The organism is Microbulbifer sp. CAU 1566 (assembly GCF_023156515.1).
GTDB lineage: Bacteria > Pseudomonadota > Gammaproteobacteria > Pseudomonadales > Cellvibrionaceae > Microbulbifer.
Map to the genome: position 1 here is coordinate 57672 of NZ_JALNMG010000005.1, position 57671 is coordinate 115342.

A 57671-nucleotide genomic window follows, 5' to 3' on the forward strand; every position below is an offset into this window, starting at 1 on the left:
TGGTGTGGACTGCTGCTCTGGCCAGTGACTGCGAAGCAGGAAGAGAACGCGAAGCAGGAAGAGAAAAAGCAGCAAGAGGCAAGCGCCGAGCCAATCGTGTGGTTTTTACGCCTGCCACTGGACGAGCAGGGCAAGCTGCTACTTCCGATCCGCGACCGGTTTCTCAAGCAGCTACAGCAAGCACTGCAGCCAGCGGCCGCAGCGCAACCGGATAAAGACCAGAGCCGGGACCCGGGCAAGCAATTGCAGCGGGCACTGGACGATAGTGGCCTGATGTTCGCCCCGCCCCCCGAAAGGCGCGCGGTGTTCCACGCAAAATCCGCCCGCTTCCTGAAGCGACCAGCCAGCGATCACTACCCGGCCGCCAAAGCCTACGCCAAGGATCCCGCAGCCTTCCCCTGGGAACAGCTGGCAGTCCAGGGTATTGCGGATCTGGCGATGCGCTGGAAGGACGAGCAGGCAAACCTGGCAAACACCCTGCCGCGGTTTGCCACACCGGTATTGATTCCCCTCTGCCAGTGCCTGGAGAGTGAAGCCATTGATCACCCCCTGGCCGAGCCGCTGATCCGCCGCGCGGAACAGTCGCTGGCCAGCGACCAGCCCGATATCAACCTGATAACGGCGGTCGTGCGCGGCCTATCACACAGCCCCGCCAAGGGCATGCGCCAGCAATTTCTCCTTCGGTTACTGCAGTCAGAAGCCGCTACTGAGGGGGAAATACTCGCCGCCATCGGCAGCCGGTGCTGTGACGACCTTCTGGTACCGGAGATCGCCCAGCTGTGGCTGGAGCGGCTCAGCAGCAGCCAGCCTCAGGAAACCTTCAACCTGCTACTCACCGACCTGCTGTTTTTACCGCAGCTGCGCAATGTCCTGCTTGGGGTATTACGCAACCCGGAAAGGCCGGAACCCGTCGCCAAAGCCTTCGGTAATTTCCTGCACCCGGGTGGCAGCTCCTAAGCCTTGCGCGGTTAGCCATTGCCTTCGCCTCACCAACAGGAGAGATCTGGCGCCACCGTACCCGCACGGCTACGCCCGCTGATCTACCCTGATTCCACAGCCAACAAAAAATATGCGCGTAATTCATTCACTTGTTTTGCGCGCAACGGAAATAAATTTTCGCTTTTCTGGCGCCGATCCATTCAAAAAACCAATTCACCAGAAGAAAATAAAATTTATTTCACCCGGCTGAAAAAAATTATTCTCCGCTCCGCAACACATCAGACCGCAATTTGGCGGAAAACCCTTTAAATAAGGGCCGATGAGCGTGACAAACTGGCGGCGGTTTTATCCTGAATTCACCTGTGGCGGCTATTTTAACCGCGTGCCTATTACACTCCATTGGGCGGTATGTTTGTAGAAAATATTTTTACAAAGCACACCAAACAGGTGACGTTTTATTGTCTATGCTATTGACTAACATCAACGGAAAGGAGTTAGGGGATGAATTTCACTCCAGCCAAGTACTTAACCGGAATTATATGTGCACTGGTCCTCGCAGGTTGTTGTGCACCGGCTCCGATGCCGGCCGCCTGCCCTCCGGGGTCAGAACAAATTCCGACTTCCATGGCCTGTCCTGCGGACGCGGATTGCTGGATGGCATCCGATAATGTTCGCTGTATGAAAGTGGTTAAATAATCACGTTCATAGCAGGTTCATGCAAATGCCGCTTCTAGGAGCGGCATTTTGCATTTCTGCCACATCCATTTGTGATGCTGGCGACAACTCCCGCTCAACGCCTTGAAGGGCGTGCCGTCCGACTTACCCACCAATTTTCCCACCGATTTATCGACCCCAAAACTGCCTGAAAACACCCGTTTCTCCGGCTGTTTTTCCATCCACACTTACCAGTAACCGCGCCATTCGGGTGCAACCACAGTATTCCCTTGCTGTTTTATTGTGCTTCGTTTACGCGACACATCCACCCAGGCCACACGCTGGCCGCAGTGCGGATTTGTCGCTAATATTTGCGTCTTTCCGTTACCACTCTTTTCCCCAGACAGTGAAGAATAATTAACCATGGATGCTCTGCCTCTTTCCGCCGCCATCGCCAGCCTGCAACAGCACAAAGATCAGCAGCGCTGGTCGCTCCGAGAGCTGTTCTCTGCCAACCCGAAACGCGCCCAGGAGTTCAGCGCGGCCGCTGCGGGCATCTACCTGGACTACAGCAAAAACCTGCTCAGCGCAGACACCCTGCAACAGCTGCTGGCGTACACCGACACGGCGCAATTAAGGCAGCGTATCGATGCGCTACTGTCCGGAACCAATATCAACAATACCGAGCACCGCCCTGCGCTACACACCGCACTGCGCTTTCAGGGAGAACCCCGGAGCGAGCACGAGCAGGCCGTAGCCGATTGCCGTGCGCAAATGGAACAGTTTGTTAAGCGCGTACACAGCGGTGCCTGGACCGGTTTCTCCGGCAGGGGTATCCGCCATGTAGTGAACATTGGTATCGGCGGCTCTGACCTGGGCCCGCGCATGGTCTGCGAAGCACTGCGCCCCTGGCACACCCAGACCCTCACGGTGCATTTTGTCGCGAACATCGACGGCGCGGACCTGAGCGACACCCTGGCTGGCCTGCCCGCTGACGAAACGTTGTTCATTGTCGCATCCAAGTCCTTCTCCACCCTGGAAACCCGCCAGAACGCACTTTCCGCGCGCCAATGGGTACTCGACGCGGGCTGTGCAGAATCCGACCTGGAAAAGCATTTCGTTGCCGTGAGCAGCAACATTGTCGCTGCCCAGGATTTCGGCATTGCTGCACAGAACATTTTCCCCATGTGGGACTGGGTGGGCGGCCGCTACTCCCTCTGGTCAGCCATCGGCCTGCCGATTGCACTGGCCTGCGGCTTGGAGGCTTACAGCGACTTGCTGAAAGGCGCCAACGCCATGGACACCCACTTTGCCGAAGCGGAGTTTGCGGAAAACCTGCCGGTACTGATGGCACTGATCCATTTCTGGTACCGCCAGTGCTGGGGCGCCGGCAGCCTCGCCGTACTGCCCTACGCCCAGCGCCTGGCCAAGTTCCCGGCATGGCTACAACAGCTGGACATGGAGAGCCTGGGCAAGAGCGTAACCCGCGGTGGCGAACACCTGCCCTACCCCAGCGGCTCGGTCATCTGGGGGGCTGAAGGCAGCAATGGCCAGCACTCCTTCCACCAGCTGCTACACCAGGGCACGGATATGATTCCGGCGGACTTCGTTGCTATCAAGGAACCGACCTCTGGGCTGAAAGAACAGCACCAGTGGCTGCTGTCCTGCTGTCTCAGCCAGAGTCAGGCGCTGCTCAAGGGTAAGTCCCTGACGGAAGCACGCAAAGAGCTAGAGGCTTCCGGCCATACCCACAAAGAGGTTCATCAACTGGCGCCCCATAAAGTGGTACCCGGCAACCGGCCGAGCAACACCCTGGTTGTGGAAAAGCTGGACCCCTTCCACCTGGGTAGCCTGCTCGCGCTCTATGAGCACAAGGTATTTACCTTCGGTTGCCTGCTGGATATCAATCCGTTTGATCAGTGGGGTGTGGAGTTAGGCAAGGTACTTGGTAATGGCGTGCATGCGGCCATTGAGGGGGAGATTCCGGAGGATTGGGATAGTTCTACGGCCCATCTTCTGAAGCTACTTCTCAAGTAACTTCAGATTTATTGGCATTAAGTTAGGCAGTCCAGTGGCGGTGCTCCGCCGCCACTCAATTAGCTAACGGAACCACTGCGCTTTGCCCCCTGATCAAGAAGCGGCTTAATCAAATCCATCGGCAGCGGGAATACAATGGTTGAGTTTTTCTCGCCGGCAATATCAATCAACGTCTGCATATAGCGCAACGTCATCGCATTCTGGTTTTTGGATAGCTGATCAGCAGCCTCCGTCAACTTAAGCGCCGCTTGCGCCTCACCTTCGGCGTGAATCACCTTGGCCCGCCGCGACCGCTCTGCCTCCGCCTGCTGGGCGATTGCCCGGATCATGCTCTCGTCCAGATCGATGTGCTTGATCTCCACATTGGTGACCTTCACGCCCCAGGCATCCGTCTGCTCGTCGAGTATTTTCTGGATATCCACGTTGAGCTTGTCACGCTCCGAGAGCATTTCATCCAGCTCGTGCTTGCCCAGTACAGAGCGCAGCGTGGTCTGTGACAGCTGGCTCACCGCCTCGTGATAGTTCTCCACATTGATGATCGCCGACTCGGGATCGATCACGCGGTAATACACCACCGCATTGACCTTCACCGACACATTGTCGCGGCTGATCACATCCTGGGTCGGCACATCCATTACCACCACCCGCAGATCCACCCGCTCCATGGTCTGGATAATGGGAATGATGATAATCAGGCCAGGCCCCTTCACCGACTGAAAACGCCCGAGGAAAAACACCACTGCGCGCTCGTACTCTCGCAAGATACGAATCGCATACATCACCAACAATACAACCGCTAGCGCCAATAACGTTCCGAAGTAGCTAATCATCCCTAGCCTCCCATCTATTCCCTATTCGGGTGCAACCTGCAACAGCAACCCGTGCTCCGCCACCACCGTCGTCAACTGCCCTTCGACCAACAAGTTGTCGCAGCGAGCACGCCATATTTCACCACCAATTTTCACCAACAACTCCGGCTCTACTTCGGTGACTACCGCGGTGCGCCCCACCATCGCCTGGTTGGCTGCAATTTTAGGCTTGCGCAAACTGCGCCCTACTGCGTACAGCACACCGAGTAACGCAAGTGCGCTGATACCGCCGATAGCACCTATCAAACCCCTGGAGACCTGCATGCCTGGCACATCACTGTCGATCAGCATTACCGAGCCAATGATCAGCGCAATGACCCCACCAATACCCAGGGCGCCAAAACTGGGCACAAAGAGTTCCGCCGCAATCAGCAGCGCCCCCACGATAATCAGAGCCAAACCTGCATAGTTAATTGGCAATACCTGCAGCGCATAGAAAGCCAGCAACAGACAAATGACCCCGACTACACCCGGCACTATGGCACCCGGGCTGTAGCCTTCAAAAATCAGTCCGTAAATCCCGATCAACAGCAGTATGTAGGCCACCTGAGGGTTGGTAATCAGAGACAGTATTTCGTTGCGCCAGTCCGGCGCGTAAGTCACTACCGGAAGCGTCGTCGTTTCTGCGGCGATGCGCTGCTTGCCAGAGCTCATGACCACTTCTCGGCCGGCAAGCTGTGCCAGCAGTTGTTGCTGGTTGTCTGCAACCACATCCACGACATTTTCCGCCAGCGCCTCTTTCGCCGTCAGAGTGGCCGCGTCACGCACCGCTTTTTCTGCCCAGTCCGCATTGCGCTTGTGGCGATTGGCCAACCCCCGGATATAGGCAACCGAATCGTTGATGACCTTGCGCTCCATGGCGGTACCGCCCTGACCTTCTGACTCCGGCGCGCTCGCTTTTTCCGCGGAGCCCGTCTGACCGGTGTCTTCCGGCGCTTTGTCCGACTTCGTCTCCGGTTGTTTTTCCGGTGAGTTGTCAGCTGTCCTGTCAGGCTCTTTCTGCGGTTCCTGCTGCCCCGGCACTCCGCCGATCTGTACTGGTGTCGCTGCGCCCAGGGTGGTGGACGTTGTCATCGCGGCCACATGACTGGCGTAAAGAATATAGGTACCGGCACTGGCCGCGCGGGCACCTGCGGGGGTGACATAGGTAACGTAGGGAACATCGGAAGCGAGAATGTGCTGAATGATGTCCCGAGTGGCCGCATCGAGGCCGCCCGGCGTATCCATATTGATGATAATGAGTTGTGCGCCCAGCTCCCGCGCCTTGTCACTGGTACGGGTCAGGTAATCCGTTGTTGCAGGTCCTATTGGCCCATTGATAGAAAGCTGCGCAATATGCGGCTTCCGCTCTGCGGATTCGCTTTCCTGGGCAGAGATACTAATAGAGATGAGCTGCGCCACTACAGCAAGCAGACAGGCAATTAATTCTTTCGACCACCACTTGAGCATGATGTTTATTCCGGGTGCGAAAGCCTGAACGGAAACTACAAGCGTAACAGAACCATCTGGGCGCATAAGGAAAGCGATGCCCAATCCACTCACCGGCCGACACTTCCTGCGCCGGCATAAACCATGAGGCGCCACCGGGAACTCACCAGATAACGCATGCATGAGCGTGCAAGAGTACGGAAATTTGAACCTCCCGATATGGAGGTCACCACCGATAGCAGGATGTTTTTTTCAGAAAGGAAATCATTGCTAGAAAGAAAAGAAATTGCTGCCAGGAGATATCGACAGCAATGACACTCAGCGCTTCAACATCAAGTGCACCAAAACCCGGCGATCACAGGAAGACATCGATCGCCTGGCAAAAAAGTATGGAATACCTTAACGCGCATGAAGTCGGGAATGTCGGCCTTATGGTGAGCTGGCGCTCTATCCAATTGCACTAACCACGTGCCAGGTAGCGCCTGGCAAACTTCGGATCCATCTTTTCCAGGTCAACCACCACCAGCCCATCCACCGAATCACAGAAGTCCGGATCGATGTTAAAGGCGTGGAAGCTGGTGCCGCCGGGGACGGTTACCGAGGTGTATTTTTTGAAAAGTGGCGGCAGCACTACCCCGTCTTCTTTCAAAATCTGTTTCAGTTGCAGCATGTCCTGGTGAGCATCGCCAGTCAGTTCGGGCAGGTCATCCCTCGCCTCCACAAATGGCAAGCGGGCATTGCCCATGGATTTTTCTGCCGCGAAGTGATGCAGGAAATAGCGCACTATGGCGGATTTGGCACGGCGGGAGAAATTGCCCGGCATGGATACGGGGCCAAACAGGTAACGGCGATTATTGCGCTGAATCCACTGCCCGATACCACACCAGAGCAAATCCAGCCCGCGGCTGCGCCAGTATTCCGGCAACAGGAAACTGCGGCCCAGCTCCGCAGAGCCCGGCAGACATTGTTCCGGAGAGCCCGAGTAGTTGAATAGCGTGGTGCTGTATATCTTGTCCGCACTCAGGCCATCGGTATTAACCAGTCGGTAGGCGCCCGCCAGTTGCTGGCGGTCCTTGTCCCACAGCAGCAGGTGGTCGTAGTAGGCATCAAAGGCATCCCAGTCGCGACTGTTGCCGGTACCTTCACCCACAGCGCGAAAGGCAATTTCCCGAAGGCGTGACAGCTCGCGCATTACCGGGCAGTCGGCCTGCTGGTGATACAGCTTGACGGCGAACTCGCCCTGCTCCACCAACGTCTCGCAGTGGCTCAACACTGCCGCCACTTCTGTAGCAACCTCAGCACAGGCGATGGGCTCGGGCGCGAGGCTTTGCGGATTCTTGTGCAGGCGGTACACCTGCTTTTTCCACAGTTTGGCCTGGGCACGCGGCGCCATCGGCCAGTTGCGGTAGTGTTCCGGCGTTACCGGTGTGCCGATGCGAATATCGATGCCGCGGCGCACCTGCTTGAACATTTCCCTGACCAACCACAGGGTCGACAGTGGCTTATTCACCATCGAGAGGCCATACCACCAGAGGGAATTCCGCCCGCGCACCTGCACCGGCAGAATCGGCGCCCCGGTCTTTTCCGCGAAGCGGATAAAACCCGGGTTCCAGCGACCATCGCGCACCCCTTGTGGCGTAAGACGCGAAACCTCGCCAGCAGGAAAAACAATGATGGCACCGCCACAATGCAAGTGCTGGTAAATTCCCTCCACATCGCTGCGACGCGTGCGGCCGTTAAAGTTGTCCACCGGCAACAGGTAACTGCGCAGAGGCTCGATATTCCACAGCAGCTGGCTGGCAACCGCTTTCACATCCTTGCGCACCCGCGCCACCATATCGATCAGGGCCAGACCGTCCAGGCTGCCCAACGGGTGGTTGGAAATGATCACCAGCGGGCCCTGGGCCGGGATGCGCTCCAGTTCCGCGGGGTTGATGTCATAGTGAAAATCGAAGGATCGGAAGACCTGGCGGATAAAGTCCAGCCCACCGAGATGGGGGTAGTCGCGACCAAACTGCTGTAACTGCTGTTCACAGCAGATTTTCTTTACCGTGGCAGACACCAGGCGTCGTGTCGGGCTCGACGGTGCGGCACTGTACCAGGGGTTTTTCTGTAACAGGTTTTCAAGCTGAATCATGCGGCGACCGCCTCTGTCATGATACGGGCAATTTTGGGTGTGCGGTGCCAGTGCAAAATATCCAGGGCACCATTTTTGTCTTCCACCACCGCGGTCATGGAGTCGACCCAGTCACCGCAGTTGGCGTAGGTCACTGCCTGCTGCTGTGTGGCGCTGTGGCGAATCCCAGCGCGATGGATATGGCCGCAAATCACGCCATCGAATCCGCGGCGACCGGTTTCGCGGATGGCCACGTCCTCGAACTTGTTCATCATGCGGCGCGCGGCATTGACGCGATTCTTGACGTGATTGGCCAGCGACCACCAGGGCAGGTCAAAGCGGCTGCGCCAGTAATTGATCCAGCGATTAAAGCGCAGCATCAGGTAATAGCTCTGATCACCGATGTGATAACTGACAGGGTTGATCTGGATGTGATGCTCGAACTGATCGCCGTGGGTAACCCAGTAGCGCTTGCCGTCTGCGGTAGTGTGGGTCCATTCCCGCTCGACACGGATATTACCAAGGCGCTTGCCGGCCCAGCTGCGCATGGGCGCGTCGTGATTGCCGGGCACATAGATGACTTCCGGCGTGTGACTACTGATTTCCGACAGCATACCGAGTAGCAGTGTCGACGCCTGGCACCAGCTGCCCTTGCCCTGGGACAGGGCTTTCATATCGAAGATGTCGCCCACCAGGTACACCGTATCTGCCGAGTTCTGGGCCAGGAAGTCCGCCAGCCGCTGCGGTTCACTGTCCCGGCTGCCCAGGTGCACATCGGAGATCCACAGGGCGCGATATCGATTACTCATTGGCAAGTCCCATGTCTGGTTTAGACAACTCTGTTACCGGAAACTTTGCTTGAGTTTTCTTACAAATCGGCGGCCGTTTCTTGAAGCTTCTATTGCAAGTTGGCCATAAAAGGGAAAGGAGCGACGCAAGTCGCCATTTCGGGGAATCAGATTCTAATCCGGCCGCTAGTTACGGACTCGTTGTATTTGTTCCAACCGGGAAACGCTGCCGAGGTAGTCCTGCCAGCTCGCCTGGAGTTCCGCCGTCTGGTAGCGCTGGTACTTCTCCCGGTCCAGCCAGTAGACGCGGGTAGTGGCCCGCCGCAGGTCAATCAACGGCAACTGATCGATGGCTGCCGAGCCGCGCTTGAACACAGAGCCGGCTCGGGAGTTCTGGATCATGTCGCTGACAATGGTGAGGTGGACGTTTTCCGCCGAGGGGTCAAAGTGGTTCAGCGCCGCCACATCCGAAAGGGCTTCATAGATCGGGGAAACCGGCTGCTCGCCGGCAGACACGGCCTGGGCGATGGCGCTATCCAGGGGCCTCTCGAAACGTTCCCGGTACAACGCCTGCACAAACTGCTGGTTGGCCGTCAGCGCACTGACATCCTTGCCCGAGTGCGGCTTACATAAATCCACTACCGGTTCCGAGAGGCCATTGTAGTGGTCGTCCAGAACAAAGATCGAAAAGCGATCATTAACCGCGGCGGCGTCCAATAAGTCGGCAAGATAGGTTTTGAGAAAGTGCGCCTGGTGCACGGACAGAGTGTCTGATGCATCGATCACGACCAGGTGCTGGGCAAACCTTGGCAGGCTCGGGTTACACAGGGTCACTTTGTCGTAATCCCGCTCCGGCGAGCGAATGACCTGCAAGGCAAATGCGCCCAACGCCAGCAAGATCAGGCATCCGCAGGCAAAGAGCACAACGCCCTTTTTATCTTCCGCGGACAGCGCGAGGCCGCCTCGTCGGGATTGCCTGGTCCCTCTCACTGCACGCTTCGCCATCAGGCCCTCCGCAGCCCGTGTTCCAGTTCCAGGCGGTCAACCAGTGCCGCAAAGGAGGCCTGTACCTTTTCACAGCGCTCATTCACGGTGGTGATTGCCGCGCTGTATTCCTCGTCCAGCTCCTCGACCAACAGCTCAAAAGCCACCAGGTCGCGCTTGTGCTGCTCCAGCCCTGTGGTGTTCAACTGCGGGATCTTGTCCAACTCAAAGCGCAACAGTTCACCGAAGTAGGCAGCGCGACGATTCATCATCCGCGCGGAATAAGACTGGTAGTAGCGGATCAATTCATCCAGTAACCCCTGAGCCTTAATGATGTCTTCCTGGTAATTGCGGTGAATCTCCTCACTGCGCTCGATACTGGCCTTAAACTGGATGAACTGTGCACGAATCGTCCTCTCTCGCTCGGCCAGTTCATCCTGCACTTCTTCCGCCAACTCATTGACGTTGTCGATCGCATCTTCGTAGGCCGCGGCCCAGGCGTCCTGCATACCCCGCACCCGGCGAGTGATTGCGGTATACCCGGGGTAGCGATCCTCCACCACAAAAAATTTGGTGGTCAGCAATATCAGGGCGATTCCACTCACCACCACCATGATCCACGAATTGAAATCCTGAATCCCGAGGGGCTTCTCCCACAGACTGGCCATAGCCAGTTGCGAAGCGGTAAAAGCATCCAGTTCCAGGGCCTCGCGGTAGTGGCCAACCCCCAGTACAAAGGTAACGCCTGTGGTCAGCAGGGTGAGGAACAGGGCCAAGGCACCGACTTTCCTGATGTAGTTCGAATGAAAGCAGTTGCGCAGTGCGAAGGCCATAAAAGCGGCAATCCCCAGATTGACCAGCGTGATGATAAATGCCTGGAAAAAGCCACCGACCAACCCGAGGTCGCTGCCTTTGGACAGGAAAAAAGCATTCAGAAACGTTTCCAGAATGACGATAAAGAAGATTACTGAATAGTGGAGGATTTTCGATTCCCGGTAGATCGCCTCCCGGGTAAGTCCGTTGCGGTGTTTGAAAATTTCCAGATCCATCCGCAGGGCTGACAGTTCCTGTGCGCGGCGCTTGAGCCCACTGACCAGGTTCGCTACCCGGCTGCCGATTTTTTTCTCGACGAAGGCGTCGGTGTTTTTGAGCTCCTGGCACAGCTGCCGGATCTCTACTTCGCTGCGCGCCTCCACCTGCGCATCCAGCTCGGCCTGCCGGTTTTCATGTACCCGGCCAATGATTTCCCGCACCACGTAGGAACGCAGGCTCTCTTCACTTTCCGTATGACTGCGGCGATCGATTTCCGGGATGCCCGCTTTCACATCACGCTCAACGCGCTGCTCAACTTTCAGGGCGGAAATGGCGGCCTTGGTTGCCGGTATTGAGGTCATGAGGTCACCTAAAAACTTCCACTACATTTTAGGTTTTTCGTGTATTCCACTTTCTAGCGCGGCTAGCGCGGCCAGCGCGACCGGCTACAGGCGCGAATTTTGGTGAACGCTCCTGTTCACGTCTGTTAATCGCGCCTGGGCCAGCATTAGACGGCCAAGTTAAGCAAGGCGCCAAAGCGGAAAAACCCTTACTTTCAGAATAGCCCTCAGCGCGCCCCTGTGTCGCCAATGCGACAAAGCGTTACCAATCAGTAAGTTTTCACGCCAACTTTACAGACATTTCCTGTCATAACTCCGCGTCCAGACATCCCGGAAAAATCAGGCGCTGAATAACGCGCCAAACAAGAAAATAGATATTGAACCCAAAGTCAAATTGAGCATAAGCTCTAAATTGCTTTCGCACCCAATAACAAATAAATCTATCGCCGGTATTTCGCGGAAGCATCCATTGGGATCAAAAGAATCCATAACGAATGCACGCTAGAAGTGAACAATAACAACAGGAACCTTCCATGACGCTTACTCAAGACATCACGTCCCAAACCCGACCGAGCAATTTCACCCGGTCATTTGCATGGATAGCCGCCGCTACCCTGGCCGCGATTTCAGCGACAACAACCGCCGCAGATATTGATCAGGTTCTCCCCATCCAGCACAGCTGCAGTAGTACGTTAAAAATCCGCGCGCAGGACATGAGCGCAAGCCAGCTAAATGCAACCTGCGCAGACCTTTCCGCTGGAGAAGCGCTCTTCCACCAGCGCCTGCAGACCAATCTGGTCCCGGTGCCAGACGACTACAACACCGATCTGCGTGTCGTTGTGTTTGATGATTACAGTCAGTACGACAGCTACGGGTATGCGCTATTTGGCATCAACACCAATAACGGTGGTATCTATATTGAGGGCACCCCATCCACCCCGGGTAACCAGGCCAGTTTTTATGCCCACGAGGCCTCCTGGCTGAGGCCTGAATTTGCAATCTGGAACCTGGAGCACGAATACGTGCACTACCTGGATGGCCGATTTATCGCGTACGGCGGTTTCAATCACTACCCGGGTAATATGGTGTGGTGGTCCGAAGGGCTCGCAGAATATCTGTCCCTCGGCAATAGCAACCCAGAGGCCATCGAAGTCGCACGTAATCACAAACCGCGCCACCGCAAACCCAGCCTTGCGTCCGTATTCGATACCACCTACCGCGACAAAACAGACCAGGTGTACCGCTGGAGTTACCTCGCTATTCGCTTCCTGTTCGAGCATCACTACGATGAAGTCATTGCGATGACGAACGCGCTCAAGAACAACGATTACACCAGCTATACCGCCTATCTCAACAGCTGGGAAAGCAATTATGAGGCCGAGTACCAGAACTGGCTTAACGGCCTGGTGGACAGCGGTGCCCGCGGTGCTCCGCGGGACAGTAAACGGGATGACCTGCTGAAAAAGCACTCCGCAGCAGAGGAAAAACGCCGCGGCCATTCACACAGTCAGTGAGCGGAATTTCCGGGCCTACAACGAAAGCGCCCGGTGATATCCGTTTCGCTAGCGCGATTTTTCGCAAAAAAAAACGGGCCCTCAAAGGGCCCGTTTTTGGGATGGGTCGGACAAACTGTCGCGGCTTACTCGCTGTCACTCGGGTGACGCATGGGCGCAGGGAAAGGAAACTGGGCAATTTTGTCGCCCTTGACCTCGTGCACCTTGCCGACGCCCTCTTTCTCGACTTCGTCGATCCGCACGATGCTGTGCAGCGGAATATACGAGCGCTTTACAGAAGCAAATTCGGTTTTCAGCTTCTCTTCACTGGGATCTACCACCAGCTGGGCTTTTTCCCCAAACACGAACTCCTCCACCTCGATAAAGCCGTACATCTCGCTCTGGTAGATAGCGCGGGCATAGAGTTCGAACACCTGGTTCTGGTTGTGGAAAATGACTTTGTAGATTGGGTTGGCCATAGATCGCTCAGTGGAGGGAGGTCGAAGTAAACGCTCGGTAAATCAGAAGCCCCGCCAATTCTAGTGTGCGGGAGGGCTGGGCCCGAAAAAGCGCGGAAGGTTAGCACTCTCTCAGCCCCCCGTCTATGCAGCCCGCAGAGTGGCCGGTATAATGCCCCACCTTTTAATTTGGCTAGTTTTTAACCAGGCGCGCTATGTCTTCCGATCTTTCCGAAAAACCGGTGAAAAAGCTCTTCATCAAGACCCACGGCTGCCAGATGAATGAATACGATTCTGCGCGCATGCGGGACCTGCTGGGTGAATCCCACCAGATGGTGCCCACCGATGATCCCGAAGAAGCCGATGTACTGCTGGTAAACACCTGTTCTATCCGCGAGAAGGCGCAGGAAAAATTATTCCATCAACTGGGCCGCTGGAAGCACCTGAAAGAAAAAAATCCCGATCTGGTGATTGGTGTGGGCGGCTGCGTCGCCAGCCAGGAAGGTGAGGCCATCGCCAAGCGCGCGCCCTACGTTGACCTGGTATTCGGCCCCCAGACCCTGCACCGCCTGCCGGAAATGATGGAAACCAAGAAGCAGAAAAGCGGCGCTATCGTCGTGGATGTCTCCTTCCCGGAAATCGAAAAATTCGACCGCCTGCCTCAGCCCGAGGCCGACGGCGCCAGCGCCTTCGTATCGATCATGGAAGGCTGCTCCAAATACTGCACCTTTTGCGTAGTGCCCTACACCCGCGGTGAAGAAGTTAGCCGCCCGGTGGCCGATGTGCTGGAAGAAGTGGCGCACCTGGCCGACCAGGGAGTGCGCGAGGTAAACCTGCTGGGCCAGAACGTCAACGCCTACCGTGCAGAAGGCGACGATGGCCAGCTGGTGGACTTCGCCGAGCTGATTACCTACGTAGCCGCCATCGACGGCATCGACCGCATCCGCTACACCACCTCGCACCCGGTCGAGTTTTCCGATGCCCTGATAGACGTTTACGCCGAAGTGCCGGAACTGGTGAACCACCTGCACCTGCCAGTTCAGAGTGGCTCCGACCGCATTCTGATGGCAATGAAACGCGGCCATACTGCGCTGGAGTACAAATCCAAGATCCGTCGCCTGAAAGCAATCCGCCCGGACATCTGCCTGTCGTCCGACTTTATTGTGGGCTTCCCCGGCGAAACCGAGCGTGACTTCGAAGCCACCATGAAGCTGATCCAGGACGTGGGTTTCGATATCTCGTTCAGCTTCATCTATTCCGCACGCCCCGGCACCCCTGCGGCCGACCTGCCGGACGATACACCCGAAGAGCTGAAAAAGCAGCGCCTGCAACTGCTGCAACACCGCATCAACCAGCAGGCCGCGGAAATCGCCCGTCGCATGGTGGGTAACGTAGAGCGCGTTCTGGTCAGCGGCGTCTCCAAGAAAGACCCGGGACAGCTTCAGGGCCGGACCGAAAACAACCGAGTGGTCAACTTCCGCTGTGGCCAGCTGGAGCTGATTGGCAAGTTTGCCGATGTGCTGATTGAAGAAGCCCTGCCGAACTCGCTGCGCGGCACCTTGGTAGCTTCCGAGTTAGATGGGCCACTGGACTAAGAATCGAAGGCGCTGATGCCGGGATTCGTTTCCGGGACCGTGCGCGGCCATGGATGGCCGCGCCCGAGCGCACATGGACGTGCTTGTAGCGTGTCCCGGAAACAAATTCCGGCAGCAGGGCCGCCACAATATCCGCTACAGAGTAACAACCATTGCCTGCAAGCAGGCTCAGTGGACGTCTGGAAAGTCAGTATCCACAAACCGTCATACTCCCCTGTTATAAGCCCTGAGACTGGTTAGAACCCATTCGTCACAAACCAGCCTTTCCCATATTGGCGAAATGGGTATAACCTACAGTCAGAACCCAAAGACAAAAGGTGCACGGAAACCAATTTGGATACACAAGCCCTCGCTCACAGCATCACCCTCGAGCCCAACGACGCTCGCCGCCTGGCCAACCTCTGTGGCCAATTCGATCAACACCTGCGCCAGATAGAACAGCGATTGGATATCGAAATCCGCAATCGCGGCAATCAGTTTGCCTTCTATGGCGATGCCAAATCGGCCCGCGCCGCCGGCGAGATACTGAGTAACCTGTATCAGGAAGCCGGAGCCAATGACGAAGTCACTCCGGAACAGATCCACCTCGCCCTGCAGGAATCCGGGATCGAAGAGCTGATCAGCGGCAGACAGCAGATCGAAGAAGGTGAAGACGATCAGGTCGTGTTGATCCGCACCAAGAAATGCTCCGTGCGCCCGCGAGGGATCAACCAGCGCAAATATGTGCGCGCGGTTCAGACCAACGATATCAACTTCGGCATAGGCCCTGCCGGTACCGGTAAAACCTACCTCGCCGTTGCCTGCGCTGTAGAAGCCCTGCTTAAAGACTCCGTCGAGCGGATTCTGCTGGTGCGCCCGGCGGTGGAAGCCGGCGAGAAGCTGGGCTTCCTGCCCGGCGACCTCAGCCAGAAGGTCGACCCCTATCTGCGCCCCCTGTATGACGCCCTGTATGAAATGCTGGGCTTCGAGACCGTGGGCAAGCTTATCGAGCGCAACGTGATCGAAGTGGCTCCGCTGGCCTATATGCGCGGCCGTACCCTGAACAACGCCTTTGTAATTCTCGACGAGAGCCAGAACACCACCCGCGAACAGATGAAAATGTTCCTGACCCGTATCGGGTTCGGTTCTACCGCCGTGATTACCGGTGACCCCAGCCAGATCGACCTGCCCCGCGGCCAGGCATCCGGCCTGCGCCATGCCATCGAGGTACTGGACAAGGTCAACGGCATCAGCTTCACCCATTTCGGTGCCAAAGACGTGGTTCGCCACCCGCTGGTACAGCGCATTGTGGAAGCCTACGGCGTGCACGAAGCGGAAGTGGAAGCAAAAGAGGAAGCTGAGCGCGCAGCCCGCAAAGCAGCCGCACTCAAAGCGGCCGGAGAAGACGCGGCCTGAGGCCGCGACCACCATGAACACCAATCAAACCGAGCCCACGTCGCTCCCGCCCGCTGAACTCTTTCTCGATGTGCAGCGGGCTTCCAAGCAACCGGGGTTGCCGAGTGACGAAGAGCTCACGCGCTGGGCAACCGCCGCGCTGGGCCACCGCCACGACCAAGCCGAAATGACCGTGCGCATCGTCGATGAAGACGAGAGCCAGACACTAAACAGTCAGTATCGCGGCAAAGACAAACCCACCAATGTGCTTTCGTTCCCGTCAGACCTGCCTGCAGAATTGATCGAGGAGCTGGAACTGCCGCTGCTGGGTGACCTGGTAATCTGCGCTCCCGTAGTCGCCCGCGAAGCGGAACAACAGCACAAAGCACTTGCGGCACACTGGGCGCACATGACCGTCCATGGCACACTACATCTTTTGGGTTACGACCATATCGAGGACGATGAAGCCGAGATCATGGAAAACCTCGAAACCCGTATACTGGCCCAGCTGGGATTTAACGACCCCTATGCGCCGGTATCTGCACACAATGATGCGTCGGTACAAGCGGTGCCGGCAGACAATTTTTCAGACGGAACCGACGAGTAACGCGGAGTATGGCCACATCCATGACCACCGACGAACCCCCAAGTAGCTCCTCCTCCAACCGCCCTCGATCGGGGGAGAAAAACTGGTTGGAGAAAATACTGGGCGCTTTTTCTTCAGAGCCCAGGTCTCGCGATGAGCTGCTGGACATCATCAAGGACGCCGCCGAAAACAAAGTGGTAGACGCGGAAGCCCTGTCCATCATCGAGGGCGCGCTGGACGTATCCAGCCAACAAGTGCGCGAGATCATGATTCCGCGCTCGCAAATGGTGGTGGTCAGCATCAATGACAACCCCAAAGAATTCCTGCCCAAGATCATCGAATCCGGCCACTCCCGCTTCCCGGTGGTGGGCGAGAGTATTGACGATATCCGCGGCATCCTGCTGGCAAAAGACCTGCTGCCACTGGTATTGAAAGGCGTGGATCAGTTTCGCCTGGAAGATATCATCCGCCCGGCCACGATTATTCCCGAGAGCAAACGCCTTAACATCCTGCTGCGTGAATTCCGCGAGAATCGCTATCACATGGCTGTCGTAATCGACGAGTATGGTGGCGTCTCCGGTGTGGTGACCATTGAAGACATTCTCGAAGAAATCGTCGGTGAAATCGAAGACGAGACCGATGAGGAAGAAGCGGACAGCTTTATCCGCAAAGTGAGCGACAACGATTACGTGGTCAAGGCGCTCACCCCCATCGAAGACTTCAATGAGTACTTCGAGTGTGAGTTCAGCGACGAGGAATTCGACACCATTGGTGGTCTGATCATGCAGTCCTTCGGTCACCTGCCCGGACGCGATGAAATGACCAAACTCGGCGATTTCAAATTCCGCGTACTCTACGCCGACAACCGGCAGATCCACCTGCTGCGTGTAAGTCGATTTGACAGGCCCGCTGAAGAAGACGGCTGATGTCCAAATACCTGACCTTACTGGCCGCCCTGATTGCGGGCGGCCTGCTGACCCTCTCGTTTGCACCGTTCAATTATTGGTGGTGCAGCCTGCTGTCTGTTGGGCTCTTCGCCTGGTTACTCGCCCCCACCCGCAACCAAGCCCCACTGAGTAGCAAAACCTGCTACTGGCTGGCGCTGTGCTACGGCGCGGGGCTCTATGGCACTGGCGGCTCCTGGGTGTATGTTTCCATCACGGATTTTGGCGGCTCCTCGGCGGTGCTGGGCGTTTTCCTTACCGCAGCCTTTGTCGGTATTCTTGCGGTGGTCTTCGCACTGCCGTTCGCCGCTCTTTCCCGCTTCCGCGCGCAGCCGACCTCCTTCGCGCTGGCTTTTGCCGCTCTCTGGTTTGTGAGTGAGTGGTGCCGCACCTGGATGTTTACCGGCTTTCCCTGGTTGTTTGCCGGTTACGGACATATCCACACCTGGCTTGCCGGCTGGGCTCCGGTCCTGAGTGTTTACGGCATTGGCCTGCTGCTGGCGTTCAGCGCTGCAGTATTTGCGCTGGTCGCACGGCGCGCCTTTCGATTCGACAAACGAGCCCCCTGGAAGTCTGCCAATGCCATTGCCCTGTGCGCGGCCGCACTGCTGATCTGGCCCCTGGGACTGGTTTTGAGCAAGCTGGAATGGACCAGTACGGGCGACAAAACCCTGACTGTTGGCCTGGTACAGGCGAATATCCCGCAGGATAAAAAGTGGCTGCCAGAATTTCGCGGCGAAACGATCAAGCGCTACCAGACTGCTACCGAAACCCTGCACCAGCAAAATGTCGACGTGGTGATCTGGCCTGAGGCGGCACTGCCGCTGCTGTACCACCAGGCGCCGAACCTGATGTCCGCACTGCAGAACAGTGCGCAGCAATCAGAAACCGACCTGATTACCGGCATCCTCTACGATACCGAGCGGGATCACCGCCGGGTCGTGCACAACTCCGCTGCCGTATTCGGCCAGAGCGAACAGCTCTACCACAAGCGCCACCTGGTGCCATTTGGTGAGTATGTGCCCCTGGAGGACTGGATTCGCGGCACCATCGAATTCTTCAACCTGCCAACTTCCTTCATTCGACCCGGACCTGAAGGGCAGGTACCGCTGATCGCGGGCTCTCTCAGCTGGGCCCCGCTGATCTGCTATGAAATCGTCTACCCGCAACTGGTCGCCCAGAGCGCTGGCGACGCCGAAGTGTTGCTCACCCTCAGTAACGATGCCTGGTTTGGCAAGTCCATCGGCCCCCTGCAGCACATGCAGATGGCACAGATGCGCGCGCTGGAAACCCGCCGCTACCTGGTACGGGGTACCAATACCGGCGTTACCGCCATCGTTGCGCCCGATGGCAGCATCACGAAACAGCTACCGCAATTTGAGCAAGCCACCCTCACCGGCACGGTAGAGGCCCGCTATGGCACCACGCCATTTATGCTCATTGGTGTCTGGGGCCTGGTCGCACTGGCCACACTGATGCTGATTGCCGCTGCACTGTTGCAGCGGCGCCCCGCAGCCAACACCGAGGCCGTATTTGCCCGGGAAATGGCGGACTAACCAGTTCGCCATTTCCCAGACTGCACTGCAAAAATACCCTCCCCGCCAGCATTTCGGCTACCGAGACGCGCATTCCCCCCTGCTGCCGCCCGCTTCCACTCGCGCCGCCGTTTATTACTGGCAATGTGCACCAAGTATGTTAGCGGCTGCTATCATCCAGAGATATTCACCCGAAGATGACAGCCTGGCTGTCACATTGACGCGATCAATTCGCGGGGGTTGATGCACCGAACATACAGCCGGCGGGATTGCCGGCAGCCGGTACCGAACAGCGATTGACGGCTGCGAGCTTTCAACCACGACCGGCGACAAGATTTTCCATGCACAGACAGATCGATGTGCGGCACGGATGCCTGATTTATGCATTGCTTAATCACTGGCGGCACTGGATTGATAGGCCGTCTATTTTGTGCGAAGTGGCTGGCGCGGGGTAACACCCTGACGGTTCTCAGCCGCAGCCCGGACAAGGTTCACCAACTCTGCGGCGAATCGGCCCGCGGGGTGCGCGACCTGCAGCAGGTCGAGGAGCCGGTTGATGTGGTCATCAATCTCGCCGGGGAAACCATCTCCAAACGCTGGAACAGTAACAACAAACAGGAAATTCGCCGGTCGCGCCTGGAGACTAGCGAGCGACTGGTGCAGTGGATTCTGTCCCGCCCCGAACGCCCCAGGTATGTACTCTCTGGCTCTGCCGTGGGCTATTACGGGGATCGCGGCGGCGACCTTCTGAAAGAATCCAGCGGCCCGGGCGGCGGCTTTGCCGCAGACCTCTGCCGTGACTGGGAGGCCGCCACCCTTCCTCTGCAACAGTCCGGTGTCTGCGTCGGTATCATGCGCACCGCCATAGTGCTGTCGACCCGCGGCGGTGCCCTGGTGGAGATGTTGCCCGCCTTCCGCCTGGGCGTAGGTGGCCCCATGAGCTGTGGCGAACAGTGGATGAGCTGGATTCACGAGGACGATATCGTCGGCCTGATGCTGCACGCCATCGACCGGCAGCTGTGTACCCCGTTCAATGCCTGTGCCCCCGAGCCCGTGACCAACAACAGCTTTTCCCGCCTGCTGGCCAAACAACTTCACCGCCCCAGCCTGATGCGCATGCCTGCCTGGGTACTGAAGCTGATTTTTGGGGAAATGGCCGAAGAGCTGCTACTGGCCAGCCAGAGAATGGAACCGCGCACGGCACTGGACAGTGGCTACAGCTTTCAATATCCCACCCTGGAAAAAGCCCTGGCCGACCTCCTCGGCCCCAACCATGAAAATGGCAACGCCCAGGCGTCCTCCAGAACGCGCTGAGCCCGCAGTTGCGGGCTCAGGAGAGTATGCGGGATGAGCAGTATCAGGCGGCGGCGGTACTGCGCAGCAGCGCTTCCTCAAGATAGCTGCAGGCGCTGTCCGAGGTGACCGGGTCAGCCCGGCACTCCATGGGGGCAGAGCCAACCCAGTGCGCGTGCCAACGGTACCAGCTGTGGGCTACCGCACCACTCTCACCGGCACCATTCTCACCAATATCGCTCTGGCCTTTTTCCTGGCGCAGCTCCACGAAATCCGTCTGCGCCGGGTCGATTTTGAATTCGCGGACAATCTGTCCCACAAAGGTTTCAAAGTTCTTGCTCAGCTGAGCGCCACCCTCGGTACCCGTGGACAAGAGCACCAGCTGGCGCTTGCCGCGCCGGGTCATCTTGAAACCAATCCATACAGGGCGGTTCAAGCGATTATGCAACTGAATCGGCGACAGGGATGATGGAATACCCTTCATCTGAACATTACCTCGATTTTTTCTTATGTTGTTATGTGCAGCGAGCGCTCTGCATTTGCCCTGAAAGGTTTCACTAGAAACCGTCGGACAAGGGCGCCCATACTAGTTTTATCTAGAAGCTGCATCAAGCACCGATCCGGAACGACAGTACCAAATCAGTCAACTTCAACCAGATTCCACTTTCAACAACTGCGGCGCTCAGGCATTGGACGCCAGCGGTACCACTGATCACCCACCAGTTCACGCCAGTACACCTGGGTACGCAGCAGCGCCGCCGCGTTGGGCAGCCAGCGCAACAAACCACTCTCTGCGCGTGGCACCAGCTCGCCCGGGCTGCCAACCGGCAGGGGGCGAACCTGAATACCTGCGCGGGCAAAGCTCTCGGCGGCCCGGGGCATATGCCACCAGTGCGTTACCAGAAGCACAGTTTCGACCCCGGAATCGTGCAGGAGTGCCGCAGAGTTGGAGGCATTTTCCGCCGTTGTTCGGCTGCAATTCTCGCGCCAAGTCACCGAGCGATTGAACAGCTTCTCCAGAGCGCCGGCCATCAGGTCGGACTCGGGCGCTTTCTCTCCGGCGTAGACCCGCCCACCGGACACCAGTATTGGCAGTGCCTCCGGGGACTCAGCCACCGCCCAGGCCACCCGCTCCAGACTGGTTGCGGACAGCCTCTCAGAGCCACGAGCCTCATCCCGGTAGCGGCCGCCACCGAGAATCACCACGGCTCCCGGTTCAACGTTAGGCGTCTCCAGCTGCCGGTCTACCAGACGCTGCCCCAGCCACCCCGAAAAGGCCGGGGTAGCGCACACCCATAAAGTGGCGAAGCAGAGAATAGCCAGCGGCAGTGACAATTTTGCGACCGGGCTCGAGGAGGGGAAAAACCAGAGCACCAGCGCCAGCAATAGCCCGGCGAGTGGCGCAAAAGGGGGCATGATCAGAGTAGCCAAAGCGGTTTGCAGTTCCATCTTGTGCAAGTCGTTATTTATACAGTGTTCGATTCAGAGAGCGCGGATAAGGTATTGCGAAAATACTCACCAGGAGCAAATGCGTGTTAGCAGGTATTGGCATTCACTCCGCGGACAATCCCCCGGTAATCTGCCGAAAACACCCGTAACCACAGCGATGGCAGGGCGTAATCTGGCTACCCGCCTCCGGCAGAGCCCGGTATCCGCACCCCAGGCATTGCAGCTCTTCGCCGCTACCCACAGTCTCCCCTGCCAATGCCCAGGGCTCGCCGCGCTTGATACAGCGCATGACACAGGGCCAGGCGGTCTTGGTGGGGTCGGCGGCATCCAGCAACCAGTCACCGGTGCGCTCTTCCAGTACCCGTAGCTCATAGCCCAGCTCATCAACATAGTCTTCCGCCCGATGCAGGTCGTCTTTCAGCCAGGCTTTCAAAAACGCGGCCTTGCTGGCCGTGAGATCTTCGACCGCCAGCTCACCTTCAACCAGCTTCTCAAGGTCCCGGCGCACCTCGGTAGAAAGGCGCCCATCTTCATCTGGCAGACCGGGATTCTCGGCCTTCCCGGCCGCTTTAGGTTTCTTACTCACCCTATCCCTCCTATAATTCGCCGTTTTCCGGCCGGGTATCAGGCACCCGGTCAGAATATCCCAATAGATCGAGTCACAGAGTATAGGTTCCCCACAGATGGAAGAGCAGTACAACCCCTCCGCAGTCGAAGCCGCCGCCCAGGGCCATTGGGCCGAGCAGAAGAGCTTCGAGGTAAAGGAAGACCCCAGCCGCGACAAGTTCTACTGCCTATCCATGTTCCCCTACCCCAGCGGCAAACTGCATATGGGGCATGTGCGTAACTACACCATCACCGACGTGATCTCCCGCTACCAGCGCATGCAGGGCAAAAACGTCCTGCATCCCATGGGCTGGGACGCCTTCGGCCTGCCGGCGGAGAACGCCGCGATCCAAAACAAGACCGCACCGGCCAAGTGGACCTACTCCAATATCGACTACATGAAGGGCCAGCTGAAGGCCCTCGGCTTCGGTTTCGACTGGTCCCGCGAGCTGGCCACCTGCCAGCCCTCCTACTACCGCTGGGAGCAGTGGTTCTTCACCCGCCTGTACAAGAAAGGCCTGGTGTACAAAAAGAATTCCGCGGTGAACTGGTGCCCCCACGACGCCACCGTGCTGGCCAACGAGCAGGTGGAAGACGGCTGCTGCTGGCGCTGTGGTACCACCGTGGAACGCCGCGAGCTGGCCCAGTGGTTTATCAAGATCACCGACTACGCCGAAGAACTGCTCAAAGACCTGGACCAGCTGCCCGACTGGCCGGAGCAGGTGCGCACCATGCAGCGCAACTGGATTGGCAAGTCCAAGGGCGTCGAGCTGGCCTTCGCGCTGCCGAAGACCATTGCCGGCGTCGACCACTTCGATGTCTACACCACCCGTCCGGACACCCTGATGGGCGTGACCTACGTGTCGCTCGCTGCCGAGCACCCGATCGCGCTGGAGCTGGCCGAGAGCAAGCCCGAACTGAAAGCCTTTATTGCCGAGTGCAAAAAGCAATCCATGTCTGAGGCCGATATGGCCACCATGGACAAGAAAGGCATGGACACCGGCCTCAAGGCCATCCACCCGCTCACCGGCGAAGAAGTGCCGGTGTGGGTCGCCAACTACGTGCTGATGGATTACGGCAGCGGCGCCGTGATGGCGGTCCCCGCGCACGACCAGCGCGACTGGGAATTTGCCAAGAAATACGACCTGCCGATCAAGCAGGTAGTCGCGCCCGCTGGCGACGAATCTATCGACCTGGACAAAGAAGCCTTCACCGAAAAAGGCAACCTGGTGAATTCCGGCGGTTTTGACGGCCTCGACTTTGAAGCCGCCTTCAATGCCATCGCCGACGGCCTGGAAGCTGCCGGAAAGGGCCGCGTGACCACCAACTACCGCCTGCGCGACTGGGGTGTGTCCCGCCAGCGCTACTGGGGCGCACCCATCCCCATGTTCAACCTGGCCGACGGCAGCGAGATCCCGGTCCCGGCCGAGAAACTGCCGATCCTGCTGCCGGAAGACGTGGAGCTGGACGGCGTCACCTCCCCGATCAAGGCCGATCCGGAATGGTGCAAAGACGAGTACAATGGCGAAGCGGTCGAGCGCGAAACCGACACCTTCGACACCTTCATGGAGTCCAGCTGGTACTACGCCCGCTACACCTGCCCCGACTTCGAAGAAGGCATGCTCGACCCGGACCGCGCCAACTACTGGCTGCCGGTGGACCAGTATGTGGGCGGCATCGAACACGCCATCCTGCACCTGCTGTACGCACGCTTCTTCCACAAACTGATGCGCGACGAAGGCCTGGTAAAGAGCGACGAGCCCTTCAAGCGCCTGCTGTGCCAGGGCATGGTATTGGCCGAATCCTTCTACAAAGAAGTCGACGGCCACAAAACCTGGATCGCCCCTACTGCTGTCGACGTAGAGCGCGATGACAAAGGCAAGCCGATCAAAGCCATCGAGCGCGCCACCGGCGAAGAAGTCATCGCCGGCGGCGTGGTGAAAATGTCCAAGTCCAAAAACAACGGCATCGACCCCCACGCAGCGGTTCAGGAATACGGTGCCGACACCGTCCGCCTGTTCACCATGTTCGCCGCGCCCCCCGAGCAAACCCTCGAGTGGCACGACTCCGGCGTGGAAGGCGCCAGCCGCTTCCTGCGCAAACTGTGGAAAACCGTCCACGGCCATATCGAAGCTGGCGATGGCAGCGCGGCAATCGATACCAACGCGCTGTCCGACAAGCAACAACAGCTGCGCCGCAAAACCCACGAAACCATCCAGAAAGTCAGCGACGACTACGGCCGCCGCCAGACCTTCAACACCGCCGTCGCCGCGGTAATGGAACTGCTGAACGAAGTGGGCAAGGTTGCTGAGCGCGACTCCGCCAACGGCCTCGCGGTAGAACGCGAAGCCCTGCAGGCCGCCGTCATGCTGCTGGCCCCGGTTACCCCGCACATCAGCCACGAACTGTGGAATGCGCTGGGCAACTCTGGCGAGCTGGTCGATGCCCAGTGGCCGCAAGTCGATGAAAAAGCGCTGGTGCGCTCCAGTATCACTCTGGTGGTTCAGGTAAACGGCAAACTGCGCGCAAAACTCGAAGCGCCGGCAGACGCCGACAAGGAAACGCTGGAAAAAATGGCGCTGGCGGACGAAAACGTACTGAAATTTACCGAAAGTAAAACCGTACGTAAGGTAATTGTGGTACCAGGAAAGCTGGTCAACATCGTCGCTAATTAAAACGACAGCCGCTTACAAAGCATAAAAACCTGATGCGAAAGCCGGGTGCCGGGTAAGGGTTTTTGAAAGCGTCAGCGACAGGGATGTCGCTGACGCAGCGTACATGGACGTATTCACAGCGGTTTCAAAAACCCTTACCCGGTGCCTGGCTGCCACAGCACCAGCATAAGAACACCCACCTCCGGGCCACAAAATAATTCGGAAGTTTATGAATACTGCAATGCTCCGCACCCTGGTAATTACCATGACCATCGTCACCGCCGCCTGCGGCTGGCAACTCCGCGGCGCACCGAAAAACTTCCCGCCGGGCAGCAAACTCTATATCACCACCGAAAACCCGCGCAGCGACCTGAGTGAAAGCATCACCCGCCTGCTGCAAACCAGCGGCCTGCCGCTTGCCGAAGACGCCACCGAAGCCGACTTCGTCCTTACCGTACACAAAGAAATCGAGCAAAAGCGCACCGTCTCCGTAGACGCCAAAGGCCGCGCCTCCGAATACGAACTCATCACCAGCGCCGAATACAGCGTGCGCGACCGCAACGGCAAATACCTCCTCACCAACGCCCAGGCCGACGTCTACCGCATCCTCCAGTGGGACGAAGACGAAGTCGCCAGTAAAGGCGAAGAAGAACGCCTGCAGCGGGAAGAAATGCGCCGCGAACTCATCAGCCGTATCATCGACCGCCTGCGCCGAATTGAAATCAGCACACCGGTCAGCGACAGCCCCATCGCCCCCTGAACGGCAACAAAGCACTATGGCGCGCATCAACCCCAGACAACTCCCGCAGAGCCTTCGCCAGGGTCTCGCCCCCATTTACGTCGTAACCGGGGACGAACCGCTATTGGTCCAGGAGTGCTGCGACAGCATCCGCGATACGGCCCGTCATCACGGCTTCATTGAACGCGACCTGCTCCACGGCGAAGCCAACTTCGACTGGGGGCTACTGCTCTCCGCCGCAGGCAGCCTCTCCCTGTTTGCCGACAAAAAAATCATTGAACTGCGACTGCCCGGTGGAAAACCCGGCGATAAAGGCAGCAAAGCCCTGCAAGAATTTGCCGATATGGCAAACGAGGAGACACTACTGCTCCTGGTATTGCCAAAACTGGATCGCGCCCAGCTCAACAGCAAATGGGTCAAAGCGCTGGACGCCAAAGGCGTACTGATTCAGATCTGGCCGGTAGATGCCGCAGAAATGCCACGCTGGATTCACCAGCGACTGCGCGCCGCCGGCCTCGACGCCGAACCCGAAGCTATCCAGATACTCGCCGAACGGGTCGAAGGCAACCTGCTGGCCGCCAGCCAGGAAATCGAAAAGCTGAAGCTGCTGGCGCAAGACAATGTCATCAGTGCCGACACCATGAACAACGCCGTCGCCAGCTCGGCACGCTACGACGTTTTCGGCCTGATCGACAAAGCTCTGGCCGCGGACGCCGCCGGCGCGGTGAAAACCCTGCAAGGGCTGCGCGCCGAAGGGGTGGAAGCACCGGTCGTGCTCTGGGCCATCGCCCGGGAGATTCGCACACTGCTGGAAACCCAGCAGAAGCTCGACGAGGGGCAACCACTCAATCGGCTGGTGCGTATTCAGAAGCGCCAACCTCTGATTCAGGCCGCCTGCCAGCGGCTACACCCTCGCCAGCTGGAAAATTTCCTGCTGCGCGCCCGCGCTGTGGACAATGCCATCAAAGGCGGTAAAGAAATGGATCCCTGGGCGGGCCTGCTGGAACTGACGCTCAATCTTTCCGGTAAACGCAGTATCTGACCCGCCCCAACTTGCGCTCGATTGTTTAGCTCAATTGTTTAGCGCGATTTTTCCTGAAAGATGGCGTTCACCAGATCGCCGTCGTCGGTGTCTCCCGGTAATTCCCAGAACATAACGCCGCCGAGCTGATGCTCTTTCGCATAGCGGGTTTTTAGCGCAACCGAATGTGGGTTATCAAAGGTCGCGTAGCGCTGCTCCCCGGCGTGGTAGGCAAACGCCGCTTGTGCGTCCTCATCCCAGGCAACCTGATAACCACGCTCTGTGGTGTAGTCCTGCTCCAGTTCCGCATACTTCAATCCCGGCACGTGCTTGCCGCTCTGGTAGCGACCGTCTTTATCTGGAGCGACACCTTCCCACACCCGGGAATAAAATGCGGCGCCAATCACGATTTTTTGCGCGGGCACACCGGCATCCAACAGAAATTGCACCGCATTGTCGGTGGACTGCTTTTGCGAGTCGGTGGAGTAAATCGGCGTGTGGTGCCCGGTGGTAGTACTGAACCCGTTGACCAGGTCGTAACTCATTACATTGATGTTGTTGACCAGCGGCGTGACCGCCTGCCAATCCAGTGACTTTTGCAGAAACGCATCAAAGCCGCCCGCGGCCACACTCAGCAGATAATCCTGCCCCAATGTTTCCCGAAGCGTTTTCACCAGCGCGGTGAAGTGCTCGCGATCTTCCGCTTTGTAGGGGTGTCCGGGGTGCCCTTCAATAGCGGGGTACTCCCAGTCCAGATCGATACCATCACCACCCACGTCCTTCAACAACGTGTTTACAGAGTCGGCGAACGCAATGCGGTTTTCCTCGGAAGAAAAAACGTCGGAACAGTGCTCACAGCCACCCCAGCCACCCAGTGCAATCAACACATTCAGGTGCGGATACTGCGCCTTTAAAGCAAGAAGGCGAGTGTAGGCTTCCTTTTCGTTTTGCCCTTCCTGTGTCCCTTTATCGTCGCCGTTCACAAAGGAAACCTGATTGCCATCCAGGTAAACAAAGCTGTAGATGACATGGGTCAACTTGTTGAAGTCGTAGCGAGCCAGGTCTGTTCCATCTCCGGTGTAATAACCGATAACGGCAAGTTCACCGGGACTGATCGCCGGTGCCGTGGCGGCATTCCCAGGTTTATTACTGACGTCACTCCCGCCAGTATCCGTTCCGCAACCTCCAAGTGACAGCAACAGGCCCAGTAGCCAAACCATGCGATGTAACGGCATATTTCCTCCAGTGAATGCAATTGAATCAGGCCGACAAAATGTCGACCCGGCTTTGTGTTCGATCAATTCCGGCGCCCAGTGCGCCCCCCAATAAATAAATGTCGCTCTCTTTTGCCACCGCGCCCATACCGTGGCGCCCGGTGGGCATAACACCAGCTCGGCGCCATTCATCGGCGCGCGGGCTGTAACACCACACCTCCCGGTAAGTAATCCAGCGTTCACTGTCCGCGTCGAGTGCCTCCCGGGCTTCTCCACCAAACAGGTAAATTTCACCATTCAGAACCGCCGCTGCCGTTCCCGCTGTGGCGACAGGCAAAGGCCGCACCGGCTCCCATCTATCCGCGGCAGGATCATACCGATCCACCTGCGTCTGATTCTGGTGTGCGCGATCGTAAAGGCGCCCACCCATGACATAGATATGCCCATCGAATACCACGCTGGCCGCGGAATTGCGCCCTAGCGGCAAAGGGGCAGCCTCTTCCCAGTGGGCACCGCTCAGCGACCAGTGGCGCCCGGTATCTCCTTCCGGCGTGCGGCCAGCAATGACGTGCAACGCACCATCACTGCAGGCATAACAGGATTCCGCCTGAGGAACCGGCAATTTAGGCCCCTCTTGCCAACCCTCCTCACCGGCACGCCAGCGAACGACAACATCCGAAAACTGCCAGGGGTCCTGCTTGTCTGCGGCAAAGCCACCGATGCCATAGAGGTATTCACCATCGGCGACCAGACCGAGGTGGTGGCGCGCAACGGGTAGCTGCGGAATCGCCTCCCATTCTTTTCGCGCAGACGCGAAGCGAAAGACTTGTCGCATTGGCGCCAGACTCCCCATCACTCCGTACCCCGGATCGGCCAGGCCCAGCCCGCCGCCCACGTATATCTCCCCGCGATAAACTGCCGGATATATTTCCTGCATTGCCAGCGGCAGGGGCACGCCGCTGTGCCAGCGCAAAGGTTCTCGCGCGGGCATGCCCGCGAACCCGGTGGCGCCCCGCAACAACAGGCAGCCTGCGACACCGCTGATGAACTGTCTCCGATACACCTTCGCCTCCTTTCCAATCCCTTTCCAATCCCTTTCTGTTCACCGCTCCCGTTACAGCAGCCGAATAGTACTGCTTGGTCACAACGTGTAACAACGCTGTCAAAAAAAGATTTTGCAGCGCTCGTACTGTTTTATCCGACTCGGGGTCCCTTTGAGCGCCCCGGCAAAGACCGGGGTCACAAAAAGGCAAGTCACTGAAAAGACAATGGCACTAGGATTAACTTCAGAATCCGCCGGCAGACGTAAGATATTGCCAGCACCCCCAAAGTGCTCCGGAGTGACCCAAGAAAAAAGTGAGAAATGCCATGTCATCCAAGTCCACAACCTCCGATCTCGCCAGCACCCACTCGGTTTTCAACCAACCCAAACCGCTGTCCGGTCACAACCTGTATGCGGGCGACAACGCCCTGCGCGATGCCGTGCTCAACACGGGCGGGCACTGGGCGGAAGATGACCTGCAGCGCTACGGCGAAATCTGTGGACGCCCGGAGTGGATCGAGCGCGGCTTTCAGGCCAATGCCCACAAGCCGGAGTTTGATTCCCACGACCGGGTGGGCAATCGCATCGACCAGGTGAACTACCACCCCGCTTACCACCAGCTGATGCAGCTGGCGCTGAGCGAGGGACTGCACTCCTCGCCGTGGACTGATCCAAAGCCCGGGGCCCACGTGGTGCGCGCCGCCAAATACTATCTGCACAGCCAGGTGGAATCCGGCCACGGCTGTCCGGTGACTATGACCTTTGCTTCCGTTCCGTCTATCAAGCTCAGCCCCGAGCTGGCAAAAGAGTGGCTGCCGAAAATTACCGACCGCGGCTACGACCCCAGCAACCGCCCACACACGGAAAAAGCTACGGTCACTATCGGCATGGGCATGACCGAAAAACAGGGCGGTTCCGATGTCCGCGCCAACACCACCACTGCCACGCCACAGGGTGACGGCAGCTACGCACTGGTGGGCCACAAATGGTTTACCTCGGCGCCCATGTGCGACGCCTTTCTGGTTTTGGCCCAGACGGAGGCAGGGCTGAGTTGTTTTCTGGTGCCCCGCTGGTGCCCGGACGGCAGCAAAAATCCGATTCAGGTACAGCGGCTGAAAAACAAAGCCGGCAACGTCTCCAACGCCTCGTCGGAAATCGAATTGCGCGGCGCGCTGGGTTGGCTGGTGGGAGAGGAAGGACGCGGAGTACCGGCCATCATTGAAATGGTTTCCGCCACCCGCTTCGACTGCATGATCGGGTCCAGCGGCGGCCAGCGGCAGGCAGTAGTACAGGCGATTTACCACGCATCCCAGCGCAGCGCTTTTGGCAAATCCCTGATCGACCAGTCACTGATGCAGAACGTACTGGCGGACCTGCAATTGGAAGTGGAAGGCTCCATCGCCATGACCATGCGCATGGCCCAGGCGATGGACCATCTGGACGACGAGCAGCAAAAGCTGCTGATGCGTCTCGGCACCGCGGTCGGGAAATACTGGATCTGTAAGCGCACCCCCCATCACGCCTATGAAGCAATGGAGTGTCTCGGCGGCAACGGCGTGATCGAAGATTTCATTACCGCCCGCCTCTACCGCGACGCCCCCATCAATGCGATCTGGGAGGGCTCCGGTAATATCCAGGCGCTGGACGTGCTGCGCGCATTGGCGAAAACCCCAGAGGTTCTCATCAACTGGTATGACGTGTTGGATGAAAGTAAGGGCAACGATCTGCGTTACGACAGAGCCCTTGCCCAGCTGAAAAACCAGCTCGCCGATAGGCATCACATCGAGTATCGGGCCCGTCACCTGGTAGATCAGCTGGCACTGACGATGCAGGCAAACCTGCTGATGCAAAGTCGCAACAGCGCAGTGGCGGAGGCTTTTATCGCGTCGCGACTCGGCACGCAAGGCGTCGGCAACACCGGTACCCTGCCCGTTGGCGTGGATGTCACGACCATAATCGAACGCGGCAATCCGCTGGTCAGCTGAGTCACACCCAATATCTACTTTTCATGTTCAGGGTGCCAATTAAGGCGCCCTGAAATCTCCGGCACTGCCTTCCTGAAACCCATTTTGTGCAAAACCCTTGGTGCGCAAAACCGTGTTGCCCAAAACCCATGTTGCGCACATGCGACACTTGTCGCATACTAACCCCACACGTCACAAGCCCCCGAACAAGGCATTCCCCAATGAAGCCACAGCCCTCAGCAACGGAGCTCGCCATCCTCAAGGCGCTCTGGCAGCAGTCGCCCTTAAGCGCCCGCGAAATTCACCTGCGCATTGAAGAGCAACTGGGCTGGTCCTACTCATCCACCCGCAAAACCCTGGATCGCATGCAGGACAAAGGTTTACTGCACGCCTTTGAAGTCCACGGACTGAAAGTGTTCGAGGCCGAAGCGGATAAAGTGGAAACGCTGGCGGCCTATGCACGGGATTTCGCCGAGCGCGTACTGGAAATCAAGGGGCCGGTACCCGCCTCTTTTTTCGCGGGCAGCGACTTGCTGAGCGAGGTCGAGCTTAAGGAACTGGAATTGCTGTTGGCCAGGGAAAACAAAGATGACGGAACAGCAGAGGGAGCAACAGAGGGCTCAGCAGATGATTGAATGGCTCGCGCAACTCGCCCTGTCCAGCGCCATCAGCCTTGCCATTGGCGCCTTAATGCTAGGCCTGTTGGTATTGCTGGCCCGTCACCTGCACTGGCTAAATAACTGGCGCGAACCCTGGCTGGCCGCAGCGGTACTCACCTTTGCCAGCTTTTGCCTGGGTTTCCTGCCCACCATGCACCACCCCGCCACTATCGAACTGAGCCTGCCCGCGGTTGCAAACCTGCCTCAGGACAGCAATGAGGCCACCGCGCTCGCTGCAGGTCAGGATCACAAGACTTTCTTCTGGCAGGGGTGGTTAGTCGCGTGGGGGGCAATCTGGGCCCTGGGGGCGACTATCCATCTCGGGCGTTTGCTGCTCGGCCAGCGACGGCTCGCCAGGCTGCTGCGCCAGGGCAAGCCGCTACCCGTCAATGGGGAACTCGCGCAACACCTGGGGGTACGGAACCCGCCAGACGGGCTGAAACTGGTGCTGGTGGACGCGCGGGTTTCCCCCTTTGCCTGCAGCTTTCCAACTCCCACCCTGGTACTCAGCCAATGGGCACTCGACGAGCTGTCACTGGCACAAATCCGACTGGTAGTGGGTCATGAGCTGACGCACCTGGCGCGGCGCGATCCGATGGCAGTACTGGCACTGCAGTGGATGACGGCCCTGCTCTGGTTCAACTGGCCGCTAAAGAAACTGGCAAAACGGACGCTGGACGCCCTGGAGCAGGGCTGTGATGAAGAGGTACTCAGAAAAGAAAACCAAAACGGGCGAAGGGCCTATGCAGACGCAATGCTGAAGACCCTTCGCCACACCGCGACAGCTCACGGCAATAATCCCGTCGCGGCCTTCTCAACGCAAAACCAAAGGAGCTTCACCTTGAGAATCCGTAACATTCTGAACGGCAAACCCGGCGCCGGCAAGCGCTCAAATGGCACCCTGTGGTCTCTGACCCTGGCCAGTGGTCTGTTGGTTCTGGGGTTGCAACCCCAGCTGGCGCAGGCCGGCAAAGCCCTGGAGGCCTTCATAAACCCGCTGCCAGAGGCCAAGGTCACCTCGGGGTTTGGTATGAGGCCCTGGCCCATCAAAGACGCAAAATATAAGGAGAAACGCCTGCACAAAGGGATAGACCTGGCGGCGCCCAGGGGTACCCAGATACAGGTACCGGGCTCAGGCGTGGTCACTTTCTCAGGCACCAAAGGCGCTCGTGGTGAAGTGGTGATCATCGACCACGGGGATGGCCTGGAAACCCTCTACGCCCATCTCGACAAACGCCTGGTGAACAAAGGCGATGTCGTCGAGCAGGGGCAAATCCTTGGCCTGGTAGGCAGTACCGGCAAAGCCACTGGCCCCCATTTACACTGGGAGCTACGCCGTGACGGCCAGGTGATCGACCCGGCCAGCCAGGTGCCAATGCAGGCAAAGCACCCGGTGATGGTGCTGGCAAACCAGTAAAAGAAGTCGAGGCGCCTGCGGGCGCCTCTTCTAATTTCTGACTCAAGCGCATGAACAACTACGACAATCAGTAAAAGCTATAGCGCACGCCGAACTGACCGCGCGCACCGTAGTACTCCACCTGCTTCGGTCGATCTTCACTGCCAATGTAATAGGTCAGCGGTTCATCCGTCAGGTTGATCGCTTCTGCAAAGATGACAAGTCGATCATTGACGGTGTAGTTCGCACTCAAATCCAGACTGGTGTATTTGCCGTAGAACTGATCTTCATCCGCATTACCACCGTGCTCTTCCACGTACTCGTCCTTGTGGTTCTGAGCCAGGCGCAGTGAGAAATCGCCATCGTCGTAGTAAACAGAGAAGTTGTGCAACAGGTCTGCCTGACGGGCAATGGGTACCGCTTCGTCACGACCCGGGATGGTCATTTCGGAATCCATCACAGTCACGTTCGCAGACACACCCAGGTTGGCCAGTGGGCCGGGGAGAAAGTCCAGCTTGCGCACCAGGTTAAATTCGAATCCACGCAGCCAGGCGTCATCACCATTTTCCGGGCGGTAGATATCCACACCGGTGTTACCGTTGTAGCTACCTTCCTGCACGGATTCGAAAATCGGGTCGGTAATGTCTTTATAGAAGAACCCGGCCGAAGCCACACCGGCGTCACCAAAATAGTGCTCGTAGATGGCATCCAGGTTCCAGGAGTAAGTGGGCTCCAGCTCGGCGTTGCCTCCCAGGAACTCGTTGTCGTGTTCGGCGTAGTAACCACCCGGGTTCAGGTCGCCAAAGTTCGGGCGCGCGAAGGTCCGGGTCACGGCCAGACGCAGATTGCTGTCATCATTCAGTGCATATTTCAGGTGTGCGGACGGCAATACCGACAGGTAGTCTTTTTCGCCATTAAATGGCTCCAGGCGACCTTCCCCGTTTTCGTCTTCCACATATACCTGACTATCCACTTCGGTAGTGGTCTGGGTCAGGCGCAAGCCTGCGACGATCGTGGTGCGGTCGTTCAACTGGTAGGTGGCCATACCGTAACCGGAGAGGTGCTGCTCGGCGAGGTCGAAGTTACGACCCAACGCAGCACCGTTGCTGACCAATGCAGATTCATCCTCCACAAGTGCAAACTGTTCGCGATTCTCATTCCAGAAACGCTCCAGGTCCGACATAGACGCAACCTGAGAGAACTGGGATGCGTAATCGACATTAATGTCAGACAGGTAGTCATTGCGCCCGGGCTGGTTCGAAAGCGCGAAGTCAGACAGGTACACCGGGTTGTCACCGGTCCACTCGTAGAACTCGTCAGCGAAAATGGATACACGCTCCTTGTCGCGGTATTTCATCCCCAATTTCAGCTCCAGCTCGCTGGAAAGCGCACTGGTGAAATCTACAGACGCAACGATTTTATCTTTTTCGTTGACGTAAACCTTGTACAACTCCACCCAGGACAGTGCAGCCTGTGCCGGATCCATAACAAAACCATCGGGCAGATGGGTAGAAATCGCATTCGCGGGATCATTACCGCCGTCGATTTCGTTATACACCAGACCGTCTTCCGCCAGCCCTTCGTAGCCGACTTCCTTCTGGTCGAAGCGCATCACAAAATAGGAACGATCTTTGCCATTTGGAATATTGCCGTAACGGAACTCGTTGTCGTAGCTGGCCAGGCTCCAATCGACTTTTGCGGTTTCACTCAGGTCGTGCTCACCACCGAACTCAACACCTTTCATTTCGGTGATCAGTTCGTTGTGAATATGCTGGAGTTCCACGCGATCTTTGTCGAAGCGCAGTCGATGCTTGTAGTGAGTCTCTTCGTCAGAAAGGGTGCCGTACAGACCGCGCACGAAAACGCGATCGTCATCGCTGAAGTTGTATTCGGCTCCCAGGTTCATCCCCAAGGTTTCACGGTTACCGATATAGTCCCGCAGTTCCAGCCGGTAGATACCATTGCCATCGCGACGCGGCTCGAAGTTATCGGTAGCCCAATCCCGGCTCCAGCCGGTCACATTAATCAGGTAACCAAATTTTTCATCTTCGGAACGATCGCCGTACAGCAGGTTCATCGACTTGATGTCGCCGTCGGCTTTATCGGCAATACCACCACCTACAGACACCTGCAGCGTGCGCTCATCCGGAGCGGTGCGGGTAATAAAATTGACATTACCGCCGATGGCATCCCCTTCCTGATCTGCAGTAACCGCTTTGGTCACCTCAATACGTTCAATCAGCTCGGAAGGAAAAAAGTCGAATGCCGTTGCCCGGGAGGTTGTCTCTTCTTCCGCGGACGGTAAGCGGTGGCCATTGAGGCTGGCAGAACTCCACTCGGAAGGCAGACCGCGGACAGCCACGAAACGCCCCTCGCCCTGATCACGTTCGATAGAAACGCCAGAAACACGCTGAACGGCTTCCGCGGCGTTGCGGTCAGGGAGCTTGCCAATGCCATCGGCGGATACGATGTTTACAATACGATCTGATGCGCGCTGCAGACCAAGCGCGCGCAACTCGGTATCAAACATGTTGCCGAGCACAACAATCTCTTCGATGTTGCCAGTCTGGCTTTCACCAGCTGCTTCCATTTTCAGCGCATCAGATTCACTGGTGCTTTCCTGTGCGTACACACCCTGCGTAACAGCCAGTGCAATGGCTGCTGGCAATAGCTTAAGACGATTCATCGTCTGCCCCCTGTGTTATCAGTAAAAAGATCTGGTCATTTGTGTATTCATTGCCCGCCCAAATCTGGACTAGACCAGAATCCTAATAGCGACCTGTGACGCTTTTGTAACAGGAGTATTAATTTTGGTTACAAAGCCGTTCCGCAACAAAGAGCCCACCGAAGAGCCCACCGAAGAGCGTCACATGTCGGTCACCAAACTGAAACTTTCCGCCTCTAATATTTGGTCTAGACCAGATTTCAAAATGCAACGGGGAATTCACTGGTGTCGCTCACAGATATCGTCCGCTCCGCTCAACCGGCCTTGAGAGAAAGGCTCAGTACCCTGGCGCTGATCGCTTTTTCGGGGTTTGCCGCCTTTTCGACCTACTTCTGTATGTACGCCTTTCGCAAACCATTCAGCGCGGCGACGTATAGCGATATTGAAGGTTGGCAGTTTGCGATGGACTACAAGACCGCGCTGATCATCGCGCAGGTACTCGGCTATGCCCTGTCCAAGTTTGCCGGCATTAAAATCATCTCTGAAATGCAGCCACAACGCAGGGCGAAAATGCTGGTTGCCCTGGTACTGGCGAGCCATCTGGCTCTGATCGGGTTCGCACTGGTACCCGCGCCATTTAATGTGGCCATGCTGTTTTTGAACGGTATTCCGCTGGGGATGGTGTGGGGGCTGGTCTTCAGCTATCTCGAGGGGCGAAGAGTTACCGAAGCCCTGGGAGCGATTCTTTGTGCCGCCTTGATTGTCTCTTCCGGTGCAGTAAAAGCGGTCGCTGCCTATTTGATGCTGAACTGGGGCGTAGCAGAGATATGGATGCCAGCGCTTGCCGGTGCGCTGTTTATTCCTCCGCTCGTCGTTTCTGTATGGCTGCTGGCAAAAACACCGGCGCCCAGTGAAAGGGACATGGCGGCCCGTAAGCCCCGTCCGCCAATGAACGCTGCCATGCGCGGTGCCTTGCTAAATGAAACAGGGTTTGGACTTACCGCATTGATTGCGGTCTACGTATTCCTTACCGCTTTCCGGGATTTCACCGACAATTTCGCTGCAGAACTGTGGATAACATTGGGCTATGGCGAAGCACCAGAAATCTTCCTGACCAGTACCTTGCCCGTCACGCTGGTTGTACTGGGCAGCCTCTGGCTACTCATGTTTATTCGCAACAATTACCTGGCATTGGTATGTAACCAGCTGGTGGTAGCAGCCGGTGGTCTGATTTGTGTACTGGCGACATTCACATTCGAACGGCAACTGATGAGCGGCGCCGCCTGGATGATCGCCGTCAACACCGGCTTGTATATGGGATTCATTCCGTTCAATTGCCTTTTGTTTGAACGGCTGGTAGCCAGCACCCGCTCACTTGCGAACGCCGGATTCCTGATCTATCTCGCCGATGCCTCGGGTTACGCCGGCAGCATTCTGGTTCTTCTCTATAAAACCTTCGCGCAACCGGATCTGGAGTGGCTGCCGTTTACGTTGCAGTTCAGTTATGCCGTTGGCTTTACCTGTATGGGGCTGATCCTGTTCTCTCTGATGTATTTCCGCAGGCTAAACCCCACACGACAGCTGACTTTGCGCGAAGGGCCCGGCGTTCGCATTGCGGGAACATAATTGATTTCGTTCATTTACAACATTTACAACACTGACAACATCGAAGTTTTGCTTATGAAATTTGACATTGCCATTGTCGGCGCAGGTGTACTCGGTAGCTTTGCGGCGCTGGAGGCCTTAGAGGCAGGTAAAAAGGTTCTGTTGATTGAAGCGGGTCAAACCGCACGCGGTGCCACCGTGCGCAATTTTGGTCAACTGGTGGCTTCGGGCATGGCGCTGGGGAAATGGCGTGACCTGGGGATTCGTTCACTGGCCATTTATAAAAAGCTTCAGCCCCTGGTCGAAGGTGCAATCTGGCAGCAGGGTTCAACTTATATTGCCTCTACCGCTGAAGAAGCGACCCTCCTCGAGGAAATGTATTTAATCAACCGGGCACAGGGGTACCCATCAAAGCTGTTAACACCCGCACAATGCCAGGAAAGGTTTCCAGGGCTGCGAGCAGATTATTGTCACGGCGGTCTCTACTACCCGGAAGAAATGAGTGCTGAAAGTGGCCAGTTGATGCCGCGATTGTGGTCGTTGCTGAGTGCCAATCCCTCCCTGACCTTAAAAAACGTAACCCTGGTTCGCGAAATCAAGGAGACGGCAGGCGGTACGGAGATCATCACCAGTGGCAACGAAAAATATTTAGCGGACAGGGTATTGATTTGCTGTGGGCATCAGCTGTCGCAACTTTATCCACAGGTTACCCAAACCCCAGATATGAAACTGTGCAAGTTGCAGATGTTACGCACCGAGCCCTACCCCGGCACCCGCCTCCCGGGCAACCTCCTGACAGGTCTTACGATTCGGCGATACGAAGCCTTCCAAAGCTGCCCGAGTTTTCAAAATTTACCGCAATCTACTGTCGATCCACGATGCGCACAGCTGGGTATTCACATGCTTTTCCGACAGTCGGAAGACGGCAGCATCATCGTTGGTGACTCCCACGAATATTTCGACAGTCGGGACGTTCACTCCATCGATTACGAAGTACGTGAAGATATCAACCAGCTGATGCTGGACGAAGCCAAGAATATTTTCGCCTTGCCACACTGGCGAATCAGTCGCAGCTGGAACGGCTATTACAGCCAGGATATGAGTGCCAACAAAGTGCTATTGCGCTCCATTTCCGACAACATCCACTTGGCTACCGGCATCGGAGGGAAAGGTATGACGACAGGCCCCGCCCTCATGCGGGACGCTGTCCAACAGATACTTCGTGGCGGCGCGTTAGAAGGGTTAGAGGCCTTGCATGCACACTCTGTCACCTGACCGGCTCAGAAAAAGCGAACACGCCATTAATACCCTGCGGAAATTGTTTGCTCGCTTTGGAAGCCTCACTCTCGGAGAGTACTGCAGCCAACAGGAACACGCTCGCCAGTGCGCGACGCTAGCGCAGCTGCAGGGTAGCGAGCGGTCTCTGATCTGTGCGGCCTTTCTCCACGATATCGGGCATCTACAGGCGCTGGATGCCAATATCCCCGGCACCGGTGCGGAAGGTCACCCGGATCATGATCGCATCGGAGCCCAACTGCTGCGCGAACTGGGATTCTCGGCAGCGGTTTACCAGCCTGTTGCGAAGCACGTTGAGGCCAAGCGGTATCTGGCAGGAGCTGAAGCGGAATACCAGGACAAGCTCAGCCGAACCAGCGAAAACAGCCTGAATATTCAGGGAGGAGCAATGTGTGCAGTGGCGCGGGGAGAGTTTCTCCAGTCGCCTTATGCCCGCGAAGCCATTCAGTTGCGCCGCTGGGATGAAGGCGGCAAGCAACAGAAACTGGAGATTCCCGGGATGGAATACTGGCTTTCCCTTTGCCAGGAAGAACTTTAAGCAGCTTCAAAAATGTCACCAACTTCCATATCTATTTTCGAATTCACGCAGTAAAAATGCAGGACTAAAATATGTCACATTCACTCCAAGCGATCATTTTTGACTGGGCCGGCACCCTGGTTGATTTCGGCTCCCGCGCGCCACTCAGTGCCTTCATGCAAGTGTTTGCGAACGCCGGTATCGAAATTACCGAAGCCGAGACCCGCGCGCCCATGGGAACCGAAAAGCAGGAGCATATCCGCCGCCTGATGCAGATTCCGCGTATCCGCGATGCCTGGCTTTCTGCCAATGGCCAGCTTCCCACCGAGGACGACGTGGCTCAGCTCTATGCCAACCTGGGCCCCGTACAACAGGCAGCCATTGACCAGCATTGTGAAATCGTACCCGGTGCCCGACGTGCATTTGATATTGCCCGCGAACGCGGCCTGAAAATCGGCACCACCACCGGTTACAGCCGTCATATGATCGAGGGTATGCTGGTAGCGGCTGCAAACCAGGGTTTGAATCCAGACTCGGTTGTGGCTGCCGACGAGGCGCCCGGTGCCCGACCGGGCCCTGCCGCTGCGCTCAAGACCGTTATCGACCTGCGAATCCCCTCGGTGAGAAGCTGCGTCAAAGTCGATGACACCGAGCCCGGTATCGCCGAGGGCCTGAATGCCGGAATGTGGACCATTGCCGTCGTCTGCAGCGGTAATGCGCTTGGTTACTCCCAATCGCAGTGGCAGTCACTGAGCAAGCCCGAGCAGTCTGCACAGAAGGCTCGCGCCTATCGCTCGCTGGAGTCCTGCGGTGCCCACTACCTGATCGACGATGTGTCGCAGCTGGAACCGGTGCTGGTGGACATCAATCGCCGCCTCGCACTGGGAGAAACACCGTAACGGCACGCCGCTACGGTGCCCTCTTCCTTTCATCTGATCTCGTCCTTTCCCAACCTGACGCCACTACGGCGTTGGGTTAGGATAGGGATCACGATATCCATTGATAACCTTTGAGTGCTGTACCCGTGTCCCTTGCTTACGACGACATCAAGACGCATATCAGCGGACTGATCAACAGCAACCGCCTTGCAGCGAACGACAAGTTGCCCTCTGAAAGGGAGCTTGCGGAGCATCTGAGACTTACCCGAATTACCTTGCGGGATGGACTGAATCGACTGGAAGGCGAAGGCCTGATCTATCGCCAGAACCGCAGAGGTTGGTTCGTCGCGCCACAACGGTTTGTGATGAGACCGGCACACAAGGTCGACTTCAACCAGATCGCAGAGCAACAGGGGTTTTTACCGTCAACCCAGGTTTTGCAATTGCGCAAACAGCAGCAGCGCAAGGATATCTATCAGGCCTTCGGGCTCGAGAAAAGCACGCGTTTTTACGCGCTTCGTCGGGTGCGCTACCTGGATGGCCGAGCGGTGATGGTGGAAGACAGCTATATGCCATTGGAAAGTTACCCACAGCTTGACGAGTCTGATCTGTCCGGATCCGTCACTGCCGTACTGAAGTCTCGATTTTCCGTTAGCGTCAGCCGTGAGTTCTGCAATATTCAGATGGGGCACCTGGAAGAAGAATACGCAGCCCCCCTGAGCATCCATACTGGCGCACTGGGACTAAAGATACTGCGTCTCCGCTACGATCAGAACGACCAACTGATTGACTACAATGTCGAGCACTGGCTACCCCATGCCATTGAAATGGAAGTCACTACCCGCTGATTTTTTCACAGCTCAGTTCCCCTTCCTTTCTCGTGGTTACTGAATAACTTCGCCCTACCGATTTCTATTTTTATTACGTATAGACCCAGACTGCCAACCAGTACACACCGGTTGGCACCTCCTCCCCTCATACAACAATTCCGTCACCATCCCTTCACAGCAGCTTCACCGCGGATTCACGACATCAAGTTAACCTCAATACTGGTCTAGACCAGAACTTCAGGCCAACTACTCACTAAATTTCCCGAGGAGATGTTATGAATCGACTATCTCTGTGCGGCCTCGCGCTTTTCGCGACGATGCTCAGCACAAATACATTCGCCCAAGGCGAACGCAAGGTATTGCTTGTTGGCATTGATGGCGTCCAGTTTGAGAAGCTGCAGACCCTGAACACACCCAACTTCGATCGACTCTACGTCGAACAGGCATATACCGGTGGTATTGATGGTGCGGAAAGCCAGCAATCTACCTACAGTGGACCCGGCTGGTCGACGATTTTGACGGGGGTCTGGGCCAACAAGCACCAGGTCACTTCGAACAGCTCCGGTCTGGCAAACAGTGCTTTCCCCAGTTTGTTCAAGCGCATCAAAGAGGCAGACAGCAATCACTGGGTAGGCAGTATCGTCAACTGGAGCCCCATCAATACGCAATTCTTTACCCAGGACCTCAGCAATGCCGATCTGATACAAAGCGGCCTCTCCGACGATCAAGTTACCGCGCAGGCGGTTGCCCGGATCAATAGTGGTATCGCGGACTTCCTCTTCCTGCACCTTGATGAGCCCGATCATGCCGGCCACAGTTACTGCTTTGGTAGTGCCTACAACAATAGCATTACCGACAGTGATGCCCGACTCGGCCAGCTACTGGATGCAGTGGATGCGCGCAATGCCCTGGGAGAAAACTGGCTGGTACTGGTAACCACCGACCACGGTCGCGACACCCTTGGCTGCAATCACGGTGCGCAGACCAGCAATGAAAAAACGATCTTTATCGCCAGTAACCAGATGCTCAACCTGGAGCACAGTGAGAAAGTAACCGATATCAGCAATACAGATTTCAACGGCATTTACGGGCACTCGGCACAGACCGCTATCGCGCCTACCGTTCTTCGCCACTTGGGTATTACGCTGGATAGCAACTGGATGCTGGATGGCACACCGATGATCGGTACTACTGGTGTACGCAAGTTACTTCCGGGAAACAGCAGCACAGCAGAGTGGTACGCACAAAGTCCAGGGCAGGTCAGCGTGTACCGCAACGGTGTGTTGGTGGATAGTGTGGATGCGCTGAGCCGCGCCTGGCAGGACCTGAGCGATTTCCATGGCACTGCGGATTATGTACTGGTACAGGATCAAACCCCGGTGGCGATACGTCGCTCCCGCCTGGATATTACCGCCGCACTGGACTGGAATGTCAGCCGCGCCTATTACTTCCGTGATGACAGCCAGTATGTACGCTACAACAAGACCAGCGACAGTGCCGATAGCGGTTACCCGCTGGAAGTTAGTGACAACACCTGGCCCGGACTCGGGAGTTACGCGAGCCAGATCGTTGCCGCGTTCAAGGCGTCCAGTAGCAAGGGTTACTTTTTCCTCGCCGATGGGCGCTATCTGCGGTACGACCTGAACAGCGACAGTGTCGATTCCGGCTACCCGAAAGATGTCAACAACAGCAGCTGGCCGGGACTAGCCCCCTATGCTACCCAAATTCGTGCGGCACTGAAGTGGCCCAACAGCAAGGTATACTTTTTCCTCGCGGACGGCAGCTACCTGCGCTACGACATGAATAATGACAGCCTCGATGGCGGTTACCCCAAGCCCATCAACAACAGTACCTGGCCAGGAATGGCGGATTACGCGATGGATATTACCGCCGCCCACCAGTGGAATAGTAGCCGTGCCTACATTTTCCTTAGCAACCAGCGCTATCTGCGCTACAGCATTAGTGGCGACCAGGTAGACAGTGGTTATCCGCGCGCGATTAATGGCAACACCTGGCCGGGCTTGATGAACCCCTGATTCATTCCGGCGGATTTGCCACTGGAAAAGAAAAGGCCGCGCAACGCACTGGCTTCACCAGATGTTACGCGGCCTTGCACCATCTCATTCACCGGATTGATTTACCGAATTGATTTACCGGATTGATTTATCGGGCTTCTATTTATACCGCGCCACGCGCCTGAACCGTGACGCTCTCTTCTGACCGCGGCTCTTCACCCACATACCAGATACTGTACTCCGGCGCCCGGTGAATACGCCGCAGGGTTTTGCGCGCAAGATAGAAATAGCATCCAGCGCCAACAGCCGCCACGGCATCAATCAGATAACTACTGCCGCCGTGGTTCCAGCCGAAACCGGGCAACATTGCAGACAGCAAACTGACGACGGGAATCATCAGTGTGGCCAGTGCGGATACATACAACAGATCCACTGCACCGTTTGCCGCGCCACGATAGAAAGCCCAGGCGCACGCCAGGAAAAACACGGCGTAGTAAATGCCGGTGTGCCAGGCAGCGACAGTATCCGAGAAGAGCGGCAGGACCTTTGCCGCAGCAATGGAAGCCGAAATACCGGCTACACATCCCAATGAGATCCCTACGGTCAGTGCACCTAGCACTTTAGACGCACGGGTCTGTTTCACGTCAAGGTGTTCATAGCCCTTGCGACGCTTCTTGCGGTGGGACTCAATCCACAGCAGGTTGCCGGTATAAAACAGCACCGCACCTGCCAGCCCGAGCAGGAAATACCCCCAGCGCACAGGGTTACCACCAAAGTTTCCAAAGTGCAGGGAAAAGAAACTGGTCAGTGTCGCAAACCAGCCATCCTGCTCACCGGGCATATAGCCGGTCATGGTCTTTTCACCGGTGTACGGATCTACGGCGACCATACCGTAGTGGGGAGTGCGAGAACCGTGACGAGGGTTGCTGCCCGCAACCAGCAGCTCCAGACCGTGCTCTTCTTCATAGTGGAACTGCATAAACAGTGGCGTAAATTCCGGCGACTGCCCTTTGAGGCGCGCGACCAACTGGTGTGGTGTCAGTGGTACCAAGTGCGCATGGGACTCCTCATGCGCTTCGGGCTTGCCGTTCTTTTCCAGTAGCGCCCACTGGGTGCCATAGAACTGGTCGTGAAAGGCAAATACCACCGCGGTGAGCGCCATGATGATATGAAACGGCAGGCTGAACAGACCCAGTGCATTGTGTAAATCCAGCCACATGCGTTTCAGATTTTTGCCGATACGCAGGATAAACAGATCCTTCACCAGGGTCGGCAGCAATACAATCACACCGGAAACCAGTGCAATGAAGTACAGCAGAGACACTATTCCCGCGAGGGGCATGACCATATCGTGGTCCAGTAAAATGCCCACCTGCTGATGAAGATTATCCACCAATTGCCCCACCGCCGATGGCCCTTGGCTGTGTACCAGCAGAGATCCGTCTTCTGCCAGCTCCGCATAATACGTGGTGCCGCCACCGCGGGGCGCCGTGCTCCAGCTCAGGCGCGCGGGTCTTTCCGCCAGCCCGGCGTCCAGGGTCAGCTCATAGCGTCCCGCCGCTTTCGGGTACTCCGCCAGCACCTTTTCCACCAGTGCCGGCGTTTGTTCCAGCGGCGTGTGTTCGCTAAAGACTTTCGGCTCGGTTGCCCAGCGATTTAACGGTGCCTCAAACATGGTGATGGCGCCGGCGTAAAACGCGATAAACAACGCGAGGCCACAGGCAATCCCCACCCAACTGTGGATATCGCGATACATACGGATGATGTCACTGCGTATTTTCATGATATTTGCCCTTTGATCCGCATTACCCGACTACAAATCTGCTGATAAGAAGAAAGCCCCACAGCACGACATTGGCACCGCCCAGCCACGCCCAGGCACGCAAGCCGTTCTGAAACAGGAAGCAAAAGCTCAGAATCAGGGCCCAAATCGGAGACACTAGCCACATGGTGATCTGCGCCTGCGCGGAGAAAAAGCCCACTTCGAGCGGGCCAAATTGGGAAAACAGGCCGCAAATGGCAATCGCGAGAAAATAACCGGCAATTGCGCCGGCACTGGCTTTGCCAAACCAATTGCTGCTGGAGAGCTGTTGTGCTTTCGGTAATCTTTTACTCACGACTGCTCCTCCGTTTTATGTTTCAGATAGGCAATGACCATTGGCGGAATAGTCCAGACAAACATGACCCCGGTCACCAGAATAAATACCGCCGATCCAGGGCCGGAATACTGCAGCAGCAGGAATAGCGCCAATACCAATAGCAGAAGCCCTACCCACGCCAGCACACGCGTGGGCAGCGCGGCAGAAAACAGCCGCTGGTTGGCGCTCGCCAGATAGATCAGTGTGGAGCCCAGCGCAATAAGCACTGCGGCGGAAATCAGAAGTAGTGCAGTCAAAGGACTTACTCCGCGTTCATCCAGATATAAACGACAGAGGGCCCGCATTGCGGGCCCTGGTAATTACTGAGGGTGTTAACACTTACCAGCTGTATTGCAGGCGCGCGGTTACCACACGCCCCTGCCCGTAGAAACAGGACTGGGTGGTGGTACAGGTCACCAGGTAACGCTCATCGTTCAGGTTGCGCGCATTCAGGGATACCGAAACACCATTCAGTTCTGGACGCGCTACGCCAAAGTCGTAGCGCGCCAGCAGATCGAACAGGGTGTAGCCGTCGATCTTGATTGCGTTATTGGTATCGCCGTAGCTTTCGCCGGTGTAGCGCATACCCGCACCAAAGCCCAGGCCAGCCAATGCACCCTGCTCAATGCGGTGATCCACAAACAGGGATGCCAACACATCCGGCACCTGCGTCATGGCGTTACCCACAATCGGGTCGTTGGACTTGGTAATTTCCGCATCCAGGCGAGACGCTGAAGCAATCAACGTGGTTCCGGTTGCCAGGGAAGCTCTCCCTTCCAGCTCCAGGCCGCGCACCTGTGCCTCACCGGCCTGCACCTGGCAGACACGGCGACCACACAGTTCACCATTGGGGTCGGACGTGGAAACGTTCTGCTGGGTGATCTCGAAACCACCGAAGCTCAGGTAAACATTGCTGCCACTCTGGTAGCGAACGCCGGCTTCCACCTGATCACCGGTGGTTGGCTCAAACAGCACACCACCCAGGGTCTGTGAAGGATCGACCACTTGCGGCAGGAAGGACTCGGAATAACTGACGTAAGGCGCCACACCATTGTCGAACAGGTAAACCGCACCGGTGCGCCAGGTAAACTCATCGGCCTTGGTAGAGAAGGTTTCGCCTATCTGAAGATCTTCACTCTCGTCGTCCGCGCGGTCGTACCGGCCACCGACATTGAAACGCAGATTCCCCGCACTGATCTGGTCTTGCAGATAGAAACCCGTTTGCTTACTGATAGAAGCGCCATAAATCTGGGGCCCCAGGTTTTCCACATAATCACCGGCGCCGCGATACTCGGGAGTGAAAATATCCCACAGCGGATCTACCTGGCCTCGAGGGGCATCCGGCAGGCTCACCAGGTCGCGGTAGTGTTCCCACTCGGTATGGAAATAATCCAATCCGCCCAGCAGGGTATGACTCAGGTTGCCGCTGTCGAAGCGACCCTCCAACTGGGTATCGATGGCATAGCCATCGGACTCACCGTCGCCCTGCACCGCACGGCGACCAATGGTCTGGCCGTCGATACACTGTTCACCGTAAGCGGTAGCGGCGCAGTCGGCGACGGTATCACCGGACAACACGGTCACCCGGTAGAGCGTATCGATGTGGGTATAGCGCGCGTTGTTGCGCAGCGTCAGGTTGTCGTTGATATGGTGCTCGAGGAAGGAGCCGACCAGAAGCTGGTCGCGGTCAAAGGTGTTCCAATCTACTTCGCCGATATTGGCATCGTTGTCGATGTACTGGCCATTGGAGGGCGTCAGGGTGCCCAGCGCCGGCAGGAACTGGAAAGTGGCTCCGCCCTCATCGCGCTGGTACTGGGTGAGGAAGGTCCAGCTTGTTGCGTCGCTCGGGGTCCAGGTTACGCTCGGGGATACGTAATAACGACTCTTGGAGACATCATCCACCTGGCTATCGCCGTCTTCGGCGACGGTGACGATACGGCCGTGGAGGGTGCCCTCCTGATTCAGGGGCGCGCCGAAGTCGCCGGCAATTCGACCGGAGAAGTTACCCAGGTCGGTATACCCCTGCCCCTGAACGAGTAACTCCTGGCGGGCTTCTGCACCCGCGCGCTTGGAGACCATGTTCACCATGCCACCGGGAGCAGCCTGACCGTAGAGCACACTGGACGGGCCCTTGAGTACCTCCAGCTGTTGCAGGCCGAAGGTATCGAAACCGAAGCGGGTCCACTGGCCACCGGCCGGCAGCCGCAGGCCATCGACGAAATTGTTGTTGGAGGAGAAGCCGCCGGCACCGAATCCGCGCACGGAGATTTCATCGGTACGGCTGTCGATGCCGGAGGGCTCCGGCTGCACGCCGGCGGTGTATGACAGGGCGTCGGCGACGGTCGAGGCCGCGCGCAGGTCAATTTCCTCACGGCTGATCACCGAGATGGTCTGGGGAGACTCCATGATCGGGATACCGGTCTTGGCGGTGGAGGTCGCGGTGGACAGGCCGGTCGCGGTGACCACCACTTCCTCCAGATCCGACGCTTTCTCGGACTGTGATTGCGCATTGGCGTCGGCCACCGCGAGAGCCAGCAGTGAAGAAGCTGCCAGCAGGCAGGCTGGTACAGATCGGCGTTCGTTCATAAGTCCCCCAATTGAACAAAAAACACCCGGAATGCCGGGTCAAGCACTTCGCAGTTGATAAGCATTATCATTCGCGATTTAATTGCCGGCGGATGTTAATGACGAGGGGGTGCCCTTTCAACGGCGAAACCTTTGCGCAACAACCCGAATCATTTGCGAGACAACCAAACACCCGATAGTGGGCAACAGCACACCTTTTCAGATTGTTCAGATTGCCTTCAACGCCAGCAGCTCATGACCGTTACGATAGAAAAAACCCGTTCCGCCCCGTTACCCGGGACACAAACCGGATTCGCCCAGCGCGCCAATCAAGTGGTCAAGGTCGATGACTTTATCCGTCGTCCGGGTGTGCGCTTGCAGCTCTCTGAAACCGGATATGCCCGACCGAGTGTTTTCATGCGGGGACACTTTCACCAGCAGGCGCTGGGGGACGGCCTGCACTTGCGTTACGGCGACAGCCGCGAAGAGTTTGCCTACACCGCGACCGCCGGGCTGGCGATGGGGATTTCCTTGGTCATCTTTTTGCAGGGGGAGATAGAGATTCGGGTCGGCCGATATCGGCACCTGTTTTCCAACCCTGTCGCCGGCAAAGAGCAGCAGCAACTGTTGAGTATTCGCGCCGGATCACACCAGACCATCCAGCGCATTTCCAGGTGTCCGCAGCAGGTGCGCTATCTTTCCATCAGTATTGCCGAGCACTGGCTGCGAAGCCGTGTTGCACACCTGGGCGAAAGTTGTGAGGAACAAAGGACCGGACTCCGGCAAGAGGACCTACGTTTCCGTGCGCAACGTCTTACCCAGCCACAATTTCAATTAATTAACGAAATCATCCGCTTACTGCGTGCTTCGGAACCATGTAACCCATTATTGCTGGAAGCCAAAGTCATCGAACTTCTGGCCAGCACATCCACGACAAGCTCAGCGCCCGCTAACCTGCAGACAACAGCAGCTCCGAGGTCAGATACATCATCGCGGGAATTACAGTGCTTGCAGCGTGCGCGCAACATCATTCAGGAAAACCTGGAGAAGTCAGTGAACGTAGGCCAGATAGCGCGCGCAGCGGGGATCAGTGTCAGCGGCTTGCAGCGATTGTTCCGGAAGCGGGAAGGCGTCAGTGTGATGGAGTTTATCCGCCAGCGGCGTATGCAGCGGGCTTTGCAGGCCCTGCAGTCTCAGTCACTCAACGTGCAGCAAGCCGCCGCTTTGGCGGGATACCGAAATGCCGCAAACTTTGCCACGGCCTTCAAGAGGGAATTCGGGTTTACCCCGAGGGAAGCGGCAACCTATTCAAGGATGGACGCAGCAGAATCGAACAACCACCGTCCTGCCATCACCGCGCTACCAGGGGATAGGGGTACCGTCCCAGAAAAGTAATTTGCCGTGATCCTCCTCGCGCAAGCCGCGAATGACAGAAACCATGCGGCCTGCGGTCTGAGCGGGCGAGTAGAGTTTTCCGGCGGGAATATTTTCCTGGAAAGGCTGGGACAGCGGCGTATCGGTAGTGCCCGGGTGCACCGCGACTACCCGGCAGTGATCAACTTTGCGCGCCCATTCAATCGCGAGGTTACGCACCAGCATGTTCAGCGCGGCCTTGCTCATGCGATAGCTATACCAACCGCCAAGCCGGTTGTCTTCAATACTGCCCACTTCTGCCGACAGGGAAACCCAGGTCAATGGCTCGCGGCGCTGGATCAGGGGCGCAAACCCCTGGGCCAGGTGCAGGTGCGTCAGTACATTGGTCGCCACACTTTGCAGTAGCGCATCGTCGGTGCACTGGCCGAGGCTTTTTTCCGGGGCGTGACTCTTACCGTGACTCTGCCCGTGGCTCAGCCAATGCAAGGTACCACAGCAATTGATCACCCAGTTTGGCAACGGCTTCTGACGCAACCATTCCGTTACCTTACCGACAGATTTTGGATCGGCCAGGGACGCCGTCAGGTGGGAGTGATTACCGGTATCCGTCGCCAGATCACGGCGACTGATGGTGAGAATCGTGGCTTGTGGGTATTCTTTTTCCAGCTCGCCCAACAGCGCACTGCCGATACCACCGCTGGCACCGGCAAGTAAAATTGTATTGGGGGCGAGGCTGTTGGGTGGAAGGCTGTTAGGTGTCAGACTAGTGTGATTCGGCATAGGCTTCCCTGCCCTTGCGGCCATCCATGCAATCAGGCTTTCTTTTTGCCACCGGCATTAGCGGATTTGGCACTGGCCTTATCCTCGTTACACACCACCCGCAACATCGGCTCATCAGAGCGGAAAATCAGGCCGTGTATTTCGGTCGCATTCTGCCCCTGCAACAGCTGCTGCAGGAACTGGACGATTTGTGCGGAAATCTGCTGTCCGGGTACCAGCACCGGAATGCCCGGCGGATAGGGAACGATTTCATCCGCGCAGGTGCGCCCCACCAGTTTCTTTTCCGCGGCAACGCCATTGTCCATCAGCGGAAGCTCTTCCGTTTCCGCAAAGTAGGCATCGGCCGGCAGGCAGTTGAGATGGGTAAATTCCGGCAACTGGCGCGCGGTACCGGCATGACTGCGCTTGCGCGGCTGCCGTGCCAGCTGCTTGAGGGCGTGCACCAGACGCAGCAATTTGCTTTCGGTACTGCCGAGAGTAACCAGCACCGTGACGGTGTTATAGGTGGTTTTCTCCACCTGAATACCGAACTGGTCGAACAGTTTTACCTGTATTTCCTTGCCGGAATAGCCGCTGGCGGTGACATCGATGGTGACCTTGGTGGGGTCCAGGCGAATGTTGTCATTGGCAAGCGGCGCGGGAATCAGGTCCTCGCGGGTCAGGGCGCGGAACACCCCGGTAGCGTCCACTTCCCGGCGCAGGGTTTCCACCATCTGCAGGCAGTGACGCAGGCGACCGTAGCCTTCCATCACCATCTGTTTGCGCGCCACATCGAGACTCGCAATCATCGAATACTGCGGGCTGGTCGAGGCGTACATGTTCAGGTTTTCACGGAAGCGGAATTCGTCGAAGTCCGGATCCTGCACATGGATCATGCTGGCCTGGGAGAATGCGGACAGCATTTTGTGGGTACTCTGGGTGACGTAATCCGCACCGCACTCCAGGGCGGTTGGCCGCAGTTCGGTGTGAAAGTAACCGTGGGCGTACCAGGCCTCATCGATCAGTACCTTGACGCCGCGCTCGTGGGCATAGTCGATGATCGGTTTGAGATCGTAGCGCAAGCCATCGTAGGTGCAGGAGGTAATAACCAGCAGCCCCGCATCCGGGTGCGCATCCAGTGCCTGCTCAATATCGGCCCGGCACACCGGGCCGTAGATGCCGAACTGCGGATGCAGGGTGGATTTCAGGTACACCGGCTCGACGCGGTTCATCACTATGGCGTGGTGCACGGATTTGTGACAGGCCTGGTCGACAATAATCTTGCCGCCGCCACCGAGAATCTGCTGGATCACCACCTTGTTGGCGGTGGAGGTACCGTTGGTAAGGAAGAAGGTGTGTTCGGCACCAAACGCCTGGGCCGCCAGGTCCTGCGCTTCCTGAATGACCGAATGGGGCTCCAGCAAACTATCCAGTACCTGCACCGATACCGACAGATCGGTATTGAATACGTGTTCGCCCATAAACCGGTAGAAGTCCCCTACCCAGGGACTGTTGCGCAGGCTGTCGCCGCCGGAATGGCCGGGGGTGTGCCAGGCATCACGGGCGGAAAAAACATATTCTTTCAGGGTATCGGCAAAGGGGGTGGAGGCGCGACGGGCAATAAACGCCTGCACCAGTCGGAACATATGGTTGAAATTGCCTTCGCGACGGTCGAACAGCTCGTCAAACCGCTTGCGCACCGAAGCGGGAGCACCGCCCTGGTCATTCAGGAAAGAATCCTGCGCCACCAGAAAAACGTTCAGCTGCGCGCGCAGATCGTGCATCCGATCTGCCAGTACTTCCGCGTCCTTGAGTTCATCCGGGCTGCAGCCGGCATCGATAATCAGGGCCTGCAGGCGGTCTTCTTCGCGCAGGAGCTTCTCCAGCGCCACCGTGGTCACCGACTCGAATCGCAGGCCGTAGGGGTTTTCATGCTGCGCTGCGGTCGTGTTGAGTGCGCTGACCCAGTTACTGCTGAGGTCCCGGTCATTACTGACCAGTGCTACGCGACATTCCAGCGGCTGGCGCTGCTCACTCAAGTTGCCCAGGTCAGGCATCGTTTGTTCCATACCCATAATGTTTCTTCTTATCTTTCAGCATAGAAGGCAGATACTAAATGAGGCAGGCGACGTTTACCGGATGTAAAAGGGATTTGGCGATTATTGCCGGGAAACTGGCGCCGGGCAAAATCTATGATCACAAAATGTGATCACTTTAGAATTTTGCGCTCTGAACTTCCCCGTTAAAGTGCAAACAGTGCAGCACTCGCACCCGCTGTACCGGTGAGAGGTCATTGAGGGAAAAGAATTCGTAAGCCGAATGCTCGGACGATAGTGCAATATCGCCGTGGCCTTTGAAGTGCGCTCGAAATATAAACACGTGAGAGTTATACACACGGTGGTAATAGACGCCACTCAGGTAGTCGATGACGACTTCGCGCCCCAACTCTTCCCGGCATTCGCGCTGCAGCGCCTCGTGTATGGTTTCACCGAGGTCGAGCGCTCCCCCGGGCAGCCCCCAGGTTTTGTCCGCGTAAGTAGCGCGCAACTGCAGCACTTCATCGGCATCGTTGGTAATCACCGCATGGGCGCTGAGTTTGTAGGTATCGTCAAATCCCATCCCTGGATCTTATCCCCCGCGTAATGTCCGTTACTGTACCGATCTCAGCACTCAGGAACCGGGGCACTCAGGAACCAGTGCCTCTGGCCAGTTCAATACCGATCCCCAGAGTCTGTACCGATTCATCGTAGTCGATCAGGCTCTCACCGTAGCCATTGAAATATTTGACATAGCCCCGCACCCGGCTCCCCATTGGGAAGCTCCAGCGCAGCTCACCGGCGCCCTTGTTATCCGAGCGCAGGTTATTGCGCACCATAATGGATACATTGTGGTCGCCCCGCTGCATCCCACCGACAAATTCAAAATGGCCCAGATAGAACTCCAGGTCGGGGTTGTCATCCTCTTCGCGGCTCTCCGGAATCCGGTACCAGGGCTTGAACGTGAAATACAGGTCGTCTTTTTCAAACGCGAAATTGGTGTAGATTCGGTTCCAGCTGCGCGACAGGGGCTCACTGCGCCCGTTGGACTGGTGGTTGAACGCAATCTGGTTGGCGACATTCTGGAAGCCGAATATGGTCCAGTCATTCAGCCAGGTCATGATCAGCTCCGGCTCGTGATTGGTCTCGCGAAACGGCGCAGAATCATCCGAGTTGTAGGCTTGCCAGAAGGAGCGGTTGGTATAGGCAAAGCTCATGAACGATGCCTTGCCCAGAAACCCCCGCCACACCGGAACCTGCACCGAGAGCTGAAACTGTACCTCGATGGAATCCAGGTCCAGCTCGTCGTCAAAGTCGTAATCTTCCAGTCCACCCTTGTTGGGTTTGGGGTTATAGGTAATCGGCAGCAGATAGTTGGTTTTATGGGATGCCAGGGTGAAGGGGTTCTGCGAGGCATCGCGAATGGCCTGGGCGCGCTTGCTCACCTGCACACCGTTGGAGGTACCAGTGTCGACATCCGGTACCGTGGCAAACACCGGTGTTTCCTCTACCCGGCGATCATCGCGGATCACCGACAGCTGACAGCGGATTCGCATCTCTTCCAGGGTAATATTGGCCGGCGCTGTCAGCAGCTGTTCACGCAAACAGTTTTGCTGGCGCTTTTCCTCACTTTGCAGGGAATCGTCGGTCTGCAAAATCTCAATTTCTTCGTAGGTGTCGACCGGGGACTCGGCGTCTTCCGCGACCTCGCTCTGAGCGAACACAGGGGCACTGATGGCGAAAAAGGCAATCGCGAACGAGTGTCGGAGTGAGTGTAGAAATGGGTGTCGTGAAAAGCGGCGGGATACAAACAAAACGGGCGCTCCTGAATCGGTTCAGGGCGCCAGTTTACATGGATTACAGACTGAAAGTGTGCGGCGGGTCAGGCTATCTGGCCCGAGCGCTTAGCTCCGCCACAAGGTCCCACAAGACATCAGCACAGGGCCTTGAGTCCAGGCGCCCATTCCAGATCCCGCAGACGCACCTGCCACAGGCGACCGGTACTGCTCGGCCAGTCGTAACCAACCAACAGGCCGCGCTGGTCCACATAGCAGTGGGCATCGCGCTCTGCCTCATCCCCCTGGTAAGAGAAGACGCTGACATCCGGCCCCAGGTCGTGTACCCCCTGGATATTGGCGTCGCCAGCGACAATCGCGGCACGGCGGTGGCTGACCCGCGGCGCCAGCAATTTGCCGCGCTGTGACGGATCGACGATATCCGGCGCCACCACCTCACAGCCAAATTCCATATCGCACAGCCGCATCAACAGCGGCCCCATAAAGATCCGCATCAGCGGAAACAGCAGGCGATTCTGGCCTTGCAGCACGCTTTGCTGGAGTCCATTGGGGCCGGTCCACTCGGCTTCGATCGGGTTACCCAACTGCGGCGCCTCGCCCGGCGGCGGCGCCAGACGATAGTGGGCATTCACCTCGTCCACCTCGTCTTTCCACAAGACGCGGCACTCGGTTACCAACCCGGCATCCATCAGCGCACGCACTTCAATGCCGTGCCCCTGGTCGCCCACCAGGCGACGACTGATCAGTAGTTGCCGGCCCTGCTCATCGCGGCCCAGCTGCCAGTCATCCTGCACAGGCATGGCGCGGCCATCGCAACTGTATTGGTAGCGGCCCTGGGCCAGGTTAGCAGTCAATCGCATAAGATCTTCGTCCGTGATTTCTCTTGATGCTGTGAGTGGTGCAAATGCACAAATTTGATGCATAACTACTGCGCTCTTGTCTGCGCTCTCGCCTGAAAAAGTATTGCACAAGCGTGCAGCTTTGCTGCGAATTTGTGACGTTTCGGGGAATTTTTTGTGAGTGAACCTGTCCCGTCTGCAACGCCCATTACGCCCTCGGTAAAGCGACAACGAATAGGGGTAACTTTATGGCTCGCACGCCGCCTTCCAGTTTGAGGCATAATCAGCCGGTTTATTGCTTCATGTTGCTCAAGGAGGAAAGCCATCATGCTCGAGTGGCTCAATACCCATATCGCCTACTGGCACTGGCTGGTACTGGGACTGTTGCTGGTTACCGCGGAAATTTTTGTATCCGGTTTTATTCTGTTCTGGTTCGGCCTGGCCGCGCTGTTTATGGGCGCACTGCTGGTGATGGTCGATATGCCCATTACCCTGCAGCTGCTGCTCTGGGCCGGCCTTTCCATTGCCCTGGTATTTCTGTGGCTGAAGTTCATTCGGCCCAACTGGAAAGACAGAACCACCTCCGGCATGGCCATGGAAGCCCTCACCGGGCAGGTTGGCTCGGTGATCGATTCCAACATTGGCAAATCCCGCGGTCGCCTGCGCTTCCCGGCGCCGATCCTGGGAGAAGATGAATGGCAGTTTATGAGCACCAGTGAGGTAGGTATCGGTGAGCGGGTAAAGGTCATCAATATTTCCGGTAATACCCTGGTGGTCAGCCCGCATTGATTCCTGGTTATAAATGAATAATCGCGAACATGGCGTTGCCGCTGGTTCGCGGCATGGCTCAAACATACACGTAAGAACACACAAATAGATTGGGGGAATTCATGGAAGGTTTATCCGTCGTAGTGGCTCTGGTGATACTGGTTATCATCACCATCGGCATGGGCGTGCGCATCGTGCCCCAGGGGTCCAAACATATTGTTCAGCGCCTGGGTAAATACCACAGCACCCTGAACCCGGGAATGAATGTGATCATTCCCTACGTGGACCAGGTGCCTTACAAGATCACGACCAAAGATATTGTGCTGGATATTCCATCACAGGAAGTGATCACCGAAGACAACGCCACCATCATTGCCAACGCCGTGGCCTACATCAATATCGTCTCGCCAGAAAAGGCCGTGTACGGCGTCGAGGACTACGAGATTGCCATCCAGAACCTGGTGCAAACCGCGCTGCGTTCCATAGTGGGTGAAATGTCGCTGGACTCGGCCCTGTCATCCCGGGACCTGATCAAGGCCAAGCTGAAAGAAGCAATTTCCGATGACATCGCCGACTGGGGCATCAACCTGAAGACGGTGGAAATTCAGGACATCAATCCGTCCGTCACCATGCAGAAAGCGATGGAAGAACAGGCCGCCGCCGAACGCCAGCGCCGCGCCACCGTGACCCGTGCGGAAGGGGAAAAGCAGGCGGCAATTCTGGAAGCCGACGGCCGCCTGGAAGCCTCCAAGCGGGATGCCAAGGCCCAGGTGGTACTGGCGGACGCCAGCCGCGAGGCGATTGAGCGGGTGACGCAGGCCATTGGCGACAAGGAAATGCCGGTGATGTACCTGCTGGGTGAGCGCTATATCAACGCCCTGGAAGAACTCTCCACTTCCGCCAATGCCAAAAACATTCTGTTGCCGGCGGATCTGCCGAATGCCGTGAAAGGCCTGCTGAATCGATGAACTGCAGTCTCAATTACCAGGACCTACAAGGCCTAAGGTAAGGGCAGGCACTGCTGAAAGGTGCATGGCTTACAGCCTTTCAGCAGCGGGCGGGATCAGTTACAGGTAGCGCTGCCAGAACTCCGCCTGCCCATACTCCTCATCCAGCGCGTAAGGCTTGAAACCGCACTTGCGATACGCGGCTCGCGCCGGGTGATTTTTCTCCAGTACTTCCAGGGTAATCTTGCAGCAATCCCGTTCCCGGGCCACTTCCACCACTTTTTCGAACATCAGGGTACAGACACCCAATCCCCGCGCGGCCTCGCTTACCGTCACATCGTGAATGTTCACCAGCGGTTTGCACATAAAGGTGGAAAACCCCATAAAACAGTTCACCAGTCCCAGCGCCTGTCCATCGCGGTAAGCCAGAATGGAGAAGGCTCCCGGAAAGGCGGCCAGACGATCCAGCAGTTCGCGCTGGCAAATCTCCGGCAACGGCTCGCCACCGCCACAGGGGTCGAGCGCATACTCCTGCAACAAAGCCAGCAGATCCGCGCGGTGCTGTGGATCCTGATAGTCTGCAATCACAATACTGAGCGCTTCGATCGGGCCAGATGCCACTGCCTGTGAATCATTCATCAATCAATTACCTCTACGTTTGCCAGCCTGTGCTATTGCCCGGTTGATGGGCGATTGGAGTCTCGCCGCTCTTCATCCGCCTTCACTCCCAACTCGCTCTGGATACGAAAAAAACGACGATAGTTGCGCACCCTGGCGCGCTGCGCCGCCAACCAGCGTACTTTTTTGTGCCGGCGCACAATGGTTGCCTTGTGCTTGTTGAAACGACGCGGGCGGCGAAGAACGTTATTGCGAAGCCCCATAAGGCCTGTCCCTGATAAATAAGCCGATGTGTGAATCGGCCTAAAGTGAAAATGCAAAATGGCTTTTATTCCATCGCCGCAGGGTATCAGATGCACCGCTGGATTTCAGGAGGCCAGCCAGCGTTAATCCGGTCTTCAGCCCAATCTCCGGCTCCCAAATCCCCATCAATGTGCGGTTACTGATTGGCGCTGTTTACCAAAAGCGCTATCCTGCACAGTCAATGCAAACCGACGGAATGATTGCCTTGTCAAAGCTTCAAGACCTTATTCAGAAAAACCGCGAGTGGTCCGAAGCCACCCGCCGGGAAAAACCCGACTTTTTCCTCAAGCTCTCCGAGCAACAGTCCCCTGAATACCTGTGGATTGGCTGCGCGGACAGCCGCGTCCCCGCCAACCAGATCGTCGACCTGCTCCCCGGTGAACTCTTTGTACACCGCAATGTAGCCAATGTGGTGGTCCCCTCTGACCTGAACTGCCTGTCCGTTGTGCAATACGCCGTTGAGGCGCTCAAGGTCAAACACATCATGGTGGTCGGACACTACGGGTGCGGTG

50 protein-coding genes (2 of these 50 cut by a window edge) are annotated in these 57671 nt (G+C 57.2%); 25 read left to right on the plus strand and 25 right to left on the minus strand.

Annotated features, from left to right (window positions below):
- Window positions 1–957 carry the 3' portion of a DUF3549 family protein gene (locus M0G74_RS13180; RefSeq protein ID WP_248217839.1) on the plus strand. Its footprint begins 171 nt before the window's first position, so 957 of the gene's 1128 nt are visible here — the last part of the coding sequence; its start codon lies beyond the left edge, outside the window; the stop codon is at window positions 955–957.
- Between the two features lie 695 nt (window positions 958–1652).
- Here M0G74_RS13180 and M0G74_RS13185 read toward each other — a convergent pair.
- On the minus strand, window positions 1653–1835 hold the full coding sequence (locus M0G74_RS13185; RefSeq protein ID WP_248217841.1) for a hypothetical protein: 183 nt from the start codon (window positions 1833–1835) through the stop codon (window positions 1653–1655).
- Window positions 1836–2016: 181 nt separating this feature from the next.
- Between M0G74_RS13185 and pgi the strand changes: the two genes are divergently transcribed.
- On the plus strand, window positions 2017–3630 hold the full coding sequence (pgi, locus tag M0G74_RS13190) for a glucose-6-phosphate isomerase (protein ID WP_248217843.1): 1614 nt from the start codon (window positions 2017–2019) through the stop codon (window positions 3628–3630).
- Window positions 3631–3689: 59 nt separating this feature from the next.
- Here the strand turns inward: pgi and M0G74_RS13195 are convergent, their stop codons facing one another.
- The 6 genes from M0G74_RS13195 to M0G74_RS13220 form a co-directional block, all read right to left on the minus strand.
- Window positions 3690–4460, minus strand: a complete 771-nt coding sequence (locus tag M0G74_RS13195) for a slipin family protein (RefSeq protein WP_248217845.1) — start codon at window positions 4458–4460, stop codon at window positions 3690–3692.
- Window positions 4461–4481: 21 nt separating this feature from the next.
- Window positions 4482–5948 (minus strand): nodulation protein NfeD, encoded by a 1467-nt coding sequence (locus tag M0G74_RS13200; RefSeq protein ID WP_248217846.1) that lies wholly within the window; start codon window positions 5946–5948, stop codon window positions 4482–4484.
- Between the two features lie 439 nt (window positions 5949–6387).
- A complete protein-coding gene (locus tag M0G74_RS13205; protein WP_248217853.1) occupies window positions 6388–8064 on the minus strand; it encodes a GNAT family N-acyltransferase in 1677 nt (558 codons plus the stop codon).
- Window positions 8061–8852 carry a UDP-2,3-diacylglucosamine diphosphatase gene (locus M0G74_RS13210; RefSeq protein ID WP_248217855.1) on the minus strand — a complete coding sequence of 264 codons (792 nt, stop codon included), beginning with the start codon at window positions 8850–8852 and terminating at the stop codon, window positions 8061–8063. Before M0G74_RS13210 ends, M0G74_RS13205 begins: the two co-directional genes overlap by 4 nt.
- A 165-nt stretch (window positions 8853–9017) precedes the next feature.
- Window positions 9018–9836, minus strand: a complete 819-nt coding sequence (locus M0G74_RS13215) for a hypothetical protein (RefSeq protein WP_248217857.1) — start codon at window positions 9834–9836, stop codon at window positions 9018–9020.
- A complete protein-coding gene (locus tag M0G74_RS13220) occupies window positions 9836–11209 on the minus strand; it encodes a hypothetical protein (protein ID WP_248217860.1) in 1374 nt (457 codons plus the stop codon). The genes M0G74_RS13215 and M0G74_RS13220 overlap by 1 nt, the downstream gene beginning before the upstream one ends.
- Before the next feature lie 512 nt (window positions 11210–11721).
- On the opposite strand from M0G74_RS13220, the gene M0G74_RS13225 reads away from it, so the two are divergent.
- Window positions 11722–12702 carry a collagenase gene (locus M0G74_RS13225; protein ID WP_248217867.1) on the plus strand — a complete coding sequence of 327 codons (981 nt, stop codon included), beginning with the start codon at window positions 11722–11724 and terminating at the stop codon, window positions 12700–12702.
- Window positions 12703–12827: 125 nt separating this feature from the next.
- Here the strand turns inward: M0G74_RS13225 and M0G74_RS13230 are convergent, their stop codons facing one another.
- On the minus strand, window positions 12828–13160 hold the full coding sequence (locus tag M0G74_RS13230; RefSeq protein WP_201276845.1) for a DUF1820 family protein: 333 nt from the start codon (window positions 13158–13160) through the stop codon (window positions 12828–12830).
- Window positions 13161–13354: 194 nt separating this feature from the next.
- Here M0G74_RS13230 and miaB point away from each other — a divergent pair, with 194 nt between their 5' ends.
- The 6 genes from miaB (at window position 13355) to M0G74_RS13260 (ending at window position 20487) form a co-directional block, all read left to right on the plus strand.
- Complete coding sequence (gene miaB / locus M0G74_RS13235) at window positions 13355–14734, plus strand: tRNA (N6-isopentenyl adenosine(37)-C2)-methylthiotransferase MiaB (protein WP_248217879.1); 1380 nt, start codon at window positions 13355–13357, stop codon at window positions 14732–14734.
- Between the two features lie 333 nt (window positions 14735–15067).
- On the plus strand, window positions 15068–16129 hold the full coding sequence (locus M0G74_RS13240; protein WP_160154238.1) for a PhoH family protein: 1062 nt from the start codon (window positions 15068–15070) through the stop codon (window positions 16127–16129).
- A 13-nt stretch (window positions 16130–16142) separates the two neighbouring features.
- A complete protein-coding gene (ybeY, locus tag M0G74_RS13245; RefSeq protein ID WP_248217887.1) occupies window positions 16143–16715 on the plus strand; it encodes an rRNA maturation RNase YbeY in 573 nt (190 codons plus the stop codon).
- An 8-nt stretch (window positions 16716–16723) separates the two neighbouring features.
- On the plus strand, window positions 16724–17620 hold the full coding sequence (locus tag M0G74_RS13250; RefSeq protein ID WP_236250417.1) for a transporter associated domain-containing protein: 897 nt from the start codon (window positions 16724–16726) through the stop codon (window positions 17618–17620).
- Window positions 17620–19194, plus strand: coding sequence for an apolipoprotein N-acyltransferase (gene lnt / locus M0G74_RS13255; RefSeq protein ID WP_248217895.1), 1575 nt, complete (start codon window positions 17620–17622; stop codon window positions 19192–19194). Before M0G74_RS13250 ends, lnt begins: the two co-directional genes overlap by 1 nt.
- A 360-nt stretch (window positions 19195–19554) precedes the next feature.
- Window positions 19555–20487: a TIGR01777 family oxidoreductase gene (locus M0G74_RS13260; protein ID WP_248217898.1), complete on the plus strand. Its 933-nt coding sequence runs from the start codon at window positions 19555–19557 to the stop codon at window positions 20485–20487.
- Window positions 20488–20530: 43 nt separating this feature from the next.
- On the opposite strand, the gene M0G74_RS13265 is transcribed toward M0G74_RS13260, so the two are convergent.
- The 3 genes from M0G74_RS13265 to M0G74_RS13275 all read right to left on the minus strand — a co-directional run bounded on the left by M0G74_RS13265 (window position 20531) and on the right by M0G74_RS13275 (window position 22501).
- A complete protein-coding gene (locus tag M0G74_RS13265) occupies window positions 20531–20950 on the minus strand; it encodes a hypothetical protein (RefSeq protein ID WP_248217901.1) in 420 nt (139 codons plus the stop codon).
- 182 nt (window positions 20951–21132) lie between these two features.
- Window positions 21133–21915 carry a YdcF family protein gene (locus M0G74_RS13270; RefSeq protein WP_248217903.1) on the minus strand — a complete coding sequence of 261 codons (783 nt, stop codon included), beginning with the start codon at window positions 21913–21915 and terminating at the stop codon, window positions 21133–21135.
- 103 nt (window positions 21916–22018) lie between these two features.
- On the minus strand, window positions 22019–22501 hold the full coding sequence (locus M0G74_RS13275) for a hypothetical protein (RefSeq protein WP_160154244.1): 483 nt from the start codon (window positions 22499–22501) through the stop codon (window positions 22019–22021).
- A 97-nt stretch (window positions 22502–22598) separates the two neighbouring features.
- Between M0G74_RS13275 and leuS the strand changes: the two genes are divergently transcribed.
- From leuS to holA, 3 genes are all read left to right on the plus strand, one after another.
- The gene (leuS, locus tag M0G74_RS13280) at window positions 22599–25196 is read left to right on the plus strand and encodes a leucine--tRNA ligase (RefSeq protein WP_248217909.1); all 2598 of its coding nucleotides are present in this window, start codon (window positions 22599–22601) and stop codon (window positions 25194–25196) included.
- Between the two features lie 208 nt (window positions 25197–25404).
- Entirely contained in the window at window positions 25405–25935 is a 531-nt protein-coding gene (gene lptE, locus M0G74_RS13285) for an LPS assembly lipoprotein LptE (RefSeq protein WP_248217915.1), read from the plus strand.
- 16 nt (window positions 25936–25951) lie between these two features.
- On the plus strand, window positions 25952–26956 hold the full coding sequence (gene holA, locus M0G74_RS13290; protein WP_248217918.1) for a DNA polymerase III subunit delta: 1005 nt from the start codon (window positions 25952–25954) through the stop codon (window positions 26954–26956).
- Window positions 26957–26994: 38 nt separating this feature from the next.
- Here holA and M0G74_RS13295 read toward each other — a convergent pair whose 3' ends face one another.
- A complete protein-coding gene (locus M0G74_RS13295; RefSeq protein ID WP_248217919.1) occupies window positions 26995–28170 on the minus strand; it encodes a glycoside hydrolase family 18 protein in 1176 nt (391 codons plus the stop codon).
- A gap of 25 nt (window positions 28171–28195) precedes the next feature.
- Complete coding sequence (locus tag M0G74_RS13300; protein ID WP_248217921.1) at window positions 28196–29212, minus strand: kelch-like protein; 1017 nt, start codon at window positions 29210–29212, stop codon at window positions 28196–28198.
- Between the two features lie 305 nt (window positions 29213–29517).
- Between M0G74_RS13300 and M0G74_RS13305 the strand changes: the two genes are divergently transcribed.
- From M0G74_RS13305 to M0G74_RS13315, 3 genes are all read left to right on the plus strand, one after another.
- Window positions 29518–31176 (plus strand): acyl-CoA dehydrogenase family protein, encoded by a 1659-nt coding sequence (locus tag M0G74_RS13305; protein ID WP_248217923.1) that lies wholly within the window; start codon window positions 29518–29520, stop codon window positions 31174–31176.
- Window positions 31177–31376: 200 nt separating this feature from the next.
- On the plus strand, window positions 31377–31790 hold the full coding sequence (locus M0G74_RS13310; protein ID WP_248217927.1) for a BlaI/MecI/CopY family transcriptional regulator: 414 nt from the start codon (window positions 31377–31379) through the stop codon (window positions 31788–31790).
- Window positions 31744–33231: a M23/M56 family metallopeptidase gene (locus M0G74_RS13315; protein ID WP_248217930.1), complete on the plus strand. Its 1488-nt coding sequence runs from the start codon at window positions 31744–31746 to the stop codon at window positions 33229–33231. Before M0G74_RS13310 ends, M0G74_RS13315 begins: the two co-directional genes overlap by 47 nt.
- A gap of 67 nt (window positions 33232–33298) precedes the next feature.
- Here the strand turns inward: M0G74_RS13315 and M0G74_RS13320 are convergent, their stop codons facing one another.
- A complete protein-coding gene (locus M0G74_RS13320; RefSeq protein ID WP_248217932.1) occupies window positions 33299–35896 on the minus strand; it encodes a TonB-dependent receptor in 2598 nt (865 codons plus the stop codon).
- 264 nt (window positions 35897–36160) lie between these two features.
- Here M0G74_RS13320 and M0G74_RS13325 point away from each other — a divergent pair, with 264 nt between their 5' ends.
- From M0G74_RS13325 to M0G74_RS13350, 6 genes are all read left to right on the plus strand, one after another.
- A complete protein-coding gene (locus tag M0G74_RS13325; protein WP_248217934.1) occupies window positions 36161–37501 on the plus strand; it encodes a DUF5690 family protein in 1341 nt (446 codons plus the stop codon).
- Window positions 37502–38755: a TIGR03364 family FAD-dependent oxidoreductase gene (locus M0G74_RS13330; RefSeq protein WP_248217936.1), complete on the plus strand. Its 1254-nt coding sequence runs from the start codon at window positions 37502–37504 to the stop codon at window positions 38753–38755. It abuts the gene before it with no gap.
- Complete coding sequence (locus M0G74_RS13335) at window positions 38736–39314, plus strand: HD domain-containing protein (protein WP_248217938.1); 579 nt, start codon at window positions 38736–38738, stop codon at window positions 39312–39314. Before M0G74_RS13330 ends, M0G74_RS13335 begins: the two co-directional genes overlap by 20 nt.
- Window positions 39315–39385: 71 nt before the next feature.
- Complete coding sequence (phnX, locus tag M0G74_RS13340; RefSeq protein WP_248217940.1) at window positions 39386–40192, plus strand: phosphonoacetaldehyde hydrolase; 807 nt, start codon at window positions 39386–39388, stop codon at window positions 40190–40192.
- 125 nt (window positions 40193–40317) lie between these two features.
- The gene (locus M0G74_RS13345; protein ID WP_248217942.1) at window positions 40318–41019 is read left to right on the plus strand and encodes a UTRA domain-containing protein; all 702 of its coding nucleotides are present in this window, start codon (window positions 40318–40320) and stop codon (window positions 41017–41019) included.
- A 257-nt stretch (window positions 41020–41276) separates the two neighbouring features.
- Entirely contained in the window at window positions 41277–43037 is a 1761-nt protein-coding gene (locus M0G74_RS13350) for an alkaline phosphatase family protein (protein ID WP_248217945.1), read from the plus strand.
- 142 nt (window positions 43038–43179) lie between these two features.
- On the opposite strand, the gene M0G74_RS13355 is transcribed toward M0G74_RS13350, so the two are convergent.
- The 4 genes from M0G74_RS13355 to M0G74_RS13370 all read right to left on the minus strand — a co-directional run bounded on the left by M0G74_RS13355 (window position 43180) and on the right by M0G74_RS13370 (window position 47740).
- Window positions 43180–44799 carry a PepSY-associated TM helix domain-containing protein gene (locus M0G74_RS13355; RefSeq protein WP_248217946.1) on the minus strand — a complete coding sequence of 540 codons (1620 nt, stop codon included), beginning with the start codon at window positions 44797–44799 and terminating at the stop codon, window positions 43180–43182.
- A 22-nt stretch (window positions 44800–44821) separates the two neighbouring features.
- Window positions 44822–45133 carry a hypothetical protein gene (locus M0G74_RS13360; protein ID WP_248217948.1) on the minus strand — a complete coding sequence of 104 codons (312 nt, stop codon included), beginning with the start codon at window positions 45131–45133 and terminating at the stop codon, window positions 44822–44824.
- Window positions 45130–45411 (minus strand): hypothetical protein, encoded by a 282-nt coding sequence (locus tag M0G74_RS13365; protein WP_248217954.1) that lies wholly within the window; start codon window positions 45409–45411, stop codon window positions 45130–45132. Before M0G74_RS13365 ends, M0G74_RS13360 begins: the two co-directional genes overlap by 4 nt.
- A gap of 82 nt (window positions 45412–45493) precedes the next feature.
- Window positions 45494–47740 carry a TonB-dependent siderophore receptor gene (locus tag M0G74_RS13370; RefSeq protein WP_248217961.1) on the minus strand — a complete coding sequence of 749 codons (2247 nt, stop codon included), beginning with the start codon at window positions 47738–47740 and terminating at the stop codon, window positions 45494–45496.
- Window positions 47741–47872: 132 nt separating this feature from the next.
- Between M0G74_RS13370 and M0G74_RS13375 the strand changes: the two genes are divergently transcribed.
- Entirely contained in the window at window positions 47873–49114 is a 1242-nt protein-coding gene (locus M0G74_RS13375; protein WP_248217963.1) for an AraC family transcriptional regulator, read from the plus strand.
- On the opposite strand, the gene M0G74_RS13380 is transcribed toward M0G74_RS13375, so the two are convergent.
- From M0G74_RS13380 to M0G74_RS13400, 5 genes are all read right to left on the minus strand, one after another.
- Window positions 49079–49873: an SDR family NAD(P)-dependent oxidoreductase gene (locus M0G74_RS13380; RefSeq protein WP_248217964.1), complete on the minus strand. Its 795-nt coding sequence runs from the start codon at window positions 49871–49873 to the stop codon at window positions 49079–49081. The two genes, M0G74_RS13375 and M0G74_RS13380, sit on opposite strands and share 36 nt — an antisense overlap.
- Window positions 49874–49905: 32 nt before the next feature.
- A complete protein-coding gene (locus M0G74_RS13385; RefSeq protein ID WP_160154262.1) occupies window positions 49906–51927 on the minus strand; it encodes an aminotransferase class V-fold PLP-dependent enzyme in 2022 nt (673 codons plus the stop codon).
- A 139-nt stretch (window positions 51928–52066) separates the two neighbouring features.
- On the minus strand, window positions 52067–52471 hold the full coding sequence (locus tag M0G74_RS13390; RefSeq protein WP_248217973.1) for an NUDIX domain-containing protein: 405 nt from the start codon (window positions 52469–52471) through the stop codon (window positions 52067–52069).
- Between the two features lie 67 nt (window positions 52472–52538).
- Window positions 52539–53612, minus strand: coding sequence for a phospholipase A (locus tag M0G74_RS13395; RefSeq protein WP_248217975.1), 1074 nt, complete (start codon window positions 53610–53612; stop codon window positions 52539–52541).
- 209 nt (window positions 53613–53821) lie between these two features.
- Window positions 53822–54544: a hypothetical protein gene (locus tag M0G74_RS13400; RefSeq protein ID WP_248217976.1), complete on the minus strand. Its 723-nt coding sequence runs from the start codon at window positions 54542–54544 to the stop codon at window positions 53822–53824.
- A gap of 306 nt (window positions 54545–54850) precedes the next feature.
- On the opposite strand from M0G74_RS13400, the gene M0G74_RS13405 reads away from it, so the two are divergent.
- Together M0G74_RS13405 and M0G74_RS13410 are read left to right on the plus strand one after the other, a co-directional pair.
- Window positions 54851–55312 (plus strand): NfeD family protein, encoded by a 462-nt coding sequence (locus M0G74_RS13405; RefSeq protein ID WP_160154264.1) that lies wholly within the window; start codon window positions 54851–54853, stop codon window positions 55310–55312.
- Window positions 55313–55413: 101 nt separating this feature from the next.
- Window positions 55414–56259, plus strand: coding sequence for an SPFH domain-containing protein (locus M0G74_RS13410; protein ID WP_160154265.1), 846 nt, complete (start codon window positions 55414–55416; stop codon window positions 56257–56259).
- Between the two features lie 99 nt (window positions 56260–56358).
- On the opposite strand, the gene M0G74_RS13415 is transcribed toward M0G74_RS13410, so the two are convergent.
- Together M0G74_RS13415 and M0G74_RS13420 are read right to left on the minus strand one after the other, a co-directional pair.
- Complete coding sequence (locus tag M0G74_RS13415; protein WP_248217978.1) at window positions 56359–56877, minus strand: GNAT family N-acetyltransferase; 519 nt, start codon at window positions 56875–56877, stop codon at window positions 56359–56361.
- 32 nt (window positions 56878–56909) lie between these two features.
- The gene (locus M0G74_RS13420) at window positions 56910–57119 is read right to left on the minus strand and encodes a hypothetical protein (RefSeq protein WP_248217979.1); all 210 of its coding nucleotides are present in this window, start codon (window positions 57117–57119) and stop codon (window positions 56910–56912) included.
- Between the two features lie 245 nt (window positions 57120–57364).
- Between M0G74_RS13420 and can the strand changes: the two genes are divergently transcribed.
- A protein-coding gene (gene can, locus M0G74_RS13425) for a carbonate dehydratase (protein WP_236250425.1) crosses the window boundary here: on the plus strand, window positions 57365–57671 show its 5' portion. It continues 350 nt past the right edge of the window; only the first 307 of its 657 coding nucleotides appear in the window; the start codon lies at window positions 57365–57367; the stop codon falls past the right edge of the window.

Coding starts and splice junctions, on each gene's coding strand:
- M0G74_RS13185 (WP_248217841.1), bottom strand. CDS start 1,835: ATGGAAAAACAGCCGGAGAAACGGGTGTTTTCAGGCAGTTTTGGGGTC.
- pgi (WP_248217843.1), top strand. CDS start 2,017: ATGGATGCTCTGCCTCTTTCCGCCGCCATCGCCAGCCTGCAACAGCAC.
- M0G74_RS13195 (WP_248217845.1), bottom strand. CDS start 4,460: ATGATTAGCTACTTCGGAACGTTATTGGCGCTAGCGGTTGTATTGTTG.
- M0G74_RS13200 (WP_248217846.1), bottom strand. CDS start 5,948: ATGCTCAAGTGGTGGTCGAAAGAATTAATTGCCTGTCTGCTTGCTGTA.
- M0G74_RS13205 (WP_248217853.1), bottom strand. CDS start 8,064: ATGATTCAGCTTGAAAACCTGTTACAGAAAAACCCCTGGTACAGTGCC.
- M0G74_RS13210 (WP_248217855.1), bottom strand. CDS start 8,852: ATGAGTAATCGATATCGCGCCCTGTGGATCTCCGATGTGCACCTGGGC.
- M0G74_RS13215 (WP_248217857.1), bottom strand. CDS start 9,836: ATGGCGAAGCGTGCAGTGAGAGGGACCAGGCAATCCCGACGAGGCGGC.
- M0G74_RS13220 (WP_248217860.1), bottom strand. CDS start 11,209: ATGACCTCAATACCGGCAACCAAGGCCGCCATTTCCGCCCTGAAAGTT.
- M0G74_RS13225 (WP_248217867.1), top strand. CDS start 11,722: ATGACGCTTACTCAAGACATCACGTCCCAAACCCGACCGAGCAATTTC.
- M0G74_RS13230 (WP_201276845.1), bottom strand. CDS start 13,160: ATGGCCAACCCAATCTACAAAGTCATTTTCCACAACCAGAACCAGGTG.
- miaB (WP_248217879.1), top strand. CDS start 13,355: ATGTCTTCCGATCTTTCCGAAAAACCGGTGAAAAAGCTCTTCATCAAG.
- ybeY (WP_248217887.1), top strand. CDS start 16,143: ATGAACACCAATCAAACCGAGCCCACGTCGCTCCCGCCCGCTGAACTC.
- M0G74_RS13250 (WP_236250417.1), top strand. CDS start 16,724: ATGGCCACATCCATGACCACCGACGAACCCCCAAGTAGCTCCTCCTCC.
- lnt (WP_248217895.1), top strand. CDS start 17,620: ATGTCCAAATACCTGACCTTACTGGCCGCCCTGATTGCGGGCGGCCTG.
- M0G74_RS13260 (WP_248217898.1), top strand. CDS start 19,555: ATGCATTGCTTAATCACTGGCGGCACTGGATTGATAGGCCGTCTATTT.
- M0G74_RS13265 (WP_248217901.1), bottom strand. CDS start 20,950: ATGAAGGGTATTCCATCATCCCTGTCGCCGATTCAGTTGCATAATCGC.
- M0G74_RS13270 (WP_248217903.1), bottom strand. CDS start 21,915: ATGGAACTGCAAACCGCTTTGGCTACTCTGATCATGCCCCCTTTTGCG.
- leuS (WP_248217909.1), top strand. CDS start 22,599: ATGGAAGAGCAGTACAACCCCTCCGCAGTCGAAGCCGCCGCCCAGGGC.
- lptE (WP_248217915.1), top strand. CDS start 25,405: ATGAATACTGCAATGCTCCGCACCCTGGTAATTACCATGACCATCGTC.
- holA (WP_248217918.1), top strand. CDS start 25,952: ATGGCGCGCATCAACCCCAGACAACTCCCGCAGAGCCTTCGCCAGGGT.
- M0G74_RS13295 (WP_248217919.1), bottom strand. CDS start 28,170: ATGCCGTTACATCGCATGGTTTGGCTACTGGGCCTGTTGCTGTCACTT.
- M0G74_RS13305 (WP_248217923.1), top strand. CDS start 29,518: ATGTCATCCAAGTCCACAACCTCCGATCTCGCCAGCACCCACTCGGTT.
- M0G74_RS13310 (WP_248217927.1), top strand. CDS start 31,377: ATGAAGCCACAGCCCTCAGCAACGGAGCTCGCCATCCTCAAGGCGCTC.
- M0G74_RS13315 (WP_248217930.1), top strand. CDS start 31,744: ATGACGGAACAGCAGAGGGAGCAACAGAGGGCTCAGCAGATGATTGAA.
- M0G74_RS13320 (WP_248217932.1), bottom strand. CDS start 35,896: ATGAATCGTCTTAAGCTATTGCCAGCAGCCATTGCACTGGCTGTTACG.
- M0G74_RS13335 (WP_248217938.1), top strand. CDS start 38,736: ATGCACACTCTGTCACCTGACCGGCTCAGAAAAAGCGAACACGCCATT.
- phnX (WP_248217940.1), top strand. CDS start 39,386: ATGTCACATTCACTCCAAGCGATCATTTTTGACTGGGCCGGCACCCTG.
- M0G74_RS13350 (WP_248217945.1), top strand. CDS start 41,277: ATGAATCGACTATCTCTGTGCGGCCTCGCGCTTTTCGCGACGATGCTC.
- M0G74_RS13355 (WP_248217946.1), bottom strand. CDS start 44,799: ATGAAAATACGCAGTGACATCATCCGTATGTATCGCGATATCCACAGT.
- M0G74_RS13370 (WP_248217961.1), bottom strand. CDS start 47,740: ATGAACGAACGCCGATCTGTACCAGCCTGCCTGCTGGCAGCTTCTTCA.
- M0G74_RS13380 (WP_248217964.1), bottom strand. CDS start 49,873: ATGCCGAATCACACTAGTCTGACACCTAACAGCCTTCCACCCAACAGC.
- M0G74_RS13385 (WP_160154262.1), bottom strand. CDS start 51,927: ATGGGTATGGAACAAACGATGCCTGACCTGGGCAACTTGAGTGAGCAG.
- M0G74_RS13390 (WP_248217973.1), bottom strand. CDS start 52,471: ATGGGATTTGACGATACCTACAAACTCAGCGCCCATGCGGTGATTACC.
- M0G74_RS13400 (WP_248217976.1), bottom strand. CDS start 54,544: ATGCGATTGACTGCTAACCTGGCCCAGGGCCGCTACCAATACAGTTGC.
- M0G74_RS13405 (WP_160154264.1), top strand. CDS start 54,851: ATGCTCGAGTGGCTCAATACCCATATCGCCTACTGGCACTGGCTGGTA.
- M0G74_RS13410 (WP_160154265.1), top strand. CDS start 55,414: ATGGAAGGTTTATCCGTCGTAGTGGCTCTGGTGATACTGGTTATCATC.
- M0G74_RS13415 (WP_248217978.1), bottom strand. CDS start 56,877: ATGAATGATTCACAGGCAGTGGCATCTGGCCCGATCGAAGCGCTCAGT.
- M0G74_RS13420 (WP_248217979.1), bottom strand. CDS start 57,119: ATGGGGCTTCGCAATAACGTTCTTCGCCGCCCGCGTCGTTTCAACAAG.